The organism is uncultured Pseudoxanthomonas sp. (assembly GCF_947498795.1).
Lineage (GTDB): Bacteria > Pseudomonadota > Gammaproteobacteria > Xanthomonadales > Xanthomonadaceae > Pseudoxanthomonas_A.
The window spans coordinates 114,078-163,120 of the sequence record NZ_CANMLQ010000007.1; the positions used below are offsets into that span (position 1 = coordinate 114,078).

43 protein-coding genes and 1 pseudogene (1 of these 44 only partly in view) are annotated in these 49,043 nt (G+C 64.3%); 15 read left to right on the forward strand and 29 right to left on the reverse strand.

Annotated elements, in window-relative coordinates:
- The 16 genes from Q0907_RS15630 to Q0907_RS15705 all read right to left on the reverse strand — a co-directional run.
- Positions 1–423: the 5' end (the start) of an XVIPCD domain-containing protein gene (locus Q0907_RS15630; RefSeq protein WP_299346578.1), read on the reverse strand. It extends 912 nt beyond the left edge of the window; 423 of the gene's 1,335 nt are visible here — the first part of the coding sequence; the start codon lies at positions 421–423; the stop codon falls past the left edge of the window.
- Entirely contained in the window at positions 420–1,043 is a 624-nt protein-coding gene (locus Q0907_RS15635; RefSeq protein WP_299346581.1) for a hypothetical protein, read from the reverse strand. The genes Q0907_RS15630 and Q0907_RS15635 overlap by 4 nt, the downstream gene beginning before the upstream one ends.
- 15 nt (positions 1,044–1,058) lie before the next feature.
- Positions 1,059–1,574, reverse strand: a complete 516-nt coding sequence (locus tag Q0907_RS15640) for a hypothetical protein (protein WP_299346584.1) — start codon at positions 1,572–1,574, stop codon at positions 1,059–1,061.
- Between the two features lie 519 nt (positions 1,575–2,093).
- A complete protein-coding gene (gene tkt, locus Q0907_RS15645) occupies positions 2,094–4,091 on the reverse strand; it encodes a transketolase (protein WP_299346587.1) in 1,998 nt (665 codons plus the stop codon).
- Between the two features lie 99 nt (positions 4,092–4,190).
- The gene (locus Q0907_RS15650; protein WP_299346591.1) at positions 4,191–5,504 is read right to left on the reverse strand and encodes a dicarboxylate/amino acid:cation symporter; all 1,314 of its coding nucleotides are present in this window, start codon (positions 5,502–5,504) and stop codon (positions 4,191–4,193) included.
- A 139-nt stretch (positions 5,505–5,643) separates the two neighbouring features.
- Positions 5,644–7,308, reverse strand: a complete 1,665-nt coding sequence (locus Q0907_RS15655; RefSeq protein ID WP_299346594.1) for a BatD family protein — start codon at positions 7,306–7,308, stop codon at positions 5,644–5,646.
- Entirely contained in the window at positions 7,305–9,053 is a 1,749-nt protein-coding gene (locus Q0907_RS15660; protein WP_299346597.1) for a tetratricopeptide repeat protein, read from the reverse strand. Before Q0907_RS15660 ends, Q0907_RS15655 begins: the two co-directional genes overlap by 4 nt.
- Entirely contained in the window at positions 9,050–10,072 is a 1,023-nt protein-coding gene (locus Q0907_RS15665) for a VWA domain-containing protein (protein ID WP_299346600.1), read from the reverse strand. Before Q0907_RS15665 ends, Q0907_RS15660 begins: the two co-directional genes overlap by 4 nt.
- A complete protein-coding gene (locus Q0907_RS15670; protein WP_299346690.1) occupies positions 10,069–10,521 on the reverse strand; it encodes a DUF4381 domain-containing protein in 453 nt (150 codons plus the stop codon). Before Q0907_RS15670 ends, Q0907_RS15665 begins: the two co-directional genes overlap by 4 nt.
- Before the next feature lie 2 nt (positions 10,522–10,523).
- Positions 10,524–11,420, reverse strand: coding sequence for a DUF58 domain-containing protein (locus Q0907_RS15675; RefSeq protein WP_299346603.1), 897 nt, complete (start codon positions 11,418–11,420; stop codon positions 10,524–10,526).
- 31 nt (positions 11,421–11,451) lie between these two features.
- Positions 11,452–12,438, reverse strand: coding sequence for a MoxR family ATPase (locus tag Q0907_RS15680; protein ID WP_296278559.1), 987 nt, complete (start codon positions 12,436–12,438; stop codon positions 11,452–11,454).
- Positions 12,439–12,606: 168 nt separating this feature from the next.
- A complete protein-coding gene (locus Q0907_RS15685) occupies positions 12,607–14,532 on the reverse strand; it encodes a type IV pilus secretin PilQ family protein (RefSeq protein WP_299346606.1) in 1,926 nt (641 codons plus the stop codon).
- Positions 14,533–14,546: 14 nt separating this feature from the next.
- Entirely contained in the window at positions 14,547–15,071 is a 525-nt protein-coding gene (locus tag Q0907_RS15690; RefSeq protein ID WP_299346693.1) for a pilus assembly protein PilP, read from the reverse strand.
- Positions 15,071–15,760, reverse strand: coding sequence for a type 4a pilus biogenesis protein PilO (gene pilO / locus Q0907_RS15695; RefSeq protein ID WP_299346609.1), 690 nt, complete (start codon positions 15,758–15,760; stop codon positions 15,071–15,073). The genes Q0907_RS15690 and pilO overlap by 1 nt, the downstream gene beginning before the upstream one ends.
- Complete coding sequence (locus Q0907_RS15700) at positions 15,757–16,530, reverse strand: PilN domain-containing protein (protein WP_299346611.1); 774 nt, start codon at positions 16,528–16,530, stop codon at positions 15,757–15,759. Before Q0907_RS15700 ends, pilO begins: the two co-directional genes overlap by 4 nt.
- Positions 16,530–17,588 carry a pilus assembly protein PilM gene (locus Q0907_RS15705; RefSeq protein ID WP_343229822.1) on the reverse strand — a complete coding sequence of 353 codons (1,059 nt, stop codon included), beginning with the start codon at positions 17,586–17,588 and terminating at the stop codon, positions 16,530–16,532. The genes Q0907_RS15700 and Q0907_RS15705 overlap by 1 nt, the downstream gene beginning before the upstream one ends.
- Before the next feature lie 214 nt (positions 17,589–17,802).
- Here Q0907_RS15705 and Q0907_RS15710 point away from each other — a divergent pair, with 214 nt between their 5' ends.
- Entirely contained in the window at positions 17,803–20,226 is a 2,424-nt protein-coding gene (locus Q0907_RS15710; protein ID WP_299346615.1) for a penicillin-binding protein 1A, read from the forward strand.
- A 99-nt stretch (positions 20,227–20,325) separates the two neighbouring features.
- Positions 20,326–20,982 (forward strand): hypothetical protein, encoded by a 657-nt coding sequence (locus tag Q0907_RS15715; protein ID WP_299346618.1) that lies wholly within the window; start codon positions 20,326–20,328, stop codon positions 20,980–20,982.
- A 67-nt stretch (positions 20,983–21,049) separates the two neighbouring features.
- On the opposite strand, the gene Q0907_RS15720 is transcribed toward Q0907_RS15715, so the two are convergent.
- The 5 genes and pseudogenes from Q0907_RS15720 to Q0907_RS15740 all read right to left on the reverse strand — a co-directional run bounded on the left by Q0907_RS15720 (position 21,050) and on the right by Q0907_RS15740 (position 25,479).
- The gene (locus Q0907_RS15720) at positions 21,050–22,339 is read right to left on the reverse strand and encodes a citrate synthase (RefSeq protein ID WP_299346621.1); all 1,290 of its coding nucleotides are present in this window, start codon (positions 22,337–22,339) and stop codon (positions 21,050–21,052) included.
- A 260-nt stretch (positions 22,340–22,599) separates the two neighbouring features.
- Entirely contained in the window at positions 22,600–22,842 is a 243-nt protein-coding gene (locus tag Q0907_RS15725) for a type B 50S ribosomal protein L31 (RefSeq protein WP_162336762.1), read from the reverse strand.
- A gap of 74 nt (positions 22,843–22,916) precedes the next feature.
- Entirely contained in the window at positions 22,917–23,855 is a 939-nt protein-coding gene (locus Q0907_RS15730) for a nucleoside hydrolase (RefSeq protein ID WP_299346628.1), read from the reverse strand.
- Between the two features lie 137 nt (positions 23,856–23,992).
- Positions 23,993–25,183: pseudogene (locus Q0907_RS15735) on the reverse strand (ATP-dependent DNA helicase RecG); the annotation flags it as partial.
- A 65-nt stretch (positions 25,184–25,248) separates the two neighbouring features.
- Positions 25,249–25,479, reverse strand: coding sequence for a helix-turn-helix transcriptional regulator (locus Q0907_RS15740; protein ID WP_056877930.1), 231 nt, complete (start codon positions 25,477–25,479; stop codon positions 25,249–25,251).
- Positions 25,480–25,563: 84 nt separating this feature from the next.
- On the opposite strand from Q0907_RS15740, the gene Q0907_RS15745 reads away from it, so the two are divergent.
- Genes Q0907_RS15745 through Q0907_RS15755 form a run of 3 tightly spaced genes read left to right on the forward strand, consistent with a single transcriptional unit; the run spans position 25,564 to position 26,942 of the window.
- On the forward strand, positions 25,564–25,890 hold the full coding sequence (locus Q0907_RS15745; protein WP_162108761.1) for a hypothetical protein: 327 nt from the start codon (positions 25,564–25,566) through the stop codon (positions 25,888–25,890).
- 49 nt (positions 25,891–25,939) lie between these two features.
- Positions 25,940–26,209 carry a BPSL0761 family protein gene (locus Q0907_RS15750; protein WP_287758079.1) on the forward strand — a complete coding sequence of 90 codons (270 nt, stop codon included), beginning with the start codon at positions 25,940–25,942 and terminating at the stop codon, positions 26,207–26,209.
- A 10-nt stretch (positions 26,210–26,219) separates the two neighbouring features.
- Positions 26,220–26,942, forward strand: coding sequence for an SseB family protein (locus tag Q0907_RS15755; protein WP_238394868.1), 723 nt, complete (start codon positions 26,220–26,222; stop codon positions 26,940–26,942).
- Positions 26,943–27,000: 58 nt separating this feature from the next.
- Here Q0907_RS15755 and Q0907_RS15760 read toward each other — a convergent pair whose 3' ends face one another.
- The 6 genes from Q0907_RS15760 to Q0907_RS15785 form a co-directional block, all read right to left on the reverse strand.
- Positions 27,001–27,579, reverse strand: coding sequence for a hypothetical protein (locus Q0907_RS15760; RefSeq protein WP_162108759.1), 579 nt, complete (start codon positions 27,577–27,579; stop codon positions 27,001–27,003).
- Positions 27,580–27,797: 218 nt separating this feature from the next.
- Positions 27,798–28,280, reverse strand: a complete 483-nt coding sequence (locus Q0907_RS15765; RefSeq protein WP_287758061.1) for a DUF4145 domain-containing protein — start codon at positions 28,278–28,280, stop codon at positions 27,798–27,800.
- Positions 28,281–28,771: 491 nt separating this feature from the next.
- Positions 28,772–29,350 carry a cytochrome b gene (locus Q0907_RS15770; protein WP_162108757.1) on the reverse strand — a complete coding sequence of 193 codons (579 nt, stop codon included), beginning with the start codon at positions 29,348–29,350 and terminating at the stop codon, positions 28,772–28,774.
- Positions 29,347–29,922, reverse strand: coding sequence for a manganese efflux pump MntP family protein (locus tag Q0907_RS15775; protein WP_162108756.1), 576 nt, complete (start codon positions 29,920–29,922; stop codon positions 29,347–29,349). The genes Q0907_RS15770 and Q0907_RS15775 overlap by 4 nt, the downstream gene beginning before the upstream one ends.
- Before the next feature lie 329 nt (positions 29,923–30,251).
- Entirely contained in the window at positions 30,252–31,088 is an 837-nt protein-coding gene (locus Q0907_RS15780; protein WP_213605387.1) for a hypothetical protein, read from the reverse strand.
- 296 nt (positions 31,089–31,384) lie between these two features.
- The gene (locus Q0907_RS15785) at positions 31,385–33,172 is read right to left on the reverse strand and encodes a reverse transcriptase family protein (RefSeq protein ID WP_299346640.1); all 1,788 of its coding nucleotides are present in this window, start codon (positions 33,170–33,172) and stop codon (positions 31,385–31,387) included.
- Between the two features lie 238 nt (positions 33,173–33,410).
- Between Q0907_RS15785 and Q0907_RS15790 the strand changes: the two genes are divergently transcribed.
- Entirely contained in the window at positions 33,411–34,037 is a 627-nt protein-coding gene (locus tag Q0907_RS15790) for a thioredoxin domain-containing protein (RefSeq protein ID WP_056881651.1), read from the forward strand.
- Positions 34,038–34,142: 105 nt separating this feature from the next.
- Here Q0907_RS15790 and Q0907_RS15795 read toward each other — a convergent pair whose 3' ends face one another.
- Positions 34,143–36,635, reverse strand: coding sequence for a heavy metal translocating P-type ATPase (locus Q0907_RS15795; RefSeq protein WP_056881652.1), 2,493 nt, complete (start codon positions 36,633–36,635; stop codon positions 34,143–34,145).
- Positions 36,636–36,772: 137 nt separating this feature from the next.
- Positions 36,773–37,135, reverse strand: coding sequence for a hypothetical protein (locus Q0907_RS15800; RefSeq protein ID WP_056881653.1), 363 nt, complete (start codon positions 37,133–37,135; stop codon positions 36,773–36,775).
- A 152-nt stretch (positions 37,136–37,287) separates the two neighbouring features.
- On the opposite strand from Q0907_RS15800, the gene Q0907_RS15805 reads away from it, so the two are divergent.
- The 9 genes from Q0907_RS15805 (at position 37,288) to Q0907_RS15845 (ending at position 48,962) form a co-directional block, all read left to right on the forward strand.
- Positions 37,288–37,692, forward strand: a complete 405-nt coding sequence (locus Q0907_RS15805) for a hypothetical protein (RefSeq protein ID WP_056881654.1) — start codon at positions 37,288–37,290, stop codon at positions 37,690–37,692.
- Between the two features lie 54 nt (positions 37,693–37,746).
- The gene (locus Q0907_RS15810) at positions 37,747–39,015 is read left to right on the forward strand and encodes a TolC family protein (protein ID WP_056881655.1); all 1,269 of its coding nucleotides are present in this window, start codon (positions 37,747–37,749) and stop codon (positions 39,013–39,015) included.
- 10 nt (positions 39,016–39,025) lie between these two features.
- Complete coding sequence (locus Q0907_RS15815; protein ID WP_056881656.1) at positions 39,026–40,063, forward strand: efflux RND transporter periplasmic adaptor subunit; 1,038 nt, start codon at positions 39,026–39,028, stop codon at positions 40,061–40,063.
- 11 nt (positions 40,064–40,074) lie between these two features.
- Positions 40,075–43,263, forward strand: a complete 3,189-nt coding sequence (locus Q0907_RS15820; protein WP_056881657.1) for a CusA/CzcA family heavy metal efflux RND transporter — start codon at positions 40,075–40,077, stop codon at positions 43,261–43,263.
- An 81-nt stretch (positions 43,264–43,344) separates the two neighbouring features.
- Entirely contained in the window at positions 43,345–44,241 is an 897-nt protein-coding gene (locus Q0907_RS15825) for a cation diffusion facilitator family transporter (protein ID WP_056881658.1), read from the forward strand.
- A gap of 91 nt (positions 44,242–44,332) precedes the next feature.
- A complete protein-coding gene (locus Q0907_RS15830) occupies positions 44,333–45,952 on the forward strand; it encodes a phosphoethanolamine--lipid A transferase (RefSeq protein WP_255357667.1) in 1,620 nt (539 codons plus the stop codon).
- Positions 45,953–46,060: 108 nt separating this feature from the next.
- On the forward strand, positions 46,061–46,432 hold the full coding sequence (locus Q0907_RS15835) for a diacylglycerol kinase (protein WP_056881660.1): 372 nt from the start codon (positions 46,061–46,063) through the stop codon (positions 46,430–46,432).
- A 22-nt stretch (positions 46,433–46,454) separates the two neighbouring features.
- A complete protein-coding gene (locus Q0907_RS15840; protein WP_155944762.1) occupies positions 46,455–47,195 on the forward strand; it encodes a hypothetical protein in 741 nt (246 codons plus the stop codon).
- 63 nt (positions 47,196–47,258) lie between these two features.
- Positions 47,259–48,962 carry a glycosyltransferase family 39 protein gene (locus tag Q0907_RS15845; RefSeq protein WP_081420486.1) on the forward strand — a complete coding sequence of 568 codons (1,704 nt, stop codon included), beginning with the start codon at positions 47,259–47,261 and terminating at the stop codon, positions 48,960–48,962.
- Positions 48,963–49,043 lie beyond the last annotated feature (81 nt).

Consider the following 49,043-nt stretch of genomic DNA (forward strand, 5'->3'; position numbering starts at 1 on the left):
CACATGGGATGGGCGATCGAAGTAGTGCTGGCCCATCGCCGCGATGTTGGCGGGGTTCTGCGACAGGCTGCCGTCTTGGTTGAAGGTGAGGCCCTGATTGATATTGAGCGCCTTGGTAACAGGGTCGCGCTGGACAAAGTCCAACGTCCTGTCATTACCTGCGTCTGCCATCATGTCCAAGCCTGGCATGGAAGGATTAAGCTGTCGCTCGCGACTCAACAGCGCGTTCCAGCCTGCGATCTCTGCTTTCGCCTCATCCTCCCGCCCTGCTTGGATGTAAGCCCGCAACTCGTCCGTATAGTCGTGTATGTGCCCTTGCGCCTTAGCTTGAACGGTTATGCTCCGGACGAATATCCCAGTCGCATTATCCTTAGCGGCATTGTTAAAGCCATGCCGGATCTCGTGACCTAAGACGAAAGTCATATCTCGAACATCGTATCTGCCAAGGGGATTTGCGGGTGTATTGGTTTGCAAACCCGACGGAGACAGATTGATGCCTTTCGGCGTGCCGTCCTGTCGCACCGTATTTCCGTCATAGTGGCTCCTGCCGCCATTCCGTGCCCCAACAGACTGAAATGCTGCACGTGCCCCTGTCTTATCGCGTCTTTCATCTGATCCGCCAGCACGGACGATCCTTTAGGTGCAGACTGCAGGTTGGTAACCATGTCCTGATCAACGGCGTGGATCTTCCCGGCATGGTCCTGCCAAGTCTTGTAGGCGAAATCGACGGTGATCGCCTGTAGCCCGATCACTGCCTTCAAGTCATCGCTTGCCGTCGTGCCGACGGGCCGAAAGCTAGTCGCCGGCAACGTGATCACACCGGCCTGCTTGTCGTACGTGCCGATCAAACTGGGTGATGTACTCGACATCTCCAAGGCAAAGCCCTGAAGCTGACGGGTGACGGCCTGCTGGTTGAGCACGTTTAGCCGGTTGGGATCGGCGAGGACCGCTGCCCGCAATTGGGCCTCCTGGACCGGCGTGGCACCGGGCTGAGCGGCAAACCGCGAAAGTGCGGCCTCAAGTTGCGGATTTGGCTTGACCATCCTCATGCTCCTGCGTCAGTTCAATGTACTGATGGACTTGACGCACAGTCTGCCCGGCGTTCCTGCTACCACGTTTTGCGGAATGATCGAAAGCGTGATATCGCCCTTGTAATAGCGCCAGCTTCGCAACTCACCAATCTCTCCGTAGATCGGAGCATCACGAAAACCCACCGCTAGCAACGCATTGTGGTAATCCTCGAAATCCAAGTTGCACGCGAAAGCAGGGAAATCGGGAAAACGCTCACCTGGCTTCCCGAACGCCAAGCTCACTCCACGGAGCAAGGAAGGCGAACCGGAGATGTAGTCGAGGCTGAAGTACCACCCTTCACCTAATGGCTGGCTATACCCGTACAGGTATTCTGGCGTGCCATCAAAGCGCTTCAGCGGGACGCCCAACACTCTCTGGACGCGCTCAAGATTCAGATCTTCCCGTGACTCTAAGCCCTCGATCAGCTTCAGGAACCGCCTGCCGATTTCTTCGGCAGAAAGTGCTGGACTCTCAGTCGCGGGGCTGGTGTCTGACGCGGCCATGGCAGCGATCTCCTTCGCAAGTACGGATGTCTCGGATGAGGTGGCGCAACCGGCAGAAATCACGGTAGCAGTCGCTAGAAGCAGTGATGCGACACGGCGGAAATGTGCACTTCGCAGAGGTGGCATCATCATTGCGTTCCATCGCATGGGCTTCGCGCCAAACCTATCACCGCGCATCAGGAATTGGAAATTCGGCTAGCCACAAAACGTGGGAGCCCGCTGCACCCCACTTGCATGTGATCAAGTCACACTGGAGGGCGGCAAAGTTTGTGACAGGACGCAACCTGTCCGCGAAGTCATTGCGATGCGGTGGCAACAGGAGTGGGGCCGTTCAGTCCGGCAAAGCCAGCAAAGGCCCAAGGAAGCGAAGCGACGACGACTTCTCATCGAGATGCGGGTAGCCGCACTGATACCGGAAGGCCACGCTGAACCAAGATCACCCTGCCTAGATCTTTCACTCGACCCCAAAAGAAAAGCCGGGCACTGCCCGGCTTTTCTCAGTCTCGCAGCACGTCCCGCTCAGAGCGACTTCGCCGCCTCGACCACTGCGTCCGCGGTGATGCCGAAGTGCTTGTACAGCGCGTCGGCCGGCGCGGAGGCGCCGAACGTGGTCATGCCGATGACCGCACCATCCAGACCCACGTACTTGCCCCAGAAGTCGCTGATCGCGGCTTCGACGGCGACGCGCTTGCGCACGGCCTTGGGCAGCACGGCCTCGCGGTAAGCCGCGTCTTGGCGATCGAACACGTCGGTCGACGGCATCGACACCACGCGCGTCTTGATGCCCTGCGCATCCAGCGTGGCCTTGGCCTGCGTGGCCAGGCCGACTTCAGAACCGGTGGCTATCAGGATGACGTCCGGCGTGCCATCGGCATCGGCCAGCACGTAGCCGCCGCGCGCGATATCGCCCACCTGCGCCTCGGTGCGCGGCTGGTGCGGCAGGTTCTGGCGCGAGAACACCAGGCAGCTCGGGCCGTCCTGGCGGACGATGGCCTGCTTCCACGCCACTGCCGATTCCACCGCGTCGCACGGACGCCACACGTCGTTGTTCGGGATGTAGCGCAGCGAGGCCAAGTGCTCGACCGGCTGGTGCGTGGGGCCGTCTTCGCCCAGGCCGATGGAGTCGTGCGTGTACACGTGGATGGCGTGCGCCGGGATCAGCGCGCTCATGCGCACGCCGTTGCGGGCGTAGTCGCTGAACACCAGGAAGGTGGCGTCGAACGGCACGAAGCCGCCGTGCAGCGCCAGGCCGTTCGCGATCGCGGTCATGCCGAACTCGCGCACGCCGTAGTACACGTAGTTGGCGTTCGGATCGGTGGTGGAGACCGACTTGCTGGCCTTCCACAGCGTGAGGTTGGAGTGCGCCAGATCGGCCGAGCCGCCGACCAGTTCCGGCAGCAGCGGCGCGAACGCTTCGATGGCGTTCTGCGAAGCCTTGCGCGAGGCGATCACCGGGCCCTCGGCCTGCACCTTGGCGATGTAGGCATCGGCCTGGGCAACGAAGTCGGCGGGCAGTTCGCCCGAGGCACGGCGCTTGAGTTCGGCGGCCTGCTCCGGGTACTGCGCGGCGTACGCGTCGAGCAGGGCGTTCCAGTCGGCTTCCAGCGCCCTGCCGGCCTCGACCTTGTTCCAGCCTGCGTAAATATCTGCCGGAACTTCGAACGGACCGTACGGCCATTCCAGCGCGGCGCGCGTGGCTTCCAGTTCGTCCTTGCCCAGCGGTGCGCCGTGGCTGGATTCCTTGCCGGCCTTGTTCGGCGAACCGAAACCGATCGTGGTGCGGCAGCAGATCAGCGTGGGCTTGTCGGTGGCCTTCAGCGCGGTATCGATCGCGGTCTTGATCTCGACCGGGTCATGGCCGTTGACGTTGCGCACGACCTGCCAGCCATATGCTTCGAAGCGGGCCGGCGTGTCGTCGGTGAACCAGCCATCGGTGTTGCCGTCGATGGAAATCTTGTTGTCGTCCCAGAAACAGACCAGCTTGCCCAGGCCCCAGGTGCCGGCGAGCGAGGCGGCTTCATGCGACACGCCTTCCATCAGGCAGCCGTCGCCCATGAACACGAAGGTGCGGTGATCGATGAGATCGTGGCCCTCGCGGTTGAAGCGCTGCGCCAGCAGCTTCTCGGCCAGCGCGAAACCGACCGCGTTGGCGAAGCCCTGGCCGAGCGGACCGGTGGTGGTTTCCACGCCCGGGGTCTCGTGGCGCTCCGGGTGGCCGGCGGTCTTGCTGTGCAGTTGGCGGAAGTTCTTCAGTTCCTGCAGCGGCAGGTCGTAACCTGCCAGGTGCAGCAGCGCGTAGTGCAGCATCGAGCCGTGGCCGTTGGACAGCACGAAACGGTCGCGGTTGAACCAGTGCGGGTTCGACGGGCTGTGGCGGTAGTAGTCGTTCCACAGCACTTCGGCGATGTCGGCCATGCCCATGGGCATGCCGGGGTGACCGGAGTTGGCGGCCTGCACCGCGTCGGCGGCGAGGAAACGGATGGCGTTGGCGAGCTGGCGGCGGGTGGGCGTCGTCATGGGGAGTCGGAACAGGGGGCGGCGCCCGGCGGGCTGCGGGCCGCCCATTGTCCCACCCCCTGCCCGCCCTGTCGCGGTTGCAGCGTGCTTTCCGCGGTGTTAGCCCCGCTGCCCCGGCAGTTTCACGTCGGTGCGCTCGCCCTTGGCCACCAACGAGGCCAGGGTCAGGTCGCCGGTGACGTTCAGCGTGGTCCGGCACATGTCGAGGAAGTGGTTCACGCCCAGGATCAGGCCGATGCCGATGGGGTTCACGCCGACCATGGCGCAGATCAGCGCCACCACCGGCAGCGAACCGGACGGCACGCCGGCCGTGCCGATGCCGCCCAGGATGCACACCAGCATCACCATGAACTGCTGGCCCAGCGACAGGTCCACGCCGAAGAACTGGGCCAGGAAGATCACCGTCACGCCCTCGAACAGCGCGGTGCCGTTCTGGTTGGCGGTGGCACCCACGGTCAGCACGAAGCGCGACACCGTGCGCGGCAGGCCCAGCTTCTCGTCGGCCACGCGCAGTGCGGTGGGCAGGGTGGCGTTGCTCGACGCGGTGGAGAACGCCATCACCATCGCTTCCTGCGCGCCACGGAAGAACGTCAGCGGCGAATAGCCGGCGAGCTTCAATGCGACGGAGTAGCTGACCAGCAGATGCAGTGCCAGCGCGAGCACGACCACGAACACATACTGCCCCAACCTCAGCAGCAGGTCGAAGCCGAAGATTGCGGCCAGGTTGAACATGAAGCAGGCCACCGCGTACGGGGCGAGGCGGATCACCAGGCCGATCAGCGTCATCGAGATCTCGAACACACCCTCGATGCCGCGCTTCAGGATGCCGGTGTTCTCCGACGGGGTCAGCACCAGGCCAATGCCGAACATCACCGCGAAGAACATCAGCGACAGGATCGCCGCGTTGCTCGACGCCGCGCCTATGACGTTGTCGGGCACGATCGACAGCAGCATGTCCATGCCGGTCGGCTGACTGCCGACGCTGGCGACGATTTCCTTGGTGCGCTCGGCGTTCTCGGCGATCAGCTGCTGCGCCAGCGCAGGATCGACGCCGACGCCGGGCTTGAACACGTTGACCAGCAGCAGGCCCAGCAGCACGGCGACCGCCGACAGCAAGATGGTATAGGCGAGCGTCTTCCAGCCGATCCGGCCCAGCGCGCGGATATCGCCCATCTCCGCGATACCGCAGACCAGCGCAGAGAAAAGCAAGGGCACGATCAGCATGAAGATCAGGTTGAGGAAGATCTTGCTGAAAGGCGTGGTGACGTACTTTGTCACGTCCTGCACCCAGCCGGCATCGCCCTGGCCGGTGGCATGCACGATGAGTCCGACGATCAGGCCGACGCCGAAGCCGATGGCCATCTTCCAGTGCAGAGGGAGTCTGGCGCGCTTGGCGGGCGTGGCGTCGGTCATCGGCAGTTCCTGCAGGGGCAAAGGCGGGAGCTTAGCAAACCCGGTGCAAGGCCCCGGCGCGCCTCATGTGCAACGTCGGGCGTGGCGGCGTGAGTCGTCTCCCTTCTCCTGACGATGACGAACATGGGCACGATGTCCCCTATCTTGGATACAGGGGCGGCAACGGCTCTTCCTCCGCGCGCATGAGCGGCGCAGACCACTGCGGACCTCCGCGGAACGCTTCGCGCAATGCGGCACGCGCCTGCGCGGCATCGCCCCCCGCCCAGCGGGCACGCCGCAGCAGATCCACCGCGTTCCGCTGCGCCGGTGCGACGAGGCGACGCTGCAGCTCGTCGAGGTCGCCCGCGACGGGATGCGCCATGCCACAGAGCACGTGTTCGATGTCGTCCAGATCGCCGGCGTCGAGCACACGCTTCAAGTCGGCGGCGGTGTGGGTGGCGCGCGAAGCCGCTGCGTGGGGCAGGTCCAGTGGCGCGGGGGGGAACTCGCGCACGACGCGCGTACCCGGCTGGCGACGCGACAGTGCCCATACCAGCGTCGCGAGCCACAGCAGCGCGAAGCCGGCAGCCACCCATGGCCACAGATGCGGGGGCATGCGCCGTTCACCACCGGTGGCGACCAGTTCCCCTTCTTCCCCGCCCTGCGAGGCCAGAGCAAGGTTGCCTGCTGCGGCCGGCGCGATTCCCGCGGCAACCGGCAGGGTCAGGTCGGGAAGCGTCGCGCGCTTCGCCGTTCCCGCGCGCACGTCCCACCACGCCATCGCCATTCCCGGCACGGCGAGCGCACCGGGCCGGGCCGGGATGAGGGAGTAGCGCCGCGTCAGCTTCACCTGCGGCGTTCCACCGACGAAGGTCTCGTCGTACTGCGCCGGCTCCGCAAGGACCTGTGCGCCCGGCACCGCCGGTGCGGGGAATTCCGGCAGCTGCGCCTGCGTGGCGCCGACGACCGTGGCTTCGATCGCCAGCGTCGCGGCCTCGCCGGCGCGCAGCTGCTCGGGCACCGCGGTATAGCGCAGGCGCACGTCGCGCACGGGCAGCCAGGGTTGCGGCGCGGTGGCAGGTTGCGGCCGTACCTGCAGCGTGCGCGGCGATCCTGTGATGTTGACGTCGCGGCCGCTCCCGCCGAACAGGTCGTCCATCCAGCCGCCCGCCGTCCTTCCGCGAAAGCGCGCGCCAGGCAGGATCAGGGGGCCGCTACGCTCGGGCACGAGCAGGTACCTGCGCTCGGCCGTGCTGTAGCGCCGCCCATCGATCTCGCGGCTGGATTGCACGATCTCGCCCACGCGTTGCAGCAGGGCGCCGTCGGGAGGATCGAGATCCAGCTCGCCGGACAGCGGCGTGGCGTAGAACAGTCGCACCGTGATGCCGACCGATTGCTGCACGTAGGGATCCGCGTCGTCGATCTCGGTTTCGACGAACACCAGCCCGTTGGCGGCGGCACTGGCGGTCGGCGTGGCCGTCACTTCCAGCACCAGCGGTGCGGTACGGTCGTTGCCCACCTGAAGGGCGGGGATCTCGAGCGAGCCCGCGCGGCGCGGTCGCAGGGTGAGCGCGAAGGTGGTGTTGCTGCCCATGCGTCCGTTCACCCAGCGCACGCTGCGACTGTCCGACTGGCCTTCCACGTCGAAGTCGCGCATCAGTGGCGTCAGGTCCGGCGTGGCGGACACCGCATCGGTCTCCACGTTCAAGGTGACCGCCTGCCCCAACGCCACCTGCGACTGTTCCAGCCACGCGCGCGTGGCCGCCAGCGAGGACAGCGGCCACGCCACCAACAGGCACATCCACAACCACGCCCGGTATCTCATCGTCCTTCTCTCTGGCGGCGTTCCTGTTCAAGCCGGAACTTCGCCTTCAGCAGCGAGCCGGGTTCGTCCGGCACGCGTTTCAACCATGCGTCGACCGCTTGCCGGCGTTCGCGCGCTTCCGCGGATTCGACCTGCACGGCGGGCGTGTCCCCACCGGGCGGCCCGGCGCGCTGTGCCGCCGCTTGCGACATCGCCTGGCGCATGCGCTCGCGTTGTGCCGCATCAGCGGCGGACTGCGTGGCGGCATCGGGAGGCGATGCGGGAGGTGCGCGGGAAGAGGGGCGTCCAGCCGGTGGCGCCTTTGCCTGCTGCGTCGACGGCGCCCCCGAAGAGGACGAGCGCGAGGGCTTGTCGGGCGTATCCGCACCTGCGTTGGCCGGGCCTTGCGATCCTTGGGAGCCCTGCTGGCCCGCACCCTGCTGCCCAGACTTCCCGTCGTTGTCTCGAGGGGACGGCGGGCGCTTGCGGGCCGCATCGACCGCGGCCCGGTTCGCCACCGCATCGGGCATGCCCGGCCTCGCGCGCAGCGCACGATCGTAGGCGGCGATGGCGTCGTCGTACCGTTGCTGCTTCGCCAACGCATTGCCGAGGTTGTACCAACCCTCCGCCGAGGAGATGCCGCTGAACGCCTTTTCAGCGGCGACGTAATCACCTTTCCGATAGGCGTCGGCGCCGTGCACCAGGCGCGCGTGTTCGGCCTGGTCGCTGCGCTGCCACCAGTCCAGGCCGGCGGCCGATGCGGGTTGCGCCATCGGCAGCCACAACGCACCCAACAAGACCAAGGGCGCGCCGCGGCGGAACCCCAGCAACGCGAGCGCCATCAGTGGAACCAGCAACCAGTAGCCTTCGTCACGCCACGCCTTGCCGACGCCGGACGACGCGCCGCCTTGCTCCGCCATGCGCGGGGACCGCAGCGCCAGCGCGGCGATGTCGGCCTCGTCGGTGGTGAGCGTCGCGTAACGACCGCCGCCATCGCGGGCAAGGCGACGCAGCGATGTCGCATCCAGCGCCGCGCGCCCGATCACTCCGTCGCCGCCGCGGTAGGCGGCGCCGGACGCCGTGCCCAATCCCAGTACGGAGACGGTGTAGCCCTGCGCGTGCGCGGCGGCGGCGGCGGCCGTTGCGTCGGCGTCCGCGCGATCGGTGAGCACCAGGATGTCGCCGCCCCGGACATCCGCCTGCGTCATCAAGCGGGCGGCCCAGGCGATGCCACGGTCGGTGCGCTGGCCATCCACCGGCATGATGTCCGGCGACAGGTCGTCGAGGAACAGGCCGATGTTGGCCACGTCGTCGGTCAGCGGCGCTACGGTGAACGCGTCGTCGGCATAGGCGACCACCGCGACGGGGCTTCCCGCGCGCGCAGCCAGGATCTGTCCGAGCTTTGCCCGCGCCTGCAACACTCGCGATGGCGGCAGATCGCTCGCGGTGGTACGGCTGGAAAGATCGAACACGACCACCAGAGGCCGCTGCACCTGCCAGAGGGGTTGGTCGACCTGGCGCCAACTCGGGCCCGCCAGCGCCAGTACCGCCAGTACGTAGGCGATGCTTGCCACCGCCAGGCCAGCGCGTACCCGCACGCCGCCCTGCACCAGCAGGTGCGGCAGGAGGTGCGCATCGACATGCCCCCGCCATGCACTGCGGCGCTGTCGCTGCACGCGCCAGACCCACATCAACACGGGCAATGCCGTCAGTGCCCACAACCAGTGGGGACGGAGGAAGTGCAACGCCGTCCAGTCCATGCTCATGCATGCCTCCGCGGCAGCACGAACGCGAGCAGCGACACCAGCAACGCCGCGGCGAGCGGCCACGCGTAGCGCTCGATGCGGGGGCGCACCGCCCTGCCCGGCTGCTCCACCGGCTCCAGCCGGTCCAGTTCGGCGTAGATGCCTGCCAGCTCGCGCGTATCGCGCGCGCGGAAGAAGCGCCCGCCGGTCTGCGAGGCGACATCGCGCAGGGTGGCTTCATCGATGGCCTCGGCCGAACTCGCCGGCATCGGCAAGGGGATGCCGAACACGCTGATGCCGCCATCGCCACCAAAGGCGATGGTATGGATGCGCACGCGCTCTTCCTTTGCCAGTTCCGCGGCTTTGGCGGGCGTCAGCACGCCGGCGGAGTTGACGCCGTCGGTGAGCAGGATCAGCACGCGCTGGCCATCCTGCTGCGTGCGCAGGCGACGCACGGCGAGTGCGATGGCATCGCCGATGGCGGTTTCGCGACCGGCAAGGCCCGCGACGGCATCGCGCAATTGGTCGCGCACCGTCTGCAGGTCGCGCGTCAGCGGCGTCATGGCATACGCCCGCTGGCCGAAGACCAGCAGGCCGACGCGGTCGCCGTCGCGTCGATCGAGGAAATCCGCAAGCACGGCCTTGGCAGCCGTCAGGCGATCGACGACGGCGCCGCCCAGCTCCATGTCCGGCTCGGTCATGCTGCCGGACAAATCGACTGCGAGCATCAGGTCGCGTCCACTCACGGGTGGCGTCACGGCGTCGCCGAACTGCTGGGGTCGTGCAGCGGCGGCACACAGCAGGAACCACGCCAGCCACGCCAGCGCAGCCCCGCGCTTGGGCAGACCGCGCCCTCCCTGCCGGGCGATCGCCTGCACTGCGGGCCCGTACGGCACCTGCAGCGCATCGGTCTGGGTCTGCCGCGGCGGCAGCAGCCAGCGCACCAGCCACGGCAACGGAAACGCCAGCCACAGCCACGGCCACGCGAAGCCCGCGTACCCATCCTGCAGCCACTGCAGCACCGGCAGGGACGCGCTCATCGCCGGCCCGCCATCAGGTCGAGGAATCGCTTGCGCGCCACGTCCGTGGCGGCCGACAGTTCCGCAGGCGCCACCTCGCGACGGAAGCCTCCCTCGAGCAGCAGGCGACCCGGCCCCTGCGAAAACGCACGGCCCTGCGTACCGTCGAGGAACGCCAGCCACGCATCACCCTGCAGGCGATCGGCAGACGGATCACACCGTCGTGCGGCGCGGCGCAGCCGTTCGGACATGGCGGCGACCTGCTCTGCGGGCGAGCCGCCTGCGATCGCGGCGTCGAACCAGTGCAGCCACGCCTGCCGCGTGCGACGTCGATGCCAACGCCATGCAACAACGCCCGCCACCAGCAAGGCGACGACGCCCGCGACCAGCCACCATCCCGGCGCCAGCGGCCACCACGGCGGCGAAGCCGGTACATGGACATCGCGCAGCACCAGCGTTGCCAATCCCATGGTCATGCCACCTGCGGCTGGGCGCGGCCCAGCGCCGCCAGCCAGGCGTCGCTGGGTGCATCGGTCGACAGCGTGCGCACCTGGACGCCACGTGCAGGCAGGCGATCCAGCGCGCGCTCCAGAGGCTGCTGGAACTCCATGCGCCAGGCCTCGCGTTGCGAGGGGCTGGCCAGGTCGAGCTCCACGCGCTGGTGGCCCACGACGAACGGCAGGCGCCGGGAAGGCGGCGCCGTTTCGAGCGGATCGGTCAGCAACAGGACGACGACATCGTGGTGAGCGGCCAGCGCAGGCCAGCGCGATTCCGGAATGTACGCCAGGCTGTGCGGATCGGCCAGCACCAGTAGCCGTGAGCCGGGCCGCAGCAGCCGTGCGGCGTGGTCCAGCGCGAAGGCGAGCCCGAGATCATCGGGCGGCGGCGCGGCATACCAGCGCACCAACGCATCGAGCACGCGCAGCGCACCGCGGGTGCCGGACGCCGGCGGAACGGGTGCTTCCGCCAGGCTGCCGCGGAGGATGGCGAGGCGATCCCCGTCGCGCGCAGCCTGCCACGCCGCGACTGCGCCAGCGCGCGCCGCCTGCACGGACTTGAAGCGTGTTCGCGTACCGAAATAGAGCAGCGGCGAGGTATCGGCCACGATCAGCGTCAGCCGTTCGCGTTCGGCCTGGAACAGCTTGGTGTGGGTACGGCCGCTGCGCGCGGTCAAGCGCCAGTCGATGTGGCGCACGTCGTCGCCCGCGACATACTCGCGCGACTCCGCATACTCCATGCCACGACCCCGCATCGGCGAGGCGGACGGGCCACTCACCGAATGCCGGCCCCGCCGGGCGGGCGGGCGACGCTGCGCGCTCGCACGCAGCGCGATCAACTCGGCCAGGGTGGGCTGGATGCCTTCGTTCATCGGCAGGACACGCGCGAGTGCAATCCCGGATTCAGGGCAACGGAACCGCGTCGAGCAACGCCTTCACCAGGCGATCGCCGTCCCAGCCCTCCGCGGTCGCCTCGTAACTCGGCAGCACGCGATGACGCAGCACGTCCGGTGCGATCGCACGGATGTCGTCGGGCGTGACGTAGTCGCGGCCCGACAACCACGCGCGCGCGCGCGCGCACCGCTCGAGCGCGATGGAACCGCGGGGACTCGCGCCCCAGGCGATGCGCCGCGCCAGCGCAGCGTCGTAGCGGGAGGCGTCGCGCGAGGCGAGCACCAGTTCGATCAGATAGCGCTCGAGCGCCGGCGCCAGATGCAGGTCGAGTACCTGCGCGCGCGCCTGGAAGACATCATCCAGCGGCATGCGCTCGACCGCCGCGTGCACCGACTGCATCTGCTCACGCGCCCGGTCACGCGCCAAGCGCAGGATTTCCGCTTCGGCCGCGGCCTCGGGATATCCGATCTTCACGTGCATCAGGAACCGGTCAAGCTGCGCCTCCGGCAACGGGAAGGTGCCCTCCTGCTCGATCGGGTTCTGGGTCGCCATCACCAGGAACAGGGCCGGCAGCGGGTACGTGTGCCGACCCACGGTCACCTGGCGCTCGCCCATCGCCTCCAGCAGCGCGGACTGCACCTTCGCGGGCGCGCGGTTGATCTCATCGGCCAGCAGGAGGGGATGGAAGATCGGCCCGGCCTGGAATTCGAAGCGCGCCTCCTGCGGCCGCCACACTTCCGTCCCCGTCAGGTCCGCCGGCAGCAGATCCGGGGTGAACTGCACGCGGGCGAAGTCCGCATGCAACCGCGACGCCAGCGCGCGGATCGCGGTGGTCTTCGCCAGTCCCGGGGCGCCCTCGACCAGCAGGTGACCGTCCGCCAACAAGGCGATCAGCAGGCGCTCCACCAGCGCGGCCTGGCCGACGATGGCCTGCGAGAGGTCGTCGCGCAGGGTAACGAAGCGATCGAACAATCCGGGGGGAGACGGGAGGTCCATGAGCGTTGGATGGCGGAGGGTGCGTGTGGGACCCACAGTCTGCCACGCGGGTTCCCGACCCCGCTGCCGGTACCGAAGCGGATTCAGCGGAAGTTCGCGGCGGCTCGACGGATCAGAACGAAAAAGGGCCGCTTCCGCGGCCCTCTCCGATCCGTGCAGAACGAGGGATCAGCGCTTGTTGACCGACAACACCTTCGGGGTGATGAAGATCAGCAGCTCTGCCTTCTGCTTGCTGCGGCCCTTCTTCTTGAACAGGTTGCCCAGGAAGGGGATGTCGCCCAGGAACGGCACCTTGGAGACGCTGCTGCGATCGGTGAACTCGTACACGCCGCCGATCACCACGGTCTGGCCATCTTCCACTAGGACCGCCGTGTTGATCTCGCGCTTGTCCAACTCCGGCACGCTGCCGTAGCCTTCCAGCGTGATGTAGCGGTTCACTTCGTCCTTCTTGACGTTGAGATTAAGGAAGACACGGTTGTCGTTGGTGATGGTGGGCATCACCTTCATCTCCAGCAACGCCTCCTTGAACTGCACGTTCGGCGTGGCTACGCCACCCTGGCCGGCGGTGATCGTGACATAACCGACCTCCTTGCCTTGGCGGATGACGCCCTCGCGCTGGTTGGCGGTCACGAGGCGCGGGTTCGAGATGACTTCGCCGCGACCTTCTTCCTGCATGGCGGACAGTTCGAGGTCTAGGTCGAAGTTGCGACCCAGAAGCGTGTACGCGATCGCTCCGGCGGCCGACTGGGTGAATCCGCCCGCCGGCAGATTGACATTCAGATCACGCGGCAGGATGCGGTCATCACCGTTGCCCACGTTCACATTGTCGGTGATGTTGCCGCCGATGATTTGCGTGCGATCGCCAGTACGGCGGGCATTGATACCGAAGCGTGCGCCCAGGTCGCGGGCAAACGTGTCGGTTGCGATCACGATGCGACCTTCGATCAGAACCTGATCGACGGGACGGTCGATCGTCGAAATCAGCTCGCGCATCTGCGCGACCTTCTTCGGAATGTCGCTGATCATCAGCATGTTGGTGCGTTCGTCAGCGACGATGCGACCGCGCGGCGACAGGAAGCCGTTCTCCTGGTCGCGCCCGCCATTGCCACCCCCGCCACTGCCGCTGTTGCCCTGGTTGCCGATGCCCTTGGCCTCGGTCAGTGCCTTGAAGATCGCGGCGGCGCTGTGGTAGTTGATCTGGACGTAATCCGTGACCATGTCCTCGCGATTCTCGATCGCGATGCGGGCGTCTTCCTTGTCCTGCTCGAACTTGGCCAGCTCGGGCTGCGGCGCAACCCAGACGACCGCGCCGTCACGGCGTTTGTCCAGGCCTTTCGCCCGCAGGACGATGTCCAACGCCTGGTCCCACGGTACGTTGACCAAGCGCAGCGTGACGTTGCCCTGTACGGTATCCGACGCAACGATGTTGAGGTTGGACTCTTCCGCGATCAGCTGCAGTACCGTCCGCACCGGGACGTCCTGGAAGTTGAAGGTGACGGGGCGACCGCTGTAACGACGGGCCTCGGCTGCCACCCGCTGCGCCGCTGCGACAACCGCCGAGGCACTGGTACCGCCGACAGCGCCCGGGGCTCCCATTGCCTTCTGACCCGCGCTGGGCACGATCTCGACGACGTATTCGTTGCCGGTCTGGTAAGCCAGGGACTCGAAGTTGCCGCGCGTGCTGAGCACCAGCTGCGTGCCCGCTCCCTTGCTCTGCGCATCGACGCGCTGCACGGGCGTGGCGAAGTCGGTGACGTTCAGCGCTCGCTGCAGGGATGCAGGCAGCGTCGCGTTGCCGACGTTCACGACTACGCTATCGCCCTGGTTGCGAAGGTCGGGCGTCGCCCCCTGGCCATCGAACTTGATGACAAGGCGACCGGCCCCGTCCTCACCCCGGCGGAAATCGATGTTCGACACCGACACCGCAGACGCGGGCTGGGTAACGGCGACGGGGGACGTGGCCTGCGCCGTCGGCGAGACGGCACCCGCCGCACTTGCCGCGGCAAGCAGGCCGATGGCCAGCCCCAAAGAGCAGACCCGGAAGGTAGCCAGGCGCCGGGACGGCCGCAGGCGGTGGGCATTCGTAGCGGTCATCGTGTATCCCCCAATCATTGATCTTCAAGCGCGATGGACGCCGGCCGTTCCAGCCAACCGCCCGCGCCATCCGGCACTAGTTCGACAAGTTCCACGCCATCTTCGCGGACCGAGGTGACCCGGCCATCGCTCTGGCCCAGGTAGTTCCCCGGACGTACCCGGTAGGTGACCTTGTCGGGCCCCATCACCAGTGCCACCAGACCCGCCCCCTTGCCGATCGTACCGACCATGTCCAGGCTGTCCAGCGGGTACTGCTCCAGTGTTTCCTTGCGCCGGTTGGGGTCGGGACGCAGCCCGCCCCCATCGGTGTTGCTCCACGCATTGCTGAAAGGATCCCGCAACGTCTGCGCGGCATACTCGAACGTTTCGAACTGCTGCATCACAGGCAGCGGGTCGAGCGGGGGCGCGGGACGCGCACGCACGTCTTCGACCCATTTCTGCAGGTTGGGCGCGTCGCCGGGGGTGCTGGTGACCCCCCGCGCGCAACCCGACGCCGTCAGGACGGCCGCGAGGACCATGAAATGCCAGGTGCCGCGCATCATGGTGACCCTCCTGCCTTGGCCGCCTTGTTCTTTCCATCCGCCTTGGCTGCCTCAGCCGCCGCAGCCTCCTGTTCCGCCACCTCGGTCTCGTCGAGGTAACGATATGTCTTGACCGTGCCCGACAGTTCGAGCGCGCCGCGATTGATCCCGTCCTTGCCTTCCTTCGGCTGCAGCGAAATGTCGTGCATCGTCAGGATGACGACGCGCGGCAACGAAGCGACGCCGCTGACGAAGGCACCGAACTGGTGGTAGTTGCCCACCATGCGCAACTGGATCGGCTTCTCGGCGTAGAACTCCTTAAGCGTCTCCGGCTCCGGCTGGAACAGCTCGTTGGTGAGGCCACTGGACAGCGCCGTCTGCGAGATGTCGATGATGAGATCCGGCATTTCCGTCTTGCTGGGCAACTGGCGGAGCATCTGCTGCAGCACTTGCTCCATCTGCGCCAGTTGCTGCTTCAGCGGCTCCAGGTTCGCGGCCTTGGCCTGCTCCTTCTCGAAATCCTGCCGCAGGCGTACTTCTTCCTGTTCCAGCGAATCCAGGGTCTGTGCCTTGCCCCTGACGAAGAGGAAGTAGGAGAGCGCAAGGATGAAGATCGCCAGCACCACGCAGAAGCCCATCTTGGCGTTCTGCGGCCAGGCACCGATGTTGTTGATGTCCAGGTTCTTGAGCGATGTCTTCTGGCTCATGCGTTGCTCCCGGAAGCCGGAGGGGTATCGCCTGCAGGAGCGGAGGGTGCCGGCGCTGCGGGTGCAGGTGGCGCTGCGGGTGACGGGGCGGCAGGCTGGCCTTCAAGCGGCGCGGTGGTCGGTGCCGGCGTGGTTGCCGGGGCACCCGGGACGGCCGGCGATGCGCCGGCGGCGGCGGTCTCGGCTTCCTGCTCGGCGGTCGGGTTGGCGAGCCGCACCTGCAGCGTGAACACGTAAGGCAGCGCGCTGCCGGCTCCCGGGTTGGTCAGCGTCTTGGACTCTTCCGGCTTGGCTTCGATGATCGACAGCTCGGGCTTGGTCATCCAGCCGGAGGTCTCGAGGTTGCGCATGTAGGCGCTGACCCGCGCGTTGGATTGCGCGCGACCTTCCAGCGTCAGCACTTCGCCTTCCTGCTTGATGTTGGACAACATCACGCCATCGGGAATGGTGCGGACCAGCGAGTCGAACAGGTGGACCATCTGCGAGCGGTTGGCCTGCAGCTTCTCGATGACGTCCTTGCGGGCCAGCAGGCGGCGCTTCTGCTCGTCGAGCTTTTCGATTTCCTTGTTCTGTGCCTGGACCTTCGCTATCTCGTCCTTAAGGAAATCGTTGCGCGCGGTCTGTCCGGACACCTGGCGGTCGTAGTGGAACCACAACAGGAAGGAGAGCAGCAGGCCGGCGATCGCGGCGGCGCCCAGCATGACGTAGAACTCGCGCTGGCGCTGCACACGACGTTCGGCACGCCATGGAAGTAGGTTGATTCTTGCCATCAGTCGAAGCTCCTCAAAGCCAGGCCGGTGGCGATCATCAGCGCGGGCGCATCCTGCGCCAGCGCATGCGCCTGCACGCGCGGGCCGAGGGTCATCTGCGCCAGCGGGTTGGCGACCACGGTCGGCACGCCCAGTTGCTCCTCGACCATCTCCGGCAGGCCGGGCAGCGCGGCGCAACCGCCGGCCAGCACGATCTGGTCGACGCGGTTGAACTCGCTACCGGCATAGAAGAACTGCAACAGGCGGCTGATCTGCTGGACGGTCGCCTCCTTGAAGGGTTCCAGCACTTCGACTTCGTAGCTTTCCGGCAGGCCACCCTGGCGCTTGGCCAGGCCCGCCTCTTCGTACGTCAGGCCGTAGCGACGCATGACCTCATCGGTCAGCTGCTTGCCGCCGAAGACCTGCTCGCGGCTGTAGAGGCTGCGTCCGCGCCGGAGCACGTTGAGGGTGGTCATGGTGGCGCCGATGTCGACCAGCGCCACGACACCGTCCTGCGGGATCGGCAGGTCGGACGCCATCAGCGCGAACGCGTTCTCGACAGCGAAGGCTTCGACGTCCATGACGCGCGCCGTCAGTCCGCCCAGTTCGAGCGCGGACTGGCGCAGCTCGACGTTCTCGGAGCGCGAGGCGGCGAGGAGGACCTGCACCATCTCCGGGTTGTTGGGCATCGGGCCCAGCACCTCGAAGTCGATGTTCACTTCCTCGATCGGATACGGGATGTAGTTGACGGCCTCGAGCTCGACCTGGGCTTCCAGGTCGCTCTCGTCCAGGTCGGCCGGCATCGGGATGATCTTGGTGATCACCGCGGAGCCGGACACCGCGGCCGCGGCGTGCTTGGCCTTGCTGCCTGCACGGTTCACGGCGCGGCGGATGGCCTCGCCGACCGCCTCGACTTCGACGATGTTCTTCTCGACCACGGCGTTCGGCGGCAGCGGCTCGACGGCATAGTGTTCAACCCGGAAACGGTTGCCCACGCGCGAGAGCTGCAGCAGCTTTACCGCAGTCGAACTGATGTCGACGCCGATGAGCGGCGACTGGCTTTTTGGGATTAGCCCCACGGTCTTTCCCCTTCCGACGGGCACTGGGCGCAACTTGCGCCGACATTAATAACCAAGTTTTTACGCTTGGCAACCGACGATCACGTGGCTGTGCGGCTTGTCACGTTTCACGAGGGTTGTTCCCCAAGTCCCTGTTCCCCATGGGATCACCTGTGGCGATCCCGGCGGTCATCTATACTCTGCCGCTACGAATTCTGCAATCGGAAAGCACTGGATGTCCCGTTTCCGTCGTCTTCTCCGTTGGACCCTCATCACGTTCCTGATACTTGGCCTGGCCGGCGCGGTCGGGCTGGGGGTCCTGTACTACACGGTCTCGTCGAAGGTGCCGGACGTCCAGTCCCTCCGGAACGTCGAACTGCAGGAGCCGCTCTACATCTACGCCAACGACGGCCGCCTGATCGGCCTGTACGGCGAGATCCGCCGCTATCCCGTGCAGATCGGCCAGGTCCCGGCCCGGGTGAAGCAGGCGTTCATCGCTGCGGAAGACAGCAAGTTCTATGAGCACCGGGGCGTGGACCCCACCGGCGTGGCCCGCGCGGTCTGGCAGATCGTCAGCCGCAAGGAAGGCCGCGTGGCCGGCGGCAGCACCATCACCCAGCAGGTCGCCCGGCAGTTCTTCCTGAGTTCCGAGGTGAGCTACAGCCGCAAGATCCGGGAAATGATGCTGGCGTTCCGCATCGAGGAGATGCTGACAAAGGACGAGATCCTGGAGCTTTACCTCAACAAGAGCTTCTTCGGGAACCGCTCCTACGGCGTCGCCGCGGCCGCCGAGTACTACTACGGCAAGACCCTGGACCAGCTCACCCTGGCCGAGACCGCCACCCTGGTCAGCGCACTCAAGTTCCCGTCCAGCGGCAATCCGATCAGCAACCCCGGCCGCAACCAGCAGCGCAGCGCCTACGTGGTCGAGCGCATGCGTGAGGACGGCTACGTGACCGCCGCCGAGGCCGCGCAGGCGAAGGCCGAGCCGATGCACGCCAAGCCGCACGAGCGGCCGATCGAGGTCAATGCCCCCTACGTGGCCGAGATGGTGCGCCAGGAAATGATCGCGCGCTTCGGACCCGAGGCGTTGACGAAGGGCTACCACGTCACCACCACGCTCGATGCCGCGCTGCAGACCGCCGCCAACGAGGCCGTCCGCGATGGCCTGGGCCTGTACGACCGCCGTCATGGCTGGAACGGCGTCGAACAGCATGTCGACGTGGCCGCCGACGCGGACGCCGCGACGCTGGCTACCCATCTGCGCGGCATTCCCGCACAGAACGGCCTCATCCCGGTCATGGTCGCCCGCACCGCGGATGACGGCAGCGCGACCGTGGTCATGGCCGATGGCCGCGAGATCACCCTGCCCGTCGCCGCCAGCAAGTGGACCGGCCGCTCGCCCGCCAGACTGCTGAAGCGCGGCGATCTGGCGCGTATCAAGGCCGGCAAGGAAGAGGGCAGCTACGCGCTCGAGCAGATCCCGCGTGCGCAGGCCGCGCTCGTCTCGCTCGACGCCAACACGGGCGCATTGCGTGCACTCGTGGGCGGTTACAGCTTCGCCGGCAACAAGTTCAACCGCGCCACGCAGGCACGCCGCCAGCCGGGCTCCAGCTTCAAGCCGTTCCTCTACGCCGCCGCGTTCGAAAAGGGCTTCAATCCGGCCTCCATCGTGCTGGATGCGCCGGTGGTGTTCCGCGACCGCCGCGGCCACATGTGGCGGCCCCAGAACGATGGCGGCGGCTTCCGCGGCCCGATGCGGCTGCGCGAGGCGCTCGTGCAGTCGCGCAACCTCGTGTCGGTGCGCCTGCTGGACGGCATCGGTGTACCGTTCGCACGCACCTACATCAGCCAGTTCGGATTCGAAGAGGCCGAACTGCCGCCCAACCTGTCGATGTCGCTGGGTACCGCCTCGCTGACGCCCCTGTCCGTGGCGCGCGGCTACGCGGTGTTCGCGAACGGCGGTTCGCGAGTGACGCCATGGTTCATCGATCAGGTCAAGGATCGCGAAGGCAACGTGGTGTTCAAGGAGAACCCCGCCGTCGCATGTCGCGGATGCGGCAGCGGCCAGCACGGCGCCAGCGCGGCGGCCGCCCAAGTGGTGGACGGCTTCAACTTCGGCCCCGCCGATGCCCCCAAGCCGGCAGCGGTCGAAGCGCAGAAGGCCGAGCCCGAGCCGAAACCGGCCGACCCGAACATGGTCACCGCACCGCGTGCGATCGATGAGCGCACCGCCTACCAGCTGGTGTCCATGATGCGCGACGTGGTCCAGCGCGGGACCGGCACCGCAGCCAAGGTGCTGGGGCGCGAGGACGTGGGCGGCAAGACCGGCTCGACCAACGATCACCGCGACGCCTGGTTCGGCGGTTTCGGCGGTACGTACGCCACCGTGGTATGGGTGGGCCGCGACAACTTCCAGTCGCTCGGCTACCGCGAGTACGGCGGCAAGGCGGCGCTGCCGATCTGGATCGAATACATGCGCGCGGCGCTGAAGGACACACCGGTCGCATCGAACGACCTGCCCGAGGGCATGGTGCAGGCCACGCTCAATGGCGTGACCGAATGGGTCAAGGTCGAGGACATGGAGCGCATCCAGGACTACGACCTGTACGGCCCGGAAGACGCCGTGCCGGACGAAGAGGCGTTCGACATCTTCTGACGCCATGGCGTGAAGGCTCCCTGACGGCGCGCATGCGCCGTCATCGCCAACGCGGGAGCATGGTGTACATTCGGCTCTGTTTCGACGCGGAGGCCTGTCATGCACCACGCCCGTCAACACGCCGAAACCCGCACCCGCGAACGCCGCCAGCGACTGGCGCACGAGGCCGCCCGGCTGATGGCCGAGGGCGGCATCCGCGACTACCACCAGGCCAAGCTCAAGGCCGCCAGCCGGCTGGGCATCCACGACGATGCTTCCCTGCCCCGCAATCGCGAAATCGAAGACGCACTGCGCGAGTACCAGCGCCTGTTCGCTGGCGACGCGCATGTGGCGGGACTGCGGCGGCGGCGCGAAGCTGCGTTACGCGCGATGGCGTTCCTCGCCGACTTCTCGCCCCGCCTCGTCGGCCCCGTGCTGGAGGGCACGGCGGACGGGAACACGCCCGTGCACATGCATCTCCACAGCGACGATCCGGATGCCGTCACGCGTTTCCTGGAGGAACATCGCATCCCCGCCGAGCCGCGCGAACGCCGGCTGCGCATCGACCGGGAACGCGTGGCCGACCTGCCGGTCTGGGTGTTCAGCGCCGAGGAACTGGGCTTCGACCTGACGGTGCTGCCCCACGACGCACTACGCCAGGCGCCGCTCTCCAGCATCGACGAGAAGCCCATGCGGCGTGCATCCGCCACGCAACTGCGCCAGATGCTCATCGAAGAAGACATCGCCGGCTACGAACGGGATGCCACGCGTCGCTGAGCCGACGCCCTGCGTCCCCATGCCAAAAGAAAAGGCCCCTTGCGGGGCCTTTTTGCTTCTTGCGAGATCAGCGCTTGCCGGTCGGCACGTAGTCGCGCGGCGCGTAGCCGGTGTAGATCTGGCGCGGACGGCCGATCTTGGCTTCCGGATCGATCTGCTGTTCCAGCCAGTGCGACACCCAGCCCGCGGTGCGGCCGATGGCGAACATGACGGTGAACATCTCGGTCGGGATCTTCAGCGCCTTGTAGATGATGCCGCTGTAGAAGTCGACGTTCGGGTAGAGCTTGCGCTGGATGAAGTACTCGTCCTTCAGCGCGGCCTCTTCCAGCTTCATCGCCACTTCGAGCAGCGGATCGTCGACGCCCAGCTCGCCCAGCACCTTGTGGGTCATCTCGCGGATGATCTTGGCGCGCGGGTCGAAGTTCTTGTACACGCGGTGGCCGAAGCCCATCAGGCGGAAGCCCGATTCCTTGTCCTTGGCCTTCGCCACGGCGGTCTCGACCTTGTCCGGCGTGCCGATCTCTTCCAGCATCTTCAGCACGGCTTCGTTGGCGCCGCCGTGCGCCGGGCCCCAGAGGGCAGTGATGCCGGCGGCGACCGATGCATACGGATTGGCGCCGGTCGAACCGACCAGGCGCACCGTCGAGGTCGAGGCGTTCTGCTCGTGGTCGGCGTGCAGGATGAACAGCAGGTCCAGCGCCTTGGCGACGACCGGGTTCAGTTCCAGCGGCTCGCTCGGCACCTCGAACATCATGTGCAGGAAGCGATCGACGTACTCGAGGTTGTTGCGCGGATAGCGGATCGGCCAGCCGATCGAGTAGCGATAGGCAGCGGCGGCCAGGGTCGGCATCTTCGCGAGCAGGCGGATCGCGGCCAGGCGGCGCTGCTCCGGGTCTTCCAGGTCCAGCGTGTCGTGGTAGAACGCCGACAGCGAGGCGACCGTGCCGGCCAGCATGGCCATCGGGTGCGCGTCGTAATGGAAGCCGTGCAGGAAGTTCTTGAGCGACTCATGCATCATCGTGTGATGCGTGACCTCGTGTTCGAACTTGGCGAACTCCTGCGGGGTCGGCAGTTCGCCGTTCATCAGCAGGTACGAGACTTCCAGGAAGCTCGAATGCTTGGCCAGCTGCTCGATGGGGTAGCCGCGGTACAGCAGTACGCCGTTGTCGCCATCGATGTAGGTGATGGCCGACTTGCAGCTGGCGGTAGCGGTGAAACCGGAGTCGTAGGTGAAAAGACCCGTTTCCTTGGTCAGCTTGGAAATGTCGACGCAGTCGTTGCCCAGCGTGGGCTTCAGGACGGGCAGGACGACGGATTTGTCGCCGGCATTCAGCGTGACCTGGTCAAGTTCGGACACAGTGTGCGCTCCTTCGTGGGGTAACGCCGGCCAGGGGTCCGGACGGCGCGTGACGGGAGTCCAGGGAGTGAACCTTGGATGACCCGAATTATCGCACACGCCCTCTGGAGCCGTCGCTCGATACCGCACCAAAGTCAGACCAAAGGCTAAGGCGGCGGACGCAACCGAACATTCCGGAATGGCGCCGTATGCAGTGCGCGCAAACGCGAACGGCCGCGCACGAGGCGCGGCCGCAGCGGGTCAGGCGAACGACGTTTCGATCAGCGCGCGTAGCGCTTCTGGAACTTGTCGATACGGCCGCTGGTGTCGATGACCTTGTGCTTGCCCGTGTAGAACGGATGCGAAGCCGAGGAGATTTCGACCTTGATGAGCGGGTACTCGTTGCCGTCTTCCCACTTCGTCGTTTCCTTGCTGCCCAGCGTGGAGCGGGTCAGGAACTTGAAATCGGAGGTCACGTCGTGGAAGACGACTTCGCGGTAATTCGGGTGGATGTCGGCCTTCATGGCGGTAACACCGTGTCACGGGAATGGAAGAGCGGCATTTTAGCCCGCCCTCCCTGCCCAGCGCAACCCGCCCCTCACCCGGCCGCCAGTGCCGCCTCGATGAGGGCCTCGAAGCGGTCCTGGTCGTAGCGCAGCAGGATATTGGCCTTGTCGGGCTGCCCGCCCTCCCGGCGCCAATCCACGATCGAGGCGCCCCGGGCGTGGGCACCCTGCAGCTCGATGGCGAGCGGCCGTTGGGCCAGCTCCCGCGCGCCCTCCGGCGCCAGCACGAAAGCCATGGCGAGGGCATCGGCGGCGAACCAGTGGTCGCCGCGGCGGTCGGCGGACCACGAGCGCGTCTTCTCCGAGATGCGGTCGTAGAACCGGGCGCGCGCGGAATCGGCGCGCAGCCAGGCGGCCACGCGCTCGTGGTGCAGGCCATGGGCGATGGTCGCCTCCCAGTCGGCCAGGTCGTAGCGGTCGAACGCTTCCAGCACCAGGTGCGCAGCTTCGGGGTCGAAATAGAAGTTGAACTCCGCTGCCGGCGTAATGTTGCCGTGGCAGGTCACCGCCCCTCCCATCACCACGAACCGGGCGATCCTCTGCGGCAGCGTCGGGTCCAGCTTGAGCGCGAGCGCGACATTGGTCAGCGGCCCGAGTGCGACCAGCACCAGTCGGCCCGCGTGCTCATGCGACAGCCGCAGGATGGCCAGCACCGCGTGCTCGGCTTCTGCCTGGCGCGCTGCGGGCGGGAAACCCACATCGCCGAAGCCGTCCTGTCCGTGCACGTAACCGGCATCCGGCGACGGGTGCAGCAGCGGCGCAGGCGCGCCCGCGAACACGGGGATATCGTCGCGACCCGCGACTTCGCACAGCTTCAGCGCATTGCGCACGGTGTGCTGCAGGCCCACGTTGCCGGCCGCGATGGTCAGGCCGACGATGTCGTGGCGCGCATCGTTGAACGCCATCAACAAGGCCAGCGCGTCGTCGACGCCGGGATCGGTGTCGATCAGCAGGGGTATCTTTTCGCTCATCTTCTGCCCTTCGTCTTTCAGGTCGCCGAGTCTCGCATTGCAGGCGACGCCATGGAAGCGCACGGCGGGTCCTGTAGGGCGAAGCTCGCTCCGCTGCGACGAACATGTTCAGCCGAGCAAGCTCGGCTCTACGCAAGTCACGCAGAGGCGTATCGCGCCGCGCCACCCACCCAGCGCAGGATCACGCGGTCTGCCGCCGCAGGATCATCCGACAGAAGACGTTCCGCCAGTGCGTGCACCTGCGGCAGCAGGCCCGCATCGCGCGCGAGGTCGGCGACGCGGAACGCGGCAAGCCCGGTCTGCCGCGTTCCCAGCAACTCACCCGGGCCGCGCAGCTCCAGGTCCTTTTCGGCGATGACGAAGCCATCGTTGGTGGCCCGCATCGTCGCCAGCCGGTGCTTGGCCATCATCGACAGTGGCGGCTGATACATCAGCACGCAGGTCGATGCCGTCGCGCCACGACCAACCCGCCCACGCAGCTGGTGCAGCTGCGCGAGACCCAGCCGCTCCGCGTTCTCGATGATCATCAGCGAGGCATTGGGCACGTCGACGCCGACTTCGATCACTGTCGTGGCGACCAGCAGGTCGATCTCGCCTTGCTTGAAGCGCCGCATCGTCGCCTGCTTGTCCGCCGCCTTCATGCGTCCGTGCACCAGGGCGACGCGGGCCTCCGACAAGGAGGAGGACAACGCCTCGAAGGTCGTCTGCGCCGCCTGCGCGACCACCTCGTCACTGTCGTCGATCAGAGTGCAGACCCAGTAGGCCTGTCGTCCTTCCGCACACGCCGTGCGGATGCGGTCGACCAGCTCGGGCCTGCGCTCGGCACTCAAGGCCACGGTCTGCACCGGCGTGCGTCCCGGGGGCAGTTCGTCGATAGCGGATACATCCAGATCGGCATAGGCCGCCATCGCCAGCGTGCGTGGAATTGGCGTGGCGGTCATCACCAACTGGTGCGGTACGCGGTCGTGTCCCGCACCCTTGTCGCGAAGTGCCAGACGCTGGTGCACACCGAAACGATGCTGCTCGTCGACGATGGCCAGGCCGAGGTCGTGGAAGGTCACGGCTTCCTGCATCAAGGCGTGGGTGCCCACCACCACCTGCGCCTCGCCCGACGCCACCTGTGCCAGCACGGTCGCGCGGGCCTTGCCGGTGACCTTGCCGGCCAGCCATGCCACGCGCACGCCGAGCGGTTCCAGCCACGCGCGCAGGTTGGCGAGGTGTTGCTCGGCCAGCAGCTCGGTGGGCGCGGCCAGCGCCACCTGCTTGCCCGACTCCACTGCCAGCATGCCGGCCAGCGCGGCGACCACGGTCTTTCCGCTGCTTATGTTAGCAAGCCCATATCAAGGAAATCGTTCAGACTAGCGGCGCCGGTCCCGACAGGGCAGGTAGCCCACTATTCACTAGCCTCGATTTGCTCGAACAACTGGCTCAGTGGGAGCCCGAGCGCCGTTGAGATCCTGACGATCGTTGAAAGCCGGCAATCCTTGAGCCCTTGCTCGATATGGCCCAGTTGGGTGCGATGCATACCCAATTCATCGGCCAAGGCTTCCTGAGAATAGCCCAAACGCATCCTTGCAGCCTTCACTGCCCTGCCCAGCCTGACCTGAATTCCCGCGCCTGCCATGGCGCGAAGGGTCCGACTCGTAGCATTTTCGGTCTACAGTATTTACGGTAGCATTCTGGGAGCAACGATATCCAGGTGAACCAAATGAACCTGTTCCTTGTCGCGCCGGATCTGGACCTCACTCTAGAGCTCTCCATAGCACCCGACTCTCTCGACGCGGTGTCCCGCTACTTGTCGGCAGTGAAAGACGGCTGGGAACACGAGAACTTCTGCAAGCGCCTTGCGGAGGAGATAAGTCGAGGACTTCCGGAAGTGATCGATTGGAAGTTCAAGCCACCTACCAAAGCCCAGCAAGCTTTCGCTCGAACACTATGCCGCCAGTTGGGAATTTCACTACCCACTGATGCCGCCACGATGCGTGGAGAGATGCATAGATTCATCGAGTTCAACTCGCAGCGGCTTCGCGACTGACTCAACGCTAGGTGCTGCGAATAGGAGAGCGGAGCGCTCAGCTATGACTATGCCAGTGGAACGCACAAGAAACCTCATCCAAGCCGGTGCATTCCTTCGGGATCTTTCCGCCAACCAACATGTACCCAGAGAGATTCGAACAGAAGCATATAGATTGCTCCGTCACTTTCCTTCAGTGTCGGACGTTGCCGCGATCGCCGAAAACGAGGCGCGTCTCCTAGAAGTAGCGAAGTCTCACCTCTTGCAGAACTACCTCGTAGCCGACTTTGACCCTGAATGGGTGCGGGGATACATGTCAGGCCCGCACATTGGAGGCTAGAGACGTGGCAATGGTCAGCGAACAACAGTTGGAGCGCTGTTTCGAGCTCGGGCTCAAGAGCTTCGTCAATGAGGCTCAGTTCTTCACTTGCCTACTGAACGCCATGGTCTACGTACATGCTCCCGTCTCGGATGACTCCAAGAATGTTCGACTAATCCAGTTCCGCCATCCAGACGGATTCGACGCCATTCCCTTCTTTACATCGGCGCATCGATCCGAACGGGCCGCCTCCCGTGCCGTAAGAACAATTCACCTGCCTTGCGCAGAACTTCTCAAGGCAACCCTCGGCGCAACTCTCATGGTCAACCCAAACGATGGTGGCGCAGTGCTATATCCGGAGGAAGTCCGCGTACTGTTGAGAACGGGAACTCTTGACACCTTCGAGAAGGTGGAATCAGAAAATGGCTTTGCTGTTCGTCCAGCAGAGAATTTACCTAGCGCGCTCGTGGAGACGCTCCGTATGGGTGTCGCCCAAAGCCCGTTCATCAAAACCATGTTTGTTTTAGAGAAGCGGCCGATCGATGGAAGCTCCGCACCCATGACGCTACTTCTATACCTAGGCGTAGAGCTTAAGCATATGGAGCGCGGCGCCCGAGCTGTCATCTCGGCGATCCATAACATGAATCCTAGAATCGACCAGATCATTGATGTGGCGGTCTACGATGCAGCTGGTCCGAAGCCTGAGTTTATCAACCAGGTAGGCGCGATCTGCATGCTGTCGCCAAATAGATAAGCAATTATGGACATGGCGAAGTCCTACGAGCTCCAACGTACAAACTCGTCGCGCCTATCTATAGCCGAGTTAGTCCACGCGACATTTCAAGCGTTAGCCTGAGTGCGGAAGACTCCCAAAGCTGCGCATCGTTAAGCTGAGGAAAAACGTCTTGCACGCGTTGAAGGCTGAAGAATGTCGCCTGCCCCCAAGGGAGGTAGTCGCCTCCGCCGTGAGGCCTAAACTTCAACACGTCACCATCCATCTTCACCTGCGCCGCTCTAACCCATGAGCTTGGCTGATCGAACTGTGAGGGTGTTTCCCCCACGAAGATGAAGACCACAAGAGGGTCCCACGTAGAAACTTGCTGGGCCAAAGTCTGCCCAAGCTCATCACGTACCGCATCGCTCCACTGGCGGCGGTACTTAACCTCGACCAGCCAATGAGTTGTCCGCTCCCTATTGGCCGCAAAGAAGTCTGGCAATTTGCGTAGTGCTATAGGTAGGCCCAAACCAACGTACTGATCCATGGGAAGATCCGCCACCTCCCTAACGGTCTCCTCAATGCCAAGGGGCACGACTGTAAGTCCCGCCTGTGCAAACAACGATCGCACAAGAGATTGCGTTACAGCACCTTTGAGTCGGTTCTGGTAGTTCATGCAATCAGCACCCAGGACATGGAGCAAAAAAAGACCGCAGGTGGCGGCACGAGGTCCGCACAGCAACGCATCCTTCAAATTCCATTAGAAACAGTCAATATCCGAACGCCTCGCCCAGCCGATCGCGCCATTGACTGCGCATGAGCCCGGCAAAGTACCCTACCCCAAACCCAGCATTCCACTTGCGCGACCGGCGATGAATTGTTCTATAGAACTCTTCATGGACCCCTTCGCTTGTTGATCCGCTTCGCCAACACTTTCACACGATTAGCGTGAGGATCGAACAAGGAACTTAGCGCACCCTCCAGCAAATCCAGTGCATCAATCACTTCTTGCTGTGTCAAAGCGCCCGAATGGACTCCCGCATTACCTATCCATTTGACAGCCAATAGAAGCTCGCTAGCTTCGGGATTCTTAACCGAGAGAAGCTCAATTCTTCGATGCAGCGTCAGGCGCTGTCGCTTGCCCTTGGCCGTAACAGACTTTTGGATTCTGAGTTGATCCAAGAGTCTTTCGGTTGCTGTACGAATGTGTGCAGAAGAGGAAGTAGGATCTCCCCACGCATGCGCAAATGCCATCTTTAGCTCTGATCTTACTTCAGATTTGCATTGCTCCGGAACGATGATAAGCGCAGGTGATGGATCGAAGTACTCAGGAGTATAGAACTCCTGATAGTCGTAACTCTGCCCTATCGGCTGCAATCCACCCCTACCCTTTATCGTTGCTACCTCAAGGCAGTCGGTGTTATCGCAAACTGCGAGCGCGACAAACCTTAAGGTTGTCCAGTCCGGATCCCACGCAGGATGATCTTGTGCGGCAACTGACTCGGCCGTTGCCTTGGCTGATATGGAGTCTTTGTCAATCCTTAAGTGACCTGCTTTGCATGTTGGGCAGGGCCACGCAGGTGACCTCTGTTTCGTAAAGGAGTCCCGCAAGTTTCTCTGGTTAACTGGCATAGAGGTCTACATGCCCAACAGTTGAGCTCTGGGTCGGTTTACGTCAGCAACTCACAGCCTACCGAACGTTGGATTAGTCACTTCGTGCTGCGCGATCTTAGGGCCAGTCTGGTCGTACTAACAAGCCTAGCTGCAACCGAAGAGGTCAACAGCTACGGAGATGGATGATGTCCACTCTGGATTGGAAGCGAACATTGACGAGACCGGAATACTGTTGCGGTGAGTGAAGGCTGCGCTCAGCTCCTGCCTGTCATCCGCTGCATGACGTTGTCCCTGCCTGCAAGCAGATGGAACAGCGCCGCCAGGATGTGCAGCCCGATGACCCAGTAGAAGGCCTCGCCGATCCAGACGTGGGCCGATTCGAGGAAGGCGGCCAAGGCTTCGTGCGGTCCGAAGAACGACGGGATGACACGCTCGGTGAAAGGCAGTCCGATGCCCTTCCCTTCTGCGAGCCGCGCCACGATGCCGGTCAACGGTTGCACGATCAGGAACGCGTACAGCAGCACGTGGGTCGTCTTCGACAGCAGCGCAGACCACGCGGATGGCGGCGGCACGATCGGCGGCAACGGCGCCTTCATGCGATGGACCAACCGGGGAAGCGTGAGCATCAGGATGACCATGCCGACCAGGAAGTGGGACTCGACGGCCAGGATGCGCTCGTCCGAGCCGCGTTCGAACAGCTTCCTTGCATTGATGCTGGCGTAGGCGATGACCACCAGCGCGAACGTCGTCCAGTGCAGCCGACGGGCGAGGCGCGAGTAGTATGTCGGTGCAGCGGTGATAACGATGGCGTCGCGTGTGGATTCGGTACTCATGGCGCGACTCCGGCGGACAAGTGCTCGTAGAGGATGGTGGCGCCCACCGCGATCAGTACCAGGCCGCCCAGCGCTTCGGCCCACTTGCCGATCAGCGTGCTGAGAACGCGACCGGCCATGATCCCGATGGTGACGAGCGCAAACGTACACAAGCCAATGACCGTGCTGACTACCAGGATGTTCACCTGCACGAAGGCCAGGCCCACGCCGACCGCCATCGCATCGATGCTGGTCGCCAGGCCAGTAAGCGCGATGCTCCACATCGAGCCGGAGGGCGCCGCGTCTTCTTTCTCGTCCTTGGCGAAGAAGGCCTTGTAGAGCATGTGCAGGCCCAGCGCGAACAGCAACGCGAAGGCGACCCAGTGATCCCATTGCTCGATGAATTTCGCCGCCGCCGAGCCCAGCAGCCAGCCGATCATCGGCGTGATGGCTTCGACGACGCCGAAGATGAGGCCGATGCGCAGCGCTTGCGGCCAGGTCGGCTTGACCATGCCGGCGCCTTTGGCCAACGCAGCAGCGAATGCATCGGTGGACATGGCCAGACCGAGCAGAAGGATGGAAACGGGATTCATGGGGGACGAGCACCTGCGGTCGGGACTTTGCGGACGAACGAACATCGCCGCGCCCGACCGGGGTCACGTCGATATCCGTTGGTCTCGCCACCCAATCGGTCCGCGCGCCATGGCCTAGTGAAGCCAATCATGTTGACGTGCGGGCTCCCACGGTCCGTGGTAGCTGGCTACTCCCCAAGGGAATGATCGTTCCTCATGGAGGAAGATCGGGGCGCAGGATATCGAGCCTGCTGCGCTGCCGCAAGCCCGGGGCCGAGCGCTGGGGGCGACCAACGACGCTCGGAAGGCAAATTACAGGACTGAGCTGACCGGAGCCCCGGCCTGAATACTCAGGCTAGACGCCGATCCGCTGATAGAGCCAGATTCTGAAAGAACCTCAAGTTCCCAAAAGTTCTTCCATTGTTTCTTCCATATGAAAGATTCCCCTTTGAGATTTTAAAGTCGTTAATTCTTGTCAGAACGATGTAGTAGACATTAGGGCTACTTGTTCGCGGTTTATGAACAAAGTTCGTAATCTGCGCGTCAACTTCGTAGAGCGCAGCCTTCTTCCCAACATTTGACTCAAATGATTTGGTTCGCTCTTTGCCAAGATCCGAAATGACGAGGCGTTGTTCGCCTGGCGTTATCAAGGGCGACAGCCAAGCTCTCTCCGTTCTAGAGCCGCCAGAGTTCCGCTTGTAGACGAGGTATTGGCTGGGGCTGTCTTGATAGGCATGAAGAAGGTATCTACCGGAAGATGAGTCTGCGCCAGGCGGTGCATCCTGCACCAACATACATAGCCTGAGAACATCCTTTAAGAGCAAGTAAGTTGAGTGAAGCGGCGGTATGTTCGGCTGACCGCTATTTGATAGCCTGAAAAACTTCGCCTCTAGCCAATTGTCTTGGTAGAAGCCATACGACGCAAAGTTCTCATTGAAAATGTTCAACGATGAAAGATTGATGTGAACATCTGCGTGCTTTGATGTGCCGTGATAAAGAACCTCGCTTCGCAGCAGAGATATGGGGTTCTGCACATTGCGGGAGTTCAGTTCTTGAAGAATTGCAAGAGAAAAAGCATTGGCTATAGTCGCCTCGAACTGGTATTCAGAAAATGGAGTTCCCGTTAGAAACTCCGGCATAGCCATGAATGCTTGCTCAAATATCAATGCACTCTCCAGTCTGGCCAAACTACCCGCTCCCGGCTTACCCAAACACATATGTTGGGCGCCCCTCGACACAAATTGATCTTAGGGCTGTGCGATGCGACTAACAAGCCGCGCAATCCCTAGTTTCGCGAACGAGCAAGAATGCAGTTGGGGTCCCCCTCCGGGCTGGACGCGGCGACTGCAGTAAGCGTTACCAGGCCAACTAGGCCCCACAGATGGACCAGTCGGCACCATCGGGAATGGCCATGGCAACCCGGCCGACGGCTTGCTTCTTGGCTCGGTCAATGGGCAAAAATGGAATACTTCAAACGCCGTTCTCACCAACGCTTGAAGGGCGACCGATGGTGATACATCTTGTTGGCATGTCGGTCGAAGATGACTGAGTAATGGTTACGCAGTCTTTCGAAAAGGGTGACCGCTAGTGAGCCCTCCTTTCCGTCTTTGCGAGAAACCGCATAGCGATGCAGTGCGCCCAATACGGTATCGGGTACACAGCAGCAGGGCGTCGCTCCCTTGGACACGATGTTGACCTCTGGTGCCTGTAACGGTCGACGCTGGTTCTTGGCTTCCAGCTCGGTGTAGGCGCGGGTCACCGCCTCCTGTACGTCCGCCCTCGAAACCTTTGAACGGTTCTCCTCAACATGTATCGCGATCTCTGCGTCATCAGCAATCTTCAGGGCCGTCTCGAGAATCTCGCAAAGCAGGTCGGTGTAGGTCTTGGCGTACTCGCTCGGGCTAGTCAGCGGCGCCAGGGCGACCATGACCCTGACAGGTGAGGCGGCGATAAGCTTGACCACGGCCTCACGCTGGGACCATGTCGCATCACTCCAATGCAACCCCTTCTGGATGATAGACAGCGGATCGGCTGTCCCGAACGCATCTCCGGCCTCTTCGGCGAACAGCGTCCGTAGTTCTGTATCCAACCGGCCAGGCTCCAGAACGTCGGCAAGGCAGAGCGCGAGAAGCCGTGTGCCATCCGGATGGACGATCTCGGCCTCATCAACGAACCACGAAGCAGGTCGCAGCTGGATGACGGGCCTAGGCTCAAATGATTTGGCGATGTCATTCTCGTCGCATACCTTCTGCCAGGCAGCGCGCAGTCGATGCGCCAGACGCGGTTCGATGCTGGATACATAGTTGACCGTGCCATCCAGACGATTGACGTTGTGCTGTTCGGTGCCCCCCTCGCCGCCCCGCGATAGATGCTCCAGGAAGCCGAACTTCTCGATGTAGTAGAGCTCCTGCCTGAGCTTGTGCTTCATCGCGCGCGGGGCGTGGGGCGCGGCCTTGTCGGCCACGCTCAGGCCGGTGACGTAGTGCTTCTGGCCGAGCTTTGAGGTGCGGAACTTGCTCTTGTTCAGTCGGAAGAAGTGACGCTTGAGTACCGTTTCGATGATCTCTCGTGTGGGCAGTTCGCCATCGCCGGACAACGTAATGTCATCGGCATAGCGTGTGTAGGTGAGCCCCCACTCCTTGGCCAACGCATTCAAATCGTGGTCCAGGGGTGTTGCCACCAGGTTGGCGATCATCGGGCTGGCGTTAAGTCCCAAAGGAAGCGTGCCTTCGATGGTCAGGAAGCGCCCCAAAGCGTTGGTCACTGCCGGCTGCAAGCCTGCCGCTTCCAGGGCGAGCTCGACGCGCGCCAACGTGATGGAGGGAAAGAAGTCCTGAATATCTGCGCTAAGTAGCCGCTTGGCACCCACGTGGCGTCTTGCGTTGTGTCGTGTGGATCGGCCTTTGACGTAGCCAAAGGCGGCCTCATGGGGAAACAGGGAGCCGGGCCGGGAGAGGTAACGCTCCAGTACCCGTGCGGCAGACTTGTGGGCATGCTTGATGACCGGGCTGTGCGCTTCCCACACGACGCGGTACTTGCTCAGATCAAAGCTATCGAGCGAGAGCGTGACGATCCCCCGAGCGTCCTCAACAGGCACCGAGGGCAATGCACGGACGGCCCGCTTGGGGATCAGATGCCGGCGATAGATGCGCTCAGGCTCGCTGTTGTCTGCGATGAACGTGAAGATCTGCGTCGCAACGCCCAGCGCTTTGGCCAGTTGCTCAACGTTGGCCGGTCGAGCCAACTGCGGGATGTAGTCATCAAGGCTCATAGCAGGGGTGGGCGCCGTGCTGGAGAAGCAAGTGATACCGCGATGGCGGACGCGACTCGCGCCCTGAACCACAGGCAGGGACGCCCACCCCTGACTCGATAATATCAGCCGGCGGGGCTCCCGCTAGCTGCATGCATTCGGCTTTGCCGGAAGAGGATCGCAACGGCACTCAGGGCCTGCGCGGCGGCGTTGATGCATCTGCGACAATGCGACTTCCTTGCCCTGGAGATGCCAGCTGATGTCGTTCAAATCCGTCCTGATCGCGCTTGGATTCAGTCTGCTCGTTGCGGTAGGCCCGGTGATGGCTCAAACCCCTACCCGCGCTGCCGCCTTGGCGCCTGCCGGCGCACCGGCTCTGGGACCGGTAACGGCGCCGGTCACGATCGTGGAGTTCTTCGACCCGGCCTGCGAGTCCTGCCGCGCGATGTATCCCCACGTGAAGCAACTGCTGGCCGCCCATCCCAAGGACGTGCGCCTGGTGATCCGCTACGTACCCTTCCATGGGCAGGTATCCAAGGAGGCGATTGGTGTGCTGGAAGCAGCCCGGGAACAGAAGAAGTTTGAGCCGGTGCTGGAGACCTTGATGCGAAACCAGCCTGTGTGGGCCAGCCATGGCGCGTCGGATCCGAAGAAGGTGTGGGAGTTCGCTCTCGCCGCGGGCCTGGACCGCGCACGCGCACAGCGCTATCTGGCGACCGGAGCCGTCGAGACCCTGATCAAACGCGAAGTGGCCGCCGTGGAAGCGGCCGACATTCGCGGCACGCCGACATTCTTCGTCAACGGCAAGCTGCTGTCCGAACTGGGTCCTCAGCAATTGAGCGCGCTCGTGGCAACCGAACTCCAGCGCACCCGTAAGAAGCCCTGATCTTGGCGCGGCCTGCCGAGGTATTCGGCAGGCCGTGACGACGTAGAGAAGGATCACGACGTGGTGCCGCCGCGACCGTGATGTCATCAGCTTGAGGCTGTGGCGTTATGACCTGTCCCTGTAGGCCAGCAGACGCAGCGCGTTGAAGACCACCAACAATGTGGAGCCTTCGTGCACGGCCACCGCCGGACCGATACCGAGACCGAAGATCGTGGCCGGCACGAGGAAGGCGACGATGCCGAGGCTGACGAAGACGTTCTGCCGGATGATGCCGCGCGTGTGACGACTCAAGCCCACGGCGAATGGCAGGTGCTTCAGGTCATCGGCCATCAACGCCACATCGGCCGTTTCCAGGGCAACGTCCGAGCCGGCCGCGCCCATGGCGATGCCGACGGTGGCGTTGGCCATCGCGGGCGCATCGTTGACGCCGTCGCCGACCATGGCGACCTTGTCCTGATCGCGCAGCTTGCGGATCGCCTCGACCTTGTCTTCGGGCATCAGGTCGCCCCACGCCTCATCCAGACCGACCTCCTTGGCCACGGCCTGGGCCACCTTCTGGTGATCGCCAGAGATCATGATCATGCGCTCGATGCCCATGGCCTTCAGGCGCACCAGCGCCTGCTTGGCCGCCTCGCGCGGCGTGTCCATCAAGCCGATCGCGCCGAGCTCCCGATCCCCCAACCGCACGACCATGGTCGTCCTGCCCTGCTCGCGTAACGCGGCGATGGCCGCCGCCGCGGCGGCGCCCAGGGCGGGAACTCCATCCGCGCCGAACATCTCGGCCTTGCCGATCCATACCGGCTGATCGCCCAGACGGGCTTTGACGCCGCGGCCGATCAGGTTTTCCAGATCCGAGGCTGTCGGCAACTTGCCCGCATCCAACCGGCTGCGACCATCACGCGCGATCGCGGCCGCCAGCGGATGATCACTCAGCGACTCCACCGCAACGGCTACCTGCAGCAGCTCGGTCTCCGAGGCGCCGTCCACCGGCACCACATCGATGATGCGCGGGCGCCCTTCGGTCAGGGTGCCGGTCTTGTCGAAGGCCATCGCCTTCAACGAACCCAGATCCTCTAGCGGCGCGCCGCCCTTGATCAGCACGCCCCCACGCGCCGCGCGGGCGATACCGGACAGGACCGCGCTCGGGGTGGCGATGGCCAACGCGCACGGACTGGCGGCCACCAGCACGGCCATGGCGCGATAGAAGCTGTCGCGGAACGGCTCATCCACCACCACCCAGGCAAACAGCAGTAGGAACGCCAGCACCAGTACCGCAGGTACGAAGATCCGCTCGAAGCGATCGGTGAAGCGCTGGGTGGCCGACTTGCGTGTCTCGGCCTCGCTCACCATCTTCACCACCCGCGCCAGCGCGGAATCCTCGGCGCGCTTGGTCACTTCCACTTCGATCGCGCCGGCCCCATTGATGGTGCCTGCGAAGACCCGACTGGCCGCATCGACGCTGTCGGGCCGGCTTCGTGCCAGCGCGGCATCCTCCACCGGCCGCTTGTCCACCGGGATGGACTCGCCGGTCACCGGTGCCTGGTTGATGCTGGAGTTGCCCTTCAGCAGGAACCCATCGGCCGGCAGACGCTCATTGGGACGCACCAGTACCCGATCACCAAGTTGCAGGTCGCCGACCGGAATCTCGGTGGTGGTCTCGCCGCGGATGACGATCGCCGTGTCGGGTGCGAGTTCGGCTAGCGCCTCGATGGCGCGCTTGGCGCGTCCCATCGCGTAGTGCTCCAACGCATGACCCAAGCTGAAAAGGAACAGCAGCAACGCACCTTCGGCCCAGGAGCCTAGCGCGGCGGCGCCGGCGGCGGCGACCAGCATCAAGGTGTCGATTTCAAAGCGCTTGAGCTTGAGGTTGTCGTAGGCCTCGAGCAGCGTGTAGGCACCGCCAAAGACGTACGCACCGATGTAGCAGGCCGTGGACAACCACCCCGGCAATGAGGCGGCGAACTTCTCGATCAGAAAGCCCGCCAGCAGCAATGCACCGCACGTCAGGGCGAAGATCAGCTCGGCGTTGGGGCCGAGCAAGCCGCCGGCGTGGTCGTGGTCGTGCTTCTCCCCCCCGTGCTCGCCCTCTTTGCCGTCATGCGTATGACCGGCGTGATCCTCATGCTGGGACGGCTTGCCCGTCGCCACGCGTGCAACGCCCATGCGCTTCAAGGAGGCTTCCAGTCCGCCCTCGTCGATCTTTTCGCGCTCGAACTCCAGGTACACCGTACCGGCCGAGCTAGCGCGAGCTTCCAGTACGCCAAACACCGAGCTCATCTGTTCGGCCACGTTGCGGGCGCGTCGCTCATGCCCGATGCCGGTGACCGTCCAGGTCACGTGACCGAAGCTTTCCGTGACGCGTGCACCCGCGGCCTGGGCCAGCTCGCGAATGCGAGCCAGCGACATCACCTGCGGATCGAAGTGCACGCACAGTTGGCCCGGCCCCTCCCCCTCGGCAGGTCGAATGTGGACGCGGTCAACGCCGGGCCGCGCGAGCAGTTCGCTCTGCAGGCGCTCGATGCACGCATCGGCGGCATCCCGCACGTGGGGAAGCACAACGGGAATGTCCAGGCGCAACTTGCCAGGGGAGGTATCCATATCGATCTCGTCAGTGCTGCGCAGATGAACCTGAGTGTCCACAGCGCAGGTGAGTGCCACGCGACAGCACGGTCGTTGCGACCGGCGCACGCGATCCCAAAGTAGGGGCTACGCCAAGGCGGCGTGCGCCCGCGCGATCACGCGATGGGTGGGCGTAAGGGGTGCGTAGAGCGCTGGGCCAGCGCCAGGACCGCAGCGATGGGCGTATAGGCCTGACCGGGGATGAGCGGCCCAGGTGCCGGGAAGTCCGGCAGAATCACCGCGTGTGCGCATACGTCCGAATGATGGAACAGGCTGTGTGCGCCTTTGGCGTCTTCACCGGGCACATCGCCGCTGGCGTCGTGCGCGTGCTGAGTGGCGCTGAGATGAGTGGTTTGGTGCTCAAGGCCATGCAACTGCCCGAGCTGGGTCAAGACCGGATGGGCCTGCACTGCCACCGCGACCAGCCACAACACGCCCAAGGCGAGCCAGGTTTTGGCGTTGGCGGTCAGGATGCGCACTCGGTGGCCCCGGCTTGCACGAATGACCCGACGATACCGAACACCCTCGCGTCCGCCAAGCGCTGTTACACCGTAACGCCTTAACAAGAAGCGCTGTTTTCTGAATTACGTGATTGTCTAACGCGCAATGGGCTGACTACCATACCCCCACTATGAAACGCGCCCTGCGCCAACTCAGCCGTCTCCTGCGCCTCCCGGCGCTGGCACTGCTGTTGTTCGCGGTGGTGGCCAATCCGGTGCTGGCGGCCGTGGGCGATATCCACGAGTCGGCCCAGGCCGTGGCCGATCATGCCGATCCGGAGCACTGCGATGTCAGCGATGACGCCACCAGCGCGGTGGTTGATCAGGATGCCGGCGATCAGGACGAGGGTTCGGCCGGCGATCTGCTGCACGCGCTGGTCCATGGCGCCCATGCGTGCGGCCACCCGGTGGCTATTCCCTCGCCCGCCCTTGTGGTCGATCCGCTCGCTCCTCAGGCGATCGCGCCTGTGCACGAGATCCAGCCGCTGGATTCCCTGCAGCCGCTGTCCCTAACCCGTCCCCCGATTACGGCCTAACGCTGCACGCCGGCTTGCCGGTGCATCGTTCTTTCGCCTAATCGGAGATACCTCATGTGGTTGCGACTGGCAGCGTGCGCTGCCTTTTTGGTCGTGCCCGTTGCGTACGCGCAGACGGGGACGGCGCCCTCTTCTACCCTTTCGTTGGACGACGCCATTGCGCGCGTTGCCACGACACACCCTGACCTGCGCATCTTCGACGGACGTCGTCAGGTCCTGGATGCCAATCTGGCATCGGCGGCCCTCAAGCCCCCGATGACCCTCGGCGCAACCATCGAAAACACGCTCGGCACCGGCAACTATCGCGGTTTCAGCGAGGCCGAGCTCACGGTCACCCTGGCTGGGGTGATCGAGCGCGGCGGCAAGCTCAACGCCCGGCAAGCCCTGGCGCTGGCCAACATTGATACGTTGGCGCCGCAGCGTGAGATGGCAAGGCTGGACCTGCTGGCCGAGACGGCGCAGCGTTATCTGGCGGTCACCGCGGCGACCAAGCGCAAGAGCATCGCCGAGTTGGACATTGTTCAACGTAGGCGCGCTGTCGATGCAGCACGTACCCGCCTGACCGCAGGTGCGTCACCTGAGTCCGTCGTGCTCACCGCACAGGCGGCCTTGGCCACGGCCGAGCTGGATCGGGATCGTGCCATTGCCGATGAAGCGGCCACGCGCCAGAACCTGGCGGCCCTGTGGAATGAGCGTACGCCCAGCTTCACCGTGGCGGCGGGCAATCCCTTGGTGCTGCCGGAACTGCAGAGCTTCGATGCACTGAGTGAGTATCTGCAGAACACACCCGAGCTTGCTGAGTTGGCGGGCGTGGAGCGTGTACGTGAAGCCCAACTACGTCTGGCTCGTACGCAAGCTACGCCTGATCTGCAGTGGCAGGCCGGTGGACGCTACAACCGTGCTACGAGCGATGTGGGGTTCATGGCCGGCATCAGCATTCCGCTGGGGTCGGCACGCCGCGCCGCACCGGGCATCCGTGCTGCTGAAGCCGAACTGGCGATGACGCCGATCGAACGCGAGTCCCTGCGCATCGATCTGTACTCCGCGCTCACCAACGCCTACGGCAATTACTCCACGGCACGGTTGGAAGTCGGCCGCCTGCGTACCGACGTGATTCCACGCTTGGAGAAGGCTGAGAAGGCCGCCGAGTACGCGTGGAAAGCCGGTGCGATCAGCTATCTGGAGTGGTCGCAGCTGCAGGCGCAACGCGTGGAAGCCAGCGTGCGCCAACTGCAAGTGGCCGTCGACGCACAAGCTGCCCTGATCGAGATCCAGCGCCTGACCGGGCAGCCGATCGTCGCCAGCGGCACCACCACCCCATAAGGATTTCCAAATGAAGAACGTTGCAAAGATTGCAGCTCCGACGTTGCTGCTGGGCGCTGTCCTGATGCTGGCCGCTTGCGGTGGTTCCAAGGACGCCGCGGAAGAGAAAACGGCGCCTGCCAAAGAGGCCAGCGCAGAGGGTGATGATCACGGCGCCGAAGGCGAAGCCGGGCACGAGGAAGGGGAAGCTGGCCACGGTGAGGAAGCCGGCGGTCATGCAGAAGAAGGTGCCGAGAAGACCACGATCCCGCAGGAAGAAGCTGACAAGAGTGGCGTGAAAGTGGCCAAGGTCAGTGAGGGTGCCATCAAGAACGAGTTGGAAGTCCAAGGCGTGCTGACGCCGATGGAAGGCGGCGTGGCCCAGGTCACTGCGCGCTATCCCGGTGTGGTGCGTGCCCTGCGCGCCAATGTGGGCGATACCGTGCGTCAAGGCCAAGCGCTGGCCGTGGTTCACAGCAATCTCAGCCTCACCACCTACACCATCACCGCACCGATCAGCGGCGTCGTCCTCAGTCGACAAGGAAGTGTCGGTGGCGTAGCCGCCGAAGGCCAGCCGCTGTTTGAGATCGGCGATCTGTCCAAGGTGTGGGTCGACCTGCATGTGTTCGGGGCCGATGCGCAGTACCTGCGTCCGGGCGTGGCCGTCACGGTCAGTCGCCTGTACGACAACGTCAGCGCTACGACGACCATCGAACGCGTGCTGCCCAGCACGTCAACGGCGAGCCAGAGCCTGGTCGCCCGTGCCGCACTGCCCAACGAGGATGGCTTCTGGCGTCCAGGCACCGCGGTCAAGGCGCAAATCACGATGTCCACCAGCGATGCGGGCGTCGTGATTCCGCAGTCGGCCATCCAGAGCATGGACGGCAAGGACGTGGTGTTTGTGCGTGACGGCGATACCTACACGGCGCGGCCGGTGAAGCTGGGTGATCGTGACTCCACGCAAGTGGCCGTGCTGGAAGGCGTGAAGGCCGGCGAGGACATCGTGGTGACCCAGAGCTACCTGGTCAAGGCGGACATCGAAAAGTCCGGCGCGACACACGCGCACTAAAGGAGACCGTCATGCTCGAAAAAATCATAAAAGTCGCGATTAATCATCGCTGGCTGGTCATGACGTTGACGGTGGCCTTGATCGCCATCGGCATCTGGAGTGCCCGTCAGATCCCTATCGATGTCACCCCCGACATCACCAACGTCCAGGTTCAGATCAACACCGAAGCGGCCGGTTACTCGCCACTGGAGGCCGAGCAACGCGTCACGTTCCCCATCGAGACGGCCATGGCCGGTCTGCCGAAGATGGAGTACTTCCGCTCGATCTCCCGCTACGGGCTGTCCCAGGTCACCGTCGTGTTCAAGGACGGGACGGACATTTACTTTGCGCGTCAGCAGGTCTCCGAGCGCGTGGCGCAAGTGAAGGCGCAAATGCCCGAAGGTATCGAACCCACCCTGGGTCCGATTGCCACCGGTATGGGCGAGATCTTCTCCTACACCATCGATGCCGATCCCAAAGCCCGCAAACCCGATGGCACGCCCTACACCGCCACCGATCTGCGTACGCTGCAAGACTGGGTGATTCGTCCGCAACTACGCAACGTTCCGGGTGTGACCGAAGTCAACACCATGGGCGGCTTCAAGCGTGAGGTTCACGTCACGCCTGATCCTGCCAAGCTGCGCTCGCTGGACCTGACCTTTGAAGATGTAGTGACGGCCCTGCAGGCCAACAACCAGAACGTGGGCGCCGGCTACATCGAACGTAACGGCCAGCAGTTCCTGGTGCGTGTGCCGGCACAGGTCTCGGACATTCCTGCCATTCAGAAGATCGTCGTCACCCGTCGTGACGGTGTGCCCATTCGGGTTCGTGATCTGGCCAATGTGGCCGACGGTGAAGAACTGCGTACTGGTGCGGCAACCCAGAACGGCCACGAGGTCGTGCTCGGCTCGGTGGTCATGCTCGTGGGCTCCAACAGCCGTGACGTCTCCCAAGCCGCGGCCGCCAAGCTTCAGGAAGCGGCCAAGAGTCTGCCCAAGGGCGTTACTGCCACGCCGGTGTACGACCGTACCTCGCTGGTGGATCGCACGATTACCACGGTCGCCAAGAACCTGATCGAAGGCGCGTTGCTGGTCATCGTCATCCTGTTCCTGCTGCTAGGCAACTTCCGAGCTGCTCTGATCACGGCTGCGGTGATTCCACTGTCGATGCTGTTCACCTTGACCGGTATGGAGCGCGGTGGCGTGTCGGCCAACCTGATGAGCCTGGGCGCACTGGACTTCGGTCTGATCGTCGACGGCGCGGTCATCATCATCGAGAACTGCCTGCGTCGCTTTGGCGAACGTCAGCATGAACTCGGGCGTGAGATGACGCTGGAAGAGCGTTTTGAAGTGGCCTCCAGCGCATCGGCCGAAGTGATCCGACCGAGCTTGTTCGGTCTGGGCATCATCACCGCCGTCTACCTGCCGATCTTTGCCCTGACCGGTGTGGAAGGAAAGATGTTCCACCCGATGGCCATCACCGTGGTGCTGGCGCTGACGGGCGCGATGATCCTGTCCCTGACCTTCGTGCCCGCTGCCGTGGCGATGTTGCTCGGTGGCAAGGTCGAAGAGAAAGAGAACTGGCTGATGCGCTGGTTCCGTGGGCGCTACGAACCTTTGCTGGATCTGAGCCTGCGTAGCGGCAAGCTGGTGGCCATCGGTGCGATCGCCCTGCTGGTTGGCAGTGGGCTGCTCGCCTCTCGCATGGGTAGCGAGTTTGTTCCCAGCTTGGATGAGGGCGACTTCGCGCTTCAGGCCATGCGTATTCCCGGCACCAGCATGACCCAGTCCTTGGGCATGCAACGCATCGTGGAAGAACGTTTGCTGCAGTTCCCAGAAGTGGAGCGAGTGTGGTCGAAGATTGGTACGGCTGAGGTCGCCTCCGACCCGATGCCGCCGTCGGTGGCTGACACCTTCGTGATGGTCAAGCCGCGTGATCAGTGGCCCAACCCGCGCAAGCTCAAGGCGGACCTGGTGGCGGAAGTTGAGGCGGAGATGAAGAAGATCCCCGGCAACAACTACGAGTTCACCCAGCCGATCCAAATGCGTACCAACGAGCTGATTTCGGGCGTGCGCGCGGACGTGGCGATCAACCTGTACGGCGATGACCTGGATACGTTGCTGGAAGTGGGCCAGAAGATCGAGGCCGCCGCCCGCAAGGTACCCGGTGCAGCTGACGTTCGCCTGGAACAGGCTGCTGGCCTGCCCATGCTCTCGGTGCTGCCCGATCGGGATGCCTTGGCACGCTATGGCCTGAATCCGGCTGACGTGCAGCGCAACGTGGCCACGGCCATCGGTGGTGAGGTGGCGGGCCAGCTGTTTGAAGGCGATCGACGCTTCGACATTGTCGTGCGTCTGCCGGAACAGCAGCGCCTGGATCCCACCGCGCTCTCGGCATTGCCCATCTCGCTGACGGCGGCCATCGCGGCCAACCAGGCTGATGAGTCGGTGGGTACGCAGGCCAACGCCGCGCAGGCGCAGGTCGTCCCGCTGAGTTCAGTGGCGCGCGTAGAGATCTCCGAGGGCGCCAACCAGATCAACCGCGAAAACGGCAAGCGACGCATCATCGTGACCGCCAACGTTCGCGATCGAGACCTGGGTAGCTTCGTCTCGGAACTGCAGTCGACTATCGACAAGCAGGTCACGGTACCGACCGGGTACTGGATCGAGTACGGCGGCAGCTTCGAGCAGTTGATCTCGGCCAGTAAGCGTCTGTCCATCGTCGTGCCGGTGACCCTGGTGCTGATCTTCGCCTTGCTGTTCATGGCCTTTGGTTCGGCCAAGGACGCGCTCATCGTCTTCAGCGGGGTCCCGCTGGCCTTGACCGGTGGCGTACTGGCGCTGGCACTGCGCGGAATTCCGCTGTCGATCTCGGCAGGCGTGGGCTTTATCGCCCTGTCCGGTGTGGCGGTGCTCAACGGCCTAGTGATGATCAGCTTCATCCGAAGCTTGCGCGAGAGCGGACAACCCATGGCCGAAGCCATTCGGGAAGGTGCGCTCACACGTCTGCGCCCCGTCCTGATGACGGCATTGGTCGCATCGTTGGGCTTCGTCCCGATGGCGCTCAATGTCGGTGCGGGTTCGGAAGTGCAGCGTCCGCTGGCCACCGTGGTCATTGGCGGAATCATCTCCTCCACGTTGCTGACGCTGGTGGTACTGCCGGTGTTCTACCGGTGGGTGCACACCCGCTTCAATCGCACCCCGGCGCACATGAAATCGTGACAGGGCACGGCGGCGGTGTACGCACCGCCGCCATACCCCGTTCCTAGCCGCTCTTTTGCATCTGTTCTTAGGAGAACACGCATGAGCACAGGGCATGATCATGGAACGTCCGAGATCCGGTACGAGAAGCCCCTATGGTGGGCGCTCGGCCTGACTTCCACGTTCCTCATCGCCGAGATCATCGGCGGTCTGGTAACAAATAGCTTGGCGCTGCTATCCGATGCGGCGCACATGATGACCGATGTCATCGCCCTCACCGTGTCGCTGATCGCGGTGCGTATGAGTCGACGTCCGGCTGATGCTCGCCGCACCTATGGCTATGCCCGTATGGAAGCCATCGGCGCGATCATCAACGGCGGTCTGTTGTTCGTGGTTGCCGGTTACATCCTGTGGGAGGCGGTCGGGCGCTTTCGTGAGCCGCCTGAAGTTGCGTCCACGGGCATGTTGGTCATCGCCACCCTGGGTCTGATCGTCAACCTGATCTCTATGCGTCTGCTACGGGCCGGCAGTGGCACCAGCCTGAATGTGAAGGGTGCCTACCTGGAGGTCTGGAGCGACATGCTCGGATCGGTGGGTGTGATCATTGGTGCGATTGTCATCAAGGTCACGGGCTGGACGCTGGTCGATCCGATCATTGCGGTGTTGATCGGCCTGTGGGTGCTACCCCGTACCTGGACCCTGCTCAAGCAGGCCGGCCATATCCTGATGCAGGGTGTGCCGGAAGGCATGGACGTAGCGGCCATCCGTAAGCGGCTTATCGAGATGCCGGCCGTGCAGGAGGTCCATGATCTGCACGTGTGGTCGCTGGGGACTGGGCAGGTCGTGCTGACGGCTCACATCGTTCTGGCGGCGGGAGTGCCCGATCCGGACACGATCCAAGTCGAACTCTCCCGGGTGATCGAGCAGCAGTTCGATATCCATGATGTGACTTTGCAGGTGGAACGCACTTCGTGCAGAAGCGAGGTGGGCCATGCCTGACCGGAATCGAGCGAGTTTCCGCAAGGTGTTCGCCCGATTCCAAGACACATCGCTCCGAGGTTCAACAAGCGCACACCGTCCGCGTTGGCGGGTGGCGCTGAGCCTGGAGCTGGTCATCCTGATGGTTGCCGTCTTCTTTGCGTTCACCGCAAACGGCGCCTTCTGGGCCAGTGTCAAAGAATCAGGCGTCCTGAGCGGCGCGAGAGAACTGCGTTTCTACATCGGGGTGACCGCCGCCCTGGTCGGCTTGCATGCGTTGCTGTTCGGCTTGGTGCTCAACCGTTGGATTGCCCGACCTGTTCTGGCGGTCCTGCTGGTGGCCACCGCTTCGGCGGCCTACTTCGCTAGCACGTATGCGGTCTATCTGGATCCGAGCATGGTCCGGAACGTGATCAGAACCGATACGCAGGAGGCGCGCGAGTTACTGACGTGGGACATGCTGGGAACCGTCCTGTTGATGGGCGTGCTGCCTGCTGCCGCGTTGTGGCTGGTGCACTTTCCTCGGGTGTCGATCAAGCGAGCGTTGTTGCGGCGGACGTTGTTCCTGGGCGCGATGTTTCTGATTGCATGCGTCGGGGTGATGGCGACGTTCCAGGATCTGTCATCGCTGATGCGCAATGACAAAGCGCTGCGCTACCTGATCGCGCCGGGCAACTACCTGGCGTCCATCACGCGCGTGCTCAGCCAAGAGGCCGGGAGCCCAAAGCTGCCGCGCCAGGTCGTGGCGGCCGATGCCCGGCAGCAGGCGCACGCGCCCTCGACCAAGTCCCACCTGTTGGTGGTCGTGGTTGGCGAGACCGTGCGCGCCCAGAACTGGGGCTTAAACGGCTACGAACGGCAGACCACGCCTCAGCTGTCGAAGTTGAACGTCATCAACTTCAGCGACGTCACTGCGTGCGGGTCCAACACGGAAGTCTCCGTGCCCTGCATGTTCTCCCTTGCTGGCCGGCGCAACTACGACCGCGAGAACATCGTGGGTTCCGAGTCGCTGCTACACGTGCTGGAGCGGGCCGGCGTCAAGACGTTGTGGCGGGACAACCAGACCGGCTGCAAGGGCGTCTGCGATGGTTTGTCCTTCGAGTCCTACCGCAAGCCGCCGGAGAGCTCGCTGTGCGATGACCAGGCCTGCCGTGATGCGGTGATGCTGCAAGGTTTGCACGATGTGATCGATGACAACCCCGGCGACACGGTGGTGGTTCTGCATCAACTGGGCAATCACGGGCCGGCGTACTTCAAACGCTATCCGGAAGCACTCCGTCAGTTTCGGCCTGACTGTCGTTCCTCGGATCTGGGCAGCTGCACGCGGCAAGAGATCGTCAACGCCTACGACAACGCCATCCTGGAAACGGATGACTTCCTGTCCAAGACGATCCAGATGCTCTCGCAAGACACCACGCACGACACGGCGATGATCTATGTCTCCGATCACGGCGAGTCGCTGGGCGAAGGCAACGTCTATCTGCACGGCTTGCCCTACTCCATTGCGCCGGACACCCAGATCAAGGTGCCGATGGTGGCCTGGCTTTCACCGGGCATGGCCAGCGGTAAAGGCGTCAACACCGCGTGCGTGCGTAGTCGGGCAAGCCAGCCGATCAGTCACGACAACCTGTTCCATTCCGTGCTCGGTCTGATGCAGGTCAGCACTACGGCTTACGACCCGAAGCTCGATGTGTTTTCGGGATGCCAGACCACGGCAGGAGCCTCGCCATGAGGCTCCCGTATTGCCCCTCACCTCTCGCCCGGCACCTGTTGCCAGGCCTTCGGCCGCTTCGAACCACGCGCTTGAAGCAGTCACTCACTTCTTCTCAAGGAGTCTCCCATGGCTGACGGTTATGGCCACCTGCCGCGTGGCCCCAAGCGTTTGATGATGGCGGCACGTTGGTCTGCTCAAGGACTGCGTGCGGCTTGGCTGCATGAGTCTTCTTTTCGTCTCGAGGTAGTGCTCGCCCTGGTGCTTGCGCCTTTGGGCCTGCTGCTGGGCGAGACCGGTGTAGAGCGTGCACTGCTGGCCACCACGGTCTTGCTGGTGCTACCGGTCGAACTACTTAACTCAGCGATCGAAGCAGTCATCGAGCGCTACGGCCCCGAGCACCACGAACTGGCCGGCCGCGCCAAAGACATGGGCTCGGCTGCGGTTTTCATGACGTTGGCGGTTACCGCCCTGACATGGCTGGCCATCTTGGCCAGCTGATGTCACCGGGCTGGAGGTTGATATGGCGTACATACTTTTTGGAGCACTGCTCTTTGCTGTGGGCTGGGGCCTGAAATCGGCGATGTCGGTTCCACACCCTGATGGCCTGACCGTCATCCTCAGCAGCACCGTCGTGCTGGTGGGCTCGCTGTTCTGGGTAGTAGTGACGCTGCACGCGCTGGATCTGCTGGTGGCGTTCAGACGCGACGATCGCCGGTACCTGTCTGAGTTCGCTGCGGCGATGCGGCCACGACTGCGTGAGTTGCTGGTGGCAACGCCGGTGATGTTGCTCGGCTTGCTCATCGCCTATCGATCCGTGGGCACCGCCGGCACCGTGGTCGCCGCTTTGGAGGCGCCGTTCTACGCGCTCGCCATCGCGTCGGCGCTGATGGCCAGACCCCTGCAGGCCACGCCCGTGCGTCGGCGACGCACGGGCATCGTGCTGAGCGTGATTTACGGCGCCCTGTTCGCGATCACGGCTGTCTTGCAATCAGTCGTGGCCACCCGTACGGGCATGCAGGGCGCCGCGCCGTGGCTGGGGGTGACGTCGGCCCTGGCCGCGATCGCGGCCTTTGTGTCGGCGGCCAAGTTCAGATCCTCGATCGAGCAGGCACGCGCTCTGTCATCGCCGGTGATCGAGAGCCTCGGCAATCCCTTTCCCAGTCATCAGAACGGGCCGTCCTCTCCCGACAGCCCATCGTCGCGTTTGCGCAAAGGTCCGTCCCCGCCGCATGGCGGGCGAAAGCGTCGACGCCGCTTCTAGATCGCGCGATCCCGCACTGAAGTTCTTGAGTCCTTTTCATCTGTTTGCACGAGCGATACGCCGATGCGTCATTCCCTTAGCGACCTTTCTCCCGGCCAAACCTGGCTCTTGATCCTGCTGGTCATCACGGCGCTGTTGGCGGGCCTGGGGCTACGCGAGCCGATGCCCGCGGATGAGCCCCGCTTTGTGCTGGCGGCCAAGACCATGGTGGAAACCGGCCAATGGCTGTTCCCCTACCGAGGTATTGAGCTCTACGCCGAGAAGCCGCCCACCTTCATGTGGCTGCAGGCGGCCAGTTATGTCTTGGTGCGCAGCTGGGATGTGGCGTTCCTGCTGCCCTCCCTGCTGGCGGCGCTGCTGACGTTGTGGCTGACGGGCGACATTGCCCGGCGCCTGTGGGGCAAGCGCACGACCGACTACACCGTGTTGGGCCTGTTCGTCTGCCTGCAGTTCGTGCTGCAAGCCAAGCGCGCGCAGATCGACATGGTGCTGGTGGGCATGACCACGCTCTCGCTATGGGCGCTGGTGCGCTACCTGCTTGAAAAGCCCAGCCCCTGGCTGCTGATGGTGGGCACCTTCGCCGCTGGCTTGGGCACGGTCACCAAGGGCGTGGGCTTTCTGCCGTTGTTGGTGTTCGTGCCTTGGCTGTGGGTGCGGTGGAAGTCGCCCCACCTCCTGCCCTCGCACCGAGGGGTGCATGTGCTGGCCGGCATTGCGGGTTTTGTGCTGGGCGCGGGTGTGTGGCTGGTACCGATGCTGGCCACGGTGGCGGCCTCATCGGATCCGGCCCTGCACACCTACGCGCGGGAAATGCTGTTCAAGCAGACCGGCACCCGCTACGCCAATGCCTGGCACCACGTAAAACCCGCTTGGTACTACCTACAGACCATGCTCACGCTGTGGCTGCCAGGCGTGCTGCTCGCGCCGTGGTTGCTGCCGGCGTGGTGGCGGCGTGTGCGTCGCGTGGACCCGCGTTACGCGCTACTGCTCGGTTGGGCGCTGCTGGTGCTGGTCTTCTTCAGTGCCAGCCCGGGCAAGCGCGAGGTCTACATCTTCCCGATGCTGCCCGCCCTGGCCATCGCGGCCGCTCCCTTGTTGGCGGGTTTGCTGCGTCGTCGCGGCGTTCGCGCCGTGCTGTGGTCCTACTTGTCGGTAGTGGTCACCGTTACCGCTGCCCTGGGGCTGTGGTTGCTGACCGCCTCACCCGAGCGCGTGCATGGCCTGCTCGACGGCCGCGGCATGGACATGGGCACGGTCAAGCAGGTCAGTGGATGGCTGCTGGGCTTCACCGTCGTGAGCCTGGTTGTGATGCTCGCCGCACGCCGGTGCGTGGTGCTTGCGCTGGTGGCCGTCACCGCCTCGCTGTGGATCACCTATGGCGTGGGGCTCATGCCGGCGCTCAGTCCGGACAGTTCTGCCAAAGCACTGATGCAGCGCGTGGAAACGACCATCGATCTGGATGCCGAGCTGGCCATGCTCGGCTGGCGCGAACAGCACCTGCTCCAGGCCGAGCGATCGGTTACCGAGTTCGGCTTCAAGAAGCCCTGGGTGGAGCAGTGGCAGCAGGCGCACGCCTGGCTCCTGCAGGACCCCACACGACGCTGGCTGTTCCTGCGCAAGGAAGCCATCGGGCCTTGCCTGGATCCAACGCAGGTCATCGACATCGGCGCCTCCAATCGACGCGCCTGGATTCTGGCACCGGGTACGGCCTGGATCCCGGACTGCGAGGTTCCGGCCACGTGGTCAGCCGATGTCAGTGAAGACTGAGTCCGGTGAGTTCAACCCGTCAATGCAACATGATCAACAGTTGCACTGATAGGAGCGAACGATATGGCAAGGATGGGACGG

Excerpts from the sequence above, each read along its gene's own strand:
- Q0907_RS15635 (WP_299346581.1), bottom strand. The coding sequence starts at position 1,043 with ATGGTCAAGCCAAATCCGCAACTTGAGGCCGCACTTTCGCGGTTTGCC.
- Q0907_RS15640 (WP_299346584.1), bottom strand. The coding sequence starts at position 1,574 with ATGGCCGCGTCAGACACCAGCCCCGCGACTGAGAGTCCAGCACTTTCT.
- tkt (WP_299346587.1), bottom strand. The coding sequence starts at position 4,091 with ATGACGACGCCCACCCGCCGCCAGCTCGCCAACGCCATCCGTTTCCTC.
- Q0907_RS15650 (WP_299346591.1), bottom strand. The coding sequence starts at position 5,504 with ATGACCGACGCCACGCCCGCCAAGCGCGCCAGACTCCCTCTGCACTGG.
- Q0907_RS15655 (WP_299346594.1), bottom strand. The coding sequence starts at position 7,308 with ATGAGATACCGGGCGTGGTTGTGGATGTGCCTGTTGGTGGCGTGGCCG.
- Q0907_RS15660 (WP_299346597.1), bottom strand. The coding sequence starts at position 9,053 with ATGAGCATGGACTGGACGGCGTTGCACTTCCTCCGTCCCCACTGGTTG.
- Q0907_RS15665 (WP_299346600.1), bottom strand. The coding sequence starts at position 10,072 with ATGAGCGCGTCCCTGCCGGTGCTGCAGTGGCTGCAGGATGGGTACGCG.
- Q0907_RS15670 (WP_299346690.1), bottom strand. The coding sequence starts at position 10,521 with ATGGGATTGGCAACGCTGGTGCTGCGCGATGTCCATGTACCGGCTTCG.
- Q0907_RS15675 (WP_299346603.1), bottom strand. The coding sequence starts at position 11,420 with ATGAACGAAGGCATCCAGCCCACCCTGGCCGAGTTGATCGCGCTGCGT.
- Q0907_RS15680 (WP_296278559.1), bottom strand. The coding sequence starts at position 12,438 with ATGGACCTCCCGTCTCCCCCCGGATTGTTCGATCGCTTCGTTACCCTG.
- Q0907_RS15685 (WP_299346606.1), bottom strand. The coding sequence starts at position 14,532 with ATGACCGCTACGAATGCCCACCGCCTGCGGCCGTCCCGGCGCCTGGCT.
- Q0907_RS15690 (WP_299346693.1), bottom strand. The coding sequence starts at position 15,071 with ATGCGCGGCACCTGGCATTTCATGGTCCTCGCGGCCGTCCTGACGGCG.
- pilO (WP_299346609.1), bottom strand. The coding sequence starts at position 15,760 with ATGAGCCAGAAGACATCGCTCAAGAACCTGGACATCAACAACATCGGT.
- Q0907_RS15700 (WP_299346611.1), bottom strand. The coding sequence starts at position 16,530 with ATGGCAAGAATCAACCTACTTCCATGGCGTGCCGAACGTCGTGTGCAG.
- Q0907_RS15710 (WP_299346615.1), top strand. The coding sequence starts at position 17,803 with ATGTCCCGTTTCCGTCGTCTTCTCCGTTGGACCCTCATCACGTTCCTG.
- Q0907_RS15715 (WP_299346618.1), top strand. The coding sequence starts at position 20,326 with ATGCACCACGCCCGTCAACACGCCGAAACCCGCACCCGCGAACGCCGC.
- Q0907_RS15725 (WP_162336762.1), bottom strand. The coding sequence starts at position 22,842 with ATGAAGGCCGACATCCACCCGAATTACCGCGAAGTCGTCTTCCACGAC.
- Q0907_RS15730 (WP_299346628.1), bottom strand. The coding sequence starts at position 23,855 with ATGAGCGAAAAGATACCCCTGCTGATCGACACCGATCCCGGCGTCGAC.
- Q0907_RS15740 (WP_056877930.1), bottom strand. The coding sequence starts at position 25,479 with ATGGCAGGCGCGGGAATTCAGGTCAGGCTGGGCAGGGCAGTGAAGGCT.
- Q0907_RS15745 (WP_162108761.1), top strand. The coding sequence starts at position 25,564 with ATGAACCTGTTCCTTGTCGCGCCGGATCTGGACCTCACTCTAGAGCTC.
- Q0907_RS15750 (WP_287758079.1), top strand. The coding sequence starts at position 25,940 with ATGCCAGTGGAACGCACAAGAAACCTCATCCAAGCCGGTGCATTCCTT.
- Q0907_RS15755 (WP_238394868.1), top strand. The coding sequence starts at position 26,220 with ATGGTCAGCGAACAACAGTTGGAGCGCTGTTTCGAGCTCGGGCTCAAG.
- Q0907_RS15760 (WP_162108759.1), bottom strand. The coding sequence starts at position 27,579 with ATGAACTACCAGAACCGACTCAAAGGTGCTGTAACGCAATCTCTTGTG.
- Q0907_RS15770 (WP_162108757.1), bottom strand. The coding sequence starts at position 29,350 with ATGAGTACCGAATCCACACGCGACGCCATCGTTATCACCGCTGCACCG.
- Q0907_RS15775 (WP_162108756.1), bottom strand. The coding sequence starts at position 29,922 with ATGAATCCCGTTTCCATCCTTCTGCTCGGTCTGGCCATGTCCACCGAT.
- Q0907_RS15785 (WP_299346640.1), bottom strand. The coding sequence starts at position 33,172 with ATGAGCCTTGATGACTACATCCCGCAGTTGGCTCGACCGGCCAACGTT.
- Q0907_RS15790 (WP_056881651.1), top strand. The coding sequence starts at position 33,411 with ATGTCGTTCAAATCCGTCCTGATCGCGCTTGGATTCAGTCTGCTCGTT.
- Q0907_RS15795 (WP_056881652.1), bottom strand. The coding sequence starts at position 36,635 with ATGGATACCTCCCCTGGCAAGTTGCGCCTGGACATTCCCGTTGTGCTT.
- Q0907_RS15805 (WP_056881654.1), top strand. The coding sequence starts at position 37,288 with ATGAAACGCGCCCTGCGCCAACTCAGCCGTCTCCTGCGCCTCCCGGCG.
- Q0907_RS15810 (WP_056881655.1), top strand. The coding sequence starts at position 37,747 with ATGTGGTTGCGACTGGCAGCGTGCGCTGCCTTTTTGGTCGTGCCCGTT.
- Q0907_RS15815 (WP_056881656.1), top strand. The coding sequence starts at position 39,026 with ATGAAGAACGTTGCAAAGATTGCAGCTCCGACGTTGCTGCTGGGCGCT.
- Q0907_RS15820 (WP_056881657.1), top strand. The coding sequence starts at position 40,075 with ATGCTCGAAAAAATCATAAAAGTCGCGATTAATCATCGCTGGCTGGTC.
- Q0907_RS15825 (WP_056881658.1), top strand. The coding sequence starts at position 43,345 with ATGAGCACAGGGCATGATCATGGAACGTCCGAGATCCGGTACGAGAAG.
- Q0907_RS15835 (WP_056881660.1), top strand. The coding sequence starts at position 46,061 with ATGGCTGACGGTTATGGCCACCTGCCGCGTGGCCCCAAGCGTTTGATG.
- Q0907_RS15840 (WP_155944762.1), top strand. The coding sequence starts at position 46,455 with ATGGCGTACATACTTTTTGGAGCACTGCTCTTTGCTGTGGGCTGGGGC.
- Q0907_RS15845 (WP_081420486.1), top strand. The coding sequence starts at position 47,259 with ATGCGTCATTCCCTTAGCGACCTTTCTCCCGGCCAAACCTGGCTCTTG.